The organism is uncultured Nonlabens sp. (genome assembly GCF_947495285.1).
In the GTDB taxonomy this organism is placed as follows: Bacteria; Bacteroidota; Bacteroidia; order Flavobacteriales; family Flavobacteriaceae; genus Nonlabens.
In genome coordinates, this window is the sequence record NZ_CANLXZ010000031.1 from 1 (window position 1) to 41633 (window position 41633).

Sequence of the window (41633 nt, forward strand, 5' to 3'; positions counted from 1 at the left end):
TTATCAAAAATTCTTTCGGTTTTGCCATCCATAAATATAACTATAAATAACGACTTTTCAAAATAAAAATGGTATAAATGCATCTTGTTATTGACTAGGGTTTTTTGAAAATGAAAAGTCCTTCCGTGAGTGGAAGGACTTTCATATTTACTAGTTATAAGATTTATTGTTTACCAGCAGCTGGAGTTTTAGCTAGGTTCTTATTAGTTACTTGCTGGTTTAAAGTGTTTGATCGTTCTGCACCTTGGGCTTTTACGGTTATTGTTTTATATTGTTTTTCTTCTACAGGACCTGGTCCTTCAGGAAGTCTTATTCCCACGTGTTTAGATACTACTGTACCATCTGGTGCTACACGATCTGCTCTACTGGCAACTATTTGCCATGAAAAAGATGCGTTACTTGTTCCACCTTGTAATTCTTTTACGGTAAAACCATCGCCAGATTTATCAGTAACATAAACTCCATTGCATTCTCCTTCTAATGTTACAAAAACTTTTAACGGATGATTTGCATCTACATGAATAGCACTTTTAAGAATAGGATCTAACTTTATAGTAACGGTTCCATTTTGTAATTGACCTACACCATAATCCTGAAATAAAATTTCTGGTGCTTCTGGAGAGAACATAATTCTAGGAGTTCCATCAGGACCATCTATGAGTGTAGAATTAGTACCAGTACCTATTACTTTATAATCCTGACCAGTACCACTTGTTCCATTCCCATTCCCATTAGTTCTATAACGCATACCTACATAAGCATAGCTAGGTGTGTTAGAGCTTTCACTACCACCACTAAAATATCCACCGTAATAACTGTTTCTGTTATTTTGGGAGCCGTCAGGTGTTACATTATCAAATCCTGCTAATTTTGCTCTAGCTCGTGTTCCATCATTACCGGTGTTAGTGCTAGTATCATCATCTGCATCTAGAACAAATTCACCAGCTGCATTACCTCTATTAGTATTATCAACGTCTCCTAGACCTGCGTAGGCAAAAAGCCCTATGCTATTTCCAGAAGCAGCCATTCCAGATCCATCAGGATTAACCACAGCATTTAATCTTCCTTGTCCCATACCTATAGTTCCGGTACCAGTAGCAGTTGATCCTAGACCAGTAGCGCCGTATTCTCCTGCAAACATACCACCTACACCTACCGCAGGAAATGAATAAATTGCAGCACCTGCTCCAGAAGCAAGAATACCGTTACCTACTGCATCAGAAGCAATACCATAGAAAGCTGCATTACCATTTGAAAACGCAGCTGAACCTATTCCACCACCAGTGTTGTCTCCTCGTATCCCATAACCTGTTCCAGTACTAAAACCTCCAATAGCATTTTCTACTCCAGATCCATATGATTGAAGCATGTAATTAGGTCTATAGCTGTAACTACCAAATGCGCTAAAACTGTTTACATAAACTTCACCATTTCCTTCATTGATTAACAGTTTAGGAACACCATCTGTACTTAGTACAAGCGGTAAAGCATCTGATGTTCCTACATAATTTGCAATAGGTGAAGTTCCTGAATTTCCTGTTAATGTCCAGTCTAATCCACCAGGTGAACCAGCATAGGCCGCCCATCTAGATCCATTCCAGTAATATAAACCTGGAGCAACATTGTTAGGAGGTGTTCCCGCAGTATTTGTATTATAAACGGTTGTTCCTGGTTCTAGTGCTCCTCCTTGTGGATTAATAACTGGTGCAGCCGTAACTATCGATGTTAATCGCACCCTAGGTAATACTAAACCGCTATTTTCAGAGTTGATTTCAAGTGCGCCTGCAGGGCTATCAGTTCCTATACCTACCGCATTATCTGCTCCATCAATAAATACCATATTAGCCTGATTATCTGTTTCTACTCTAAAGTTGGAATCTGTGCTGTTATCATTAAAAACTACTTCTGACGTTCCACCGCTTTCTCTAAACTCTACCATTTCTCTACCACCAGCAGATATGTTTAAACGATCACCTGCACTTCTCCATATACCTAGATTAGCATCACTATTCCATGAATAAAAAGGTAAGGCGTTGGTACCATTTTCCATTGCTCTTACAGCATTTGCATTAGGGATACGTAATCGTTCACGGCCATTAGTGACGAGACCTAATTCATCTGCACCTGGGCTGTAGAATCCTTTATTAGAGTCACCAGACCATGAAAATAAAGGACTAGACGCAGAACCACTTTGTGATGCAAGGATGCGACCATCGTTAGTGATTTCAAAACGCTCTGTGTTATTTGTTCTAAATCGTAGGCCTACGTTATCAGTAGTTCCTAAAAAATTAGTAGAAGCATTTGTTCCACCATTTCCAGACAGGTCCCATTTATCATTTCCATCAGAATCGGCAATACGTAACCATTGTGAACCGTCGTTGTAGTAGTAACCAGGAGTAACATCGCCTGCAGTAGCTGTATTATAAATAACCATACCAGCGACATGATTGCTTAATGGCGCGGTATTATTTGTTGCTGATAAAGCTGCACGTGGTAAGAGTAATCCACCCATAGTAGTAGATGTGTCTAGATCTAATAGAGAATCAGGATTAGGAGTAGCAGTACCTATTCCTACCTGAGCATTCATGGTAGTTCCTAGGAGTAATAAAAATGCGAAAAAACTTAATTTTGAAAGAGTAAAATTTATCATGAGCATACATTTTAACATAATAATCATTCAAATAAACGAATATTTACGCTTACTATTATAAAAACAATCCTTAAAAAGCATTTATTTTCGATTAAAAGCATTGTTTGAAAATTTGTATTTCTCCAAGTCATCAATTTAGTAATGGTATGCTGTAATTTTTTTTTTAGCACCATGTGGTTATTGTGCTATTCAAAAAGGGTTTTATTAATTAACTATCTTTGAACTGTGATTGTTATTCAAATTTCTTGGTTTAAAAATGTGAGCGGTTTAATGTTGTTGCTTTTTTATTTTAAAATCTACTGCCTTAAATTAAGATCAAGTTTTTATGAATCATGAAAGGATCCACGCAAGACAACAACTAGAAATGCTAGTGATTCCATTTTTGATTTGGTACGTTTTAGAATACCTAATCCTACGATTAAAGTATAATCATGATGATTCTTATAGAAATATAGTATTTGAAAGAGAGGCTTATCTAAATGAAAGTGATTTAGATTATTTAAAAAAGAGAAAGCGGTTTTCTTTTTTAAAATTCTATGGTAAAAAGTATGCATATGAATAGACTTTTTAATTCTCAAAATTCTCTTAATGAGAAGTTTAAATCTTATCGAGATCTAGATATAGAGATAGATATGAAGAGGGATGATTTGTTACATAAGGATGTGTCTGGTAATAAATTACGTAAATTAAAATACAACTTTCTTGAGGCGCAAGTATTAGGACAGGATACCATTCTTACTTATGGCGGTGCTTTTTCTAATCATATAGCGGCTACCGCAGCTGCAGGGAAATTGTTAGGGATTAAAACGATAGGTATTATACGTGGAGAAGAATTAGGAGCAGATCTTAAAAAAACACTCGGAGGAAATGATACTTTATTGCAAGCACATATAGATGGAATGAAATTTCATTTTGTAACGCGGGAGCAATATCGAGATAAAGAAACACATTCTTTTCTTCAAGAAATGAAAGACTTACACGGTAGTTTTTATAATATTCCAGAAGGAGGTACTAATGAGCTGGCTGTAAAGGGTACTCAAGAAATTCTTACAGAAAGCGATAAAAAGTATTATGATATCATTTGTGTAGCTGCAGGAACAGGTGGCACTGCTGCTGGAATCATAAATAGCGTTGCGCCACATCAAAAAGTGATGGTTTTCTCTGCGTTAAAGGGAGATTTTATGCGCTCTGAAATTAAAAAATATACGCATAGAAAAGAATTTAAAGTAATTGATGATATAGCTTTTGGTGGTTATGCAAAGTCAGATGATCGATTGATAGAGTATATGAATATTCGCTTTCGCGAAAGCGGAATACCACTAGAACCTATTTATACTGCAAAAATGATGTATGGCATAGAACAAATGGTGGAGAGTAGCGTTATCAATGGGAAAACTCGTATTTTAGCGATCCATACTGGTGGTTTACAATCTATCACTGGCTATAACAAAGTGTTAGAAAAAAAACGACGTCTCAAGATAAATTATGAAAACCAACTATAGACTGCTTTGCTCTTTAATGGTATTAGTTATACTTCTTACCTCATGTGGGTCAAAAAATAGCATAACAACTAAAAGACCTAAAACGACTACAACATCAAGAACCGCAGATGAAGATAAAGTAACTAGAAATACAAACTCACGTGGTAAGGATAAGGTTGCCAATTATATAAACGACTTTAAGGATATCGCAATTAAGGAAATGAAGCTTTATCAAATACCTGCTAGTATTACACTAGCTCAAGGGGTTTTAGAAAGTGGATCTGGAACAGGAAGACTGGCTGTAGAGGCTAATAATCATTTTGGTATTAAATGTCATGCCAGCTGGACTGGTGGCCGTATTTATCATGATGATGATAAGGATCAAGAATGTTTCCGTACATATAATGATGCGAGTTATTCCTATCGCGATCACTCCTTATTTTTAAAAGATCGTAAAAGATATGCGCAACTTTTTAAACTGGATCAAGACGATTATAAAGGCTGGGCTAGAGGTTTAAGAAAAGCAGGATATGCTACAGATAGTAGGTATCCTCAAAAATTAATAAGTCTTATTGAAAGATATCAATTATATCAATATGATAATATCGCTTTAGGTAAAGCTGTGGATGAAAATCCTAGACTTATAGAAGAGATAAAAGAAAATAATACATCTAGATTTACTAAGCAGCATGTCGTTGTAAAAGGAGATACCTTATATAGTGTCTCAAAGAAATACAATACAACGGTGGATAAACTTAAAAATCTTAATAAATTAAAAAATAACGTATTAAGTATAGGTCAGATACTTATCGTTAAATAATTATACATTTTTCATGTCATTTACATATCAAAGAAGTAGTGCGCTTTTTCAAGAAGCAAAAAAATATATTCCAGGTGGAGTTAACTCTCCAGTGCGTGCCTTTAACGCGGTAGGTGGTGATCCTGTATTTGTAGAGCGTGCAAAAGGTGCTTATTTACAAACGGAAGACGGGCACCAGATTATAGATTATATCGCATCATGGGGACCTATGATTTTAGGCCATGCCTTTGAACCAGTTGTTGAGGCAATTATCAATGCTACAAATAAAGGTACTTCTTATGGTATGCCTACTGCAATTGAGAGTGAAATAGCAAAGCTAGCCGTATCCATGGCGCCTAATGTAGACCAGATAAGAATGGTAAATTCTGGTACCGAGGCCTGTATGAGTGCTGTGCGCCTGGCACGTGGTTATACAGGGCGTGATAAAATCATAAAATTTGCAGGTTGCTATCATGGACACAGTGATTCTTTTTTGATACAAGCTGGTAGTGGTGCGGTTACCTTCGGTAGTCCTAACAGTCCTGGTGTTACTCAAGGAACTGCAAAAGATACGTTACTTGCAGACTTTAATAACTTAGAACAAGTTGCAGATATTTTTAAGCAAAATAAAGGTGAAATAGCCTGTGTAATTATTGAGCCTATTGCTGGTAACATGGGTTGTGTATTACCACAAGACGGTTTCTTAGAAGGTATAAGATCTTTGTGTGATGAGCATGGAGCATTATTTGTTTTTGATGAGGTAATGACTGGTTTTAGACTAGCTCGTGGTGGCGCACAAGAGGTTACTGGTGTAAAAGCTGATATTGTTACTTATGGTAAAGTGATAGGTGGTGGTTTACCAGTAGGTGCATTTGCAGCACGTCAAGAAATTATGAATCATCTAGCACCATTAGGTCCTGTCTACCAGGCAGGTACTTTAAGCGGGAATCCACTAGCTATGAGTGCTGGTCTTGCGATGCTGACTCATTTAAATAATAATCCTGGTGTTTATGATAATCTAGCCGCAAAAACAGAATATTTACATAAAGGAATAGACACCGTACTTTCTGAAAAAGGAATAGATTATAAAATTAACCGTATAGGTTCTATGATGTCTGTTCATTTTACAGATCAAGAAGTGGTTGATTTTGCAAGTGCTGCAACTGGTAATAATGAGTGGTTCAAGAAGTTTTTCCATGGATTATTAGATCGTGGTATTTATTTACCGCCTAGTGCTTTTGAGTCTTATTTTTTAAATGATGCATTGAGTTATGAAGATCTAGATAAGACTATAGAAGCGACTAGGGAAGTTGTTGCTAGTTGGTAAATTTAGATTTCAATTTTTAGTTTTAAAAAAACCACTCTATTTAAGAGTGGTTTTTATGCTTATATAAAATAGCAGCTATTCAGGACTTACTTTACTTTGTAGTAAAGTGAGATGCACCTATAAGTTCTTTTAATTCTGTTTGATAAGTATTTATGATATCGTTTTTCCTACCTGGAGCACAAGTAGCTTCTCTTCCCTTAAAAGCAAGTTGTCTTAGTCTACTTTCTTTAGTAGCAACCATTTTAGTTAATAGGTTACGTTTATTAGTTTTTAATTAAGTAAGATCCATTATTTTGGTCACTTTACTATCGATTTTAGAATTAGAATATTCGACTTTATGAGTAGTTTTTTTCTAATTCTGGTTCTTCTGGGTTTATTTTTAGTTGTGCAAACGTCATAGAGCTGGTAAGAACAGCTACAGTAAATAATATCTTTTTCATGATTGTAGTTTTCCTGTTCCTGAAAATAAGAATTTGTTTGGACAATAAATTAAAAGCTGGAATCGATTAAGAATCCAGCTTTAGTAAAAAAAAAGCAAGGTAATGTGTTGTTAGTAAATTACTTTAAGATTACCAGTTATGATTTTATTTTATTAACGATCTCGTCCTTTCCTGTGTCTACTACCTTTCTTTTTTCCTTTAGATCTTTTGGCCATCATTTGTAGCCATTGTGAATATTGATCTACATTAAGGATGCTTTTCATCTCTCGTTTCATTGCGATATTTTTTTCAAGAGCTGCTTCATGCCTAGCAAATTTCTGTTCTTCAGTGAGTTTTTCTCTGTCTTTTCTTTTTGTTTTATTCAACTTGCGATCTTTCGCTTGAATTAATAATAGTTTTTCAACTTGAGATTGTTGTGTTGAATTTAGATCTAAGGCCAGAGTCATTTTCTTAGATTTTATAGAGGCTATTTGCTCTGGAGTACGGTCTTTTTTCACATCATTGGCATGTGTGAAGCAAGTACTTAAAATAGTTAATAAAAACAATATCTTTTTCATGTGTTTATATTTTAACGTTACCATTCTATGACGTGATATTTTCAATAAGGTTTAATTAAATAACAAAAAAAAGTCATGCACCAGGCATGACTTTGTAATTTTAAAAATGTATAAACTTTTGATAATGTTTATTTTATCAGCAGATTAATCAGTTTTAGTAGATGATTCATCACTAGTCGGTTCTGAATCATTTTTACTGTTATAAGCTTTATTTAATTCTGTGATTACAGTTTCAGTAATGTTACTAGCGTCATTTCCATAAACTAATGCGGCAGAGTTATTTTTACCTAGTACAAAGGAGTAGTTGTTCTTTTTTGCATGTGTTGCAATAAACTCTTCTACGTGAGTATTTAACTCTTTTAAATCTTCATCTAGTTGCTCTTGCATACCTTGCTCTTGAGCCTTCATCTGAGATTCTATCATTTGCCATTTTTGACTAAATGCTATTATCTCAGGATTATTTTGTTGTTGTTGCTGACTTAGTTTACTAAATTTAGCTTGCATAGGTGCAGCTTCCATCTGGTAAGCCCTTCCTAGACTATCTGTTTTCTTTTTAAAATCTTCTTGTTTTTTTATTATTACTGCTTCAAGATCAATTTTTTCTTGGTACTCTGAATAAACTTTTTCACTGTCTACAAATGCTATTTTTTGTGATTCTTGACAAGATGCTGCGCTTATTAAAATAGCTGCTAGAGCGATAATTTTTTTCATTTGTGGTTTTTTAAATTTTGCCAAATGTATTCATATTAATTATTTAAAACAACGGCATAGATCATGATAAAATGTATTTTATTAAAAAACCTTAAAACAGATTGATAAATTTTCAGGTTAGGATTTGATTTAAAAGCTTTAAATAAAATTATCTAACAAAAAAAACCTGCTTATTTATTCAAATCAGCAGGTTTTAAATGGAGTAGTAAAGTTTTAAGTTACTTCTACAAAAAGTCCTTCATCAGTTTTAGAAACCTTTGCGACTTTTTTACCTGTAAGTCCTTTAATAGATTTGTCCCATTTCTTACCGCTTAAACCAGCCTGATCTTTAAGAGCAGATAGTACAATTTTACCAGATTTAGAAAGAAGTTCAAAAACGTGTTTTTCATCTTCGTTAAGTTCTACACTAGTTGTGTTTTCTGGTTTCATTTGAGGGAAGAAAAGCACTTCTTGAATAGAAGGGTTATTTGTAAGATACATGATTAATCTATCCATACCTATACCTAGTCCAGATGTAGGTGGCATTCCATATTCTAGAGCTCTCAAGAAATCTTGATCTATAAACATTGCCTCGTCATCACCACGGTCTGCTAGTTTTAATTGTGCTTCAAAACGTTCTCGTTGATCAATAGGGTCATTTAATTCAGAATATGCATTTGCTATTTCTTTACCACAAACCATTAATTCAAAACGCTCTGTTAATTCTGGATTATCGCGGTGTTGCTTACATAGCGGTGACATTTCTTTAGGGTAGTCTGTGATAAAAGTAGGCTGTATGTACTGTCCTTCACATTTTTCTCCAAAGATCTCATCGATAAGCTTTCCTTTACCCATGGTTGCATCTACTTCTATTCCTTCCCCTTTTGCAAAAGCGAACAACTCTTCTTCACTTTTTCCATGGATATCAAACCCAGTAAAATCAATGATAGACTGGCGCATGGTTACTCTAGGGTAAGGCGCTTTCCATTCTATAGTATGCTCACCAAATTGGCTGGTAGTTGCCCCATTTACTTTTACAGCACAGTTTTCTAATAACTTTTCTGTAAAGTCCATCATCCAGTTGTAGTCCTTATAAGCTACATAGATTTCCATGGCAGTAAACTCTGGATTGTGCGTGCGATCCATTCCTTCATTACGGAAGTTTTTACTGAATTCATAAACACCATCAAAACCACCTACTATAAGTCTCTTTAAATACAACTCATTTGCGATACGCATATAAAGAGGCATGTCTAGAGAGTTGTGGTGTGTTATAAATGGACGTGCAGACGCTCCACCTGGAATAGGTTGTAAAATAGGAGTCTCTACCTCAAAGTATTCACGATCATTAAAGAACGATCGCATTGCGTTAAAAAGTTTAGTTCTTTTTATAAAAACCTCTTTAACGTGTGGGTTTACAGCAAGGTCAGCATAGCGCTGTCTGTAACGCATTTCAGGATCATTAAACTCGTCATACGTCTTTCCTTCAGCATCTGTTTTAGGTAGTGGTAATGGTTTTAAAGATTTACTTAATAAAGTATATTCCTTAATATTAACCGTAATCTCACCTACTTGTGTTTTAAAAAGCTCACCTTTAATACCTATAAAATCTCCTAGGTCCAGTAATTTTTTAAACACGTCATTATACATAGATTTATCATCACCAGGACATATCTCGTCACGGTTGAAATAAACCTGAATACGACCGTCTGCATCTTGAATCTCGCCAAAAGAGGCTTTCCCTTGAATCTTCTTGCGCATTAATCGACCAGCGATTACTACCTGTTTACCTTCCTGAAAATCGGCTTTAATCTTTTTAGACGTATGATCTACCGGATAAAGTGCCGCTGGATAAGGATCTATTCCCATCTCGCGCAGCTTGCCGAGTTTCTCACGGCGTACGATTTCTTGTTCAGAAAGTTGCATAATGTTTATTTGAATTAAGCTTGCAAAGATAACTTGGTATAACCGTGTAACAAAATAGAATTCTGTAAGTCTTTTATATAGGCAGCTCTTATTAACACGACTTTTTTATAATTTGCTAGCCGTTAATATGTACATGGTTGCTTACCATTAATTAAAAGACTTTAAAGTATGAGTATTTGGCGCGTTATTTTGGCCATCATTTTTCCACCACTAGCTGTTATAGGTAAAGGTTGTGGTTCTATCATTATAGTATTCTTGTTAACACTACTAGGCTGGATACCTGGTGTAATTGCTGCATTAATTATTTTGAATAATCCAGATAGGTAAATACTATCTCTTACTATAAGGTAAACTGATTACTTACTTTTACCTTTGCAACATGAATAAGAAAGTAAATTTTCAAGATCTAGGGCGCAAGGATTATAAAGAAACTTGGGACTACCAGGAACATCTCTTTAAAGAAATTCTAGACACAAAAATAAAGAACAGGAGAGAAGATGCAGGTCTAGAGACTCAAAATCATTTACTATTTGTAGAGCATGACCATGTATATACATTAGGTAAAAGTGGCGATCTTGAGAATCTACTGGCAAATGACGGTTTACTTAAAAATATAGGAGCGACCTTTTATAAAATTAATCGAGGCGGTGATATTACCTATCATGGACCTGGCCAGATTACAGGTTATCCCATTTTAGATCTAGAAAATTTCTTTACAGACATCCATAAATACCTGCGCTTTCTAGAAGAGGTATTTATTAAAATACTTGCAGACTATGGTCTTAAGGGAGAACGTAGCGATGGCGAGACTGGAGTATGGCTGGACGTAGGTACTCCATTTGCTCGTAAAATTTGTGCTTTAGGAGTACGTGCTAGCCGCTGGGTGACCATGCATGGCTTTGCTTTTAATGTAAATACTAATTTGGGTTACTTTGATCACATTATCCCTTGTGGCATAGAAGATAAGGCTGTTACTTCTCTCGCGGTAGAATTAAAACGAGAGGTGGATATGGATGAGATTAAGGAAAAGATCAAGACCTATTTTGTAGAATTGTTTGAAGCTCATATAGTAGAGAATTGATTTTTTAATTCCGCTTTCGCGAAAGCGGAATAGTGAAAATAGTATGTAACTAATTTAATAACAGATAGTTGTTATTGTGTGAATTTCTTATTTAGAATAATTCCATATAGTAAACTTATACGAATCAGGCTTGCTATAAGAAATAACAATTGATAAAAAACATCCTTATGTTTATTTAATCTAAATAAGGGTTTTAAATTTGCACTCGAATTTGAAACTCTATTTATATTTAATCTAAATAAATGAAAAGGATATTTTTATTTCTTGCTAGCGCTCTTATTTTTAATGTATCGATTGCACAAAATAAAACGGTAAATGATACCGTTCAAAGTTTACAAGTCATTCATTTAAAGCCTAATTCTATATTAGGAAGTAAGTTTGAGGCGCAAAATAGAACAGGCTCCTCTTACTATATGTCGCAAAGAGATCTTACTAAGTTTAATTATACAGACGTAAATAGAGCCCTGCTTTCTATTCCAGGAGTAAACATTACAGAAGAAGATGGTTATGGGTTAAGACCTAATATTTCATTAAGAGGTACACAGGCAGAGCGTTCTTCAAAAATTACTCTTATGGAAGATGGAGTCCTTATCGCACCAGCACCATACTCAGCTCCAGCGGCTTATTATTTTCCTAATGTGGCACGTATGGAAGCCATAGAAGTATTAAAAGGTAGTAGCCAGGTGCAATACGGACCTTTTACCACTGGTGGTGCTATTAATTTTGTTTCTAGTTCTATACCTAGTAATTTAAAAGGTTATGCCAGAATGAATGTCGGGAATTACAATTCTAGACAGACAGAATTGCGCATAGGAGATAGTGGTGAGCAATGGGGCTACGTTGCAGAATTTTTAAATTTTAATAGTGATGGTTTTAAAGACCTCGATGGTGGTGGGAATACTGGTTTTGACCGTAATGATTACAGCGCAAAACTGAGTTACCGTTCTAAAGCTAGTGCAAAAATACAGCAGTCCTTAACCTTAAAATTGCAGTACAGTGAAGGACTTGATAATGAAACCTATTTAGGACTTACAGACGAAGATTTTGAAACAAATCCATATAGAAGATATCTAGCAAGTGCTGCAGATAATATAACTACAGAACATGACCAAATCCAGCTGACTCATATCATTAAACCAGCTCAAAATATAACTATTCAGACTACAGCTTACTCTAATAACTTTAAAAGAAACTGGTACAAACTAGATTATGTAGATACTGGAAATGGAAAGGTAAAAATCAACAGATTACTTGAAGATCCTACTACTTTTACTACGGAGTATGCTGCTGTAGCAAATGGCGCAGATACTGCAGAAGATGTTTTTGGAGTTAAAGCAAATAATAGAGTATATTATTCTAGAGGAATACAAACTAAGGCAAATTTTAAATTTGGTACAGATGTTTTAAGCGATCTAGAAATAGGAATGCGTTACCACACAGATCAAGAAGACCGTTATCAATGGGTAGATTTGTACGGTGTTGAAAATGGAAACCTGGCTCTAACATCACCAGCTACCAGAGGTACAGACGCAAATCGTATTTCTGATGCGCAGGCAATTGCTTTACACGCTCTTTATAAAGTCAACTTTGGTAAATTAACTTTAACTCCAGGATTGCGATATGAAGATATTACCTTAACTCGAGATAATTATGGAAGCAGTGATCCAGATCGTACAGGAGTAAATTTAAGTTCTCGTGAAAATTCTGTAAATGTATTTATTCCAGGAATAGGAGCAAACTACCGCATCAATAACTTATGGTCATTTTTTGGTGGACTTCATAAAGGATTCTCGCCTCCAGGAAGCGCACCAGACGTAGATGCAGAAGAAAGTATTAACTACGAACTAGGATCTCGTTTTCTTTTAGGCGGTTTAAGAGGAGAAACAACCGTATTCTTTAATGATTACAGTAATCTATTAGGAAGTGACCTCGCAGCTGGTGGCGGTGGCGGTACTACAGATATGTTTAATGCTGGTGAGGTGAACGTGGCTGGTATAGAAGTAAGCTTCTCTTATGATTTACTTGCTAACAACAGCAAGTGGTCAGTACCATTAACGTTTAATTATACACATACACAAACAGAATTCCAAAACGCTTTTGATAGCGATGTATATGGAGAAGTAGTGGTAGGAGACAAAATCCCTTACATTGCAGAAAATCAATGGAATTTCCTTGCAGGATTATCGCATGCAAAGTTTGATATTAATGCAAATGCAAGATTTGTAGGAGAAATGAGAACTGTTGCAGGAAAGGGAAGTATAGCAGCAAGTGAGCGTGTAGACCGCAACTTCTTAGTCGATGTATCTGGAAGATATCATTTCAATAAGAATCTAACTGGAACAGTAAACGTGATTAATGTTTTTGATAATGAGTATGCGGTTTCAAGACAACCAGCTGGTTTAAGACCTGGACATCCTTTTGGTATCAATGCTGGTTTGATTGCTAGGTTTTAATTTTTTGTTCTTAAAGAACTGTTTACCTTTATCTCAAAATTAATAAGACATGGGAAAATTTGAAATTTATAAAAATAAGTCAGGCGAGTACCGCTTTAGATTAAAAGCATCTAACGGTCAGACCATTCTTGCTAGCGAAGGTTACACTACCAAAGCTGCTCGTGATAATGGAATTGAATCGGTACGTAAAAATTCTCAAGACGAGAACCGCTTTGTAAATGGAGTCAGTAAATCAGACCAGCCGTATTTTAACCTAACTGCAACTAACGGTCAGGTAATAGGTAAAAGCGAGATGTATAAATCTATAGCTGCTAGAGATAACGGAATCGAGAGCGTTATGAAAAATGCACCAGATGCTGAGGTAGTAGAATCATAAGCTATGACTTTCTCCACATTAAAAACCCCTTTTTCATTACCTTGAAGAGGGGTTTTTAATTTCTCAAGTCATTGTATAAAGCTTTTAGGCAATAAGTTTTCATTCTCCAACCCTAAAGGAAGTGAAAACTTTACACAATTATTTACTAAGTTACTTTTTTAGTTTTCAAGTTCAAGATTGAATTTTAAAGAAATAGCACCCTTATGGGCTGGGGAAAAGGTTTCGTTTTTTCTAGCCATTTCATGCAGGCTTAACAATCTTTAATTTCTTGAGTGTTTTAAATCTGTAAGTTAATATTCAAATATTTCGATATCTAAATCTATTTTCTGTGGCGACACATTATAAGTTAGACCATCCTATTTTTCCTTTCAATTTCAATTTCATTTCCTCGCCTTCAATTCAAACAGCGTAGGATACAATCCATCCTTTATATAATAAAGACTATCTTCTCGTTTTTCCATATTAGGAAATACGTCGTAAGGACTGCCGTCATGCTCAGCAAAGAGCTCTATGGTTAATCCTGCTTCTATTAAGGATTGGATAACCTCGCTCAAAGAATGATTCCAGCCGTATTCTTTAGAAATCATCTCAGATTTTTGGTCAGCATAGGTGCCTGGGTACTCTTCATAAATAGCTTCATTTTGTGCATAATGATATTTTAAAGAAGGCTCTTCTTCTATATAGTCTATCATCCATGGTATGGGATGAAATTCCACTGAGTAAAAAATGCCTCCACTTTTTAAACGTTCTGCAATCATTTGTGCCCATGGTTTTAAATCGGGCAGCCAGCCTATAGTTCCATAACTAGCAAATACTATATCAAATTGCTCTTTCACAAAATCTGAGGTGTCTAGCACGTTGCAACACACAAATTTTGCAGGTAGTTCTAATTCGGCACTCAGTAGTCTAGCTCTATCGATAGCTTTGTCAGATAAGTCCACGGCGGTAACTATAGCACCTTTATTTACCCAGCTCAAGGAGTCTTGTCCAAAATGGCATTGTAAATGAAGCAAACTTTTACCGGTCACATCTCCTAGAGCATTTAATTCATAAGAGTTTAATGAGTTTCTCGCTTTCGCGAAAGCGTGCCTATCATAAAAATCACTCTCATAATGGACATCAGTTTTAATATTCCAAGTCTCTTTATTTAATGCAAACGCTTTATCTAAATCCATTGTTAAATTATTTAACCTCAGTTAAGTAAAAATAAAACAAAGGATCGACATAAGGTGTGTTTAACTATTGTTATTTACGTAATTTTAGGTACATATTTTTTTTAAAATGCAAATTATTTAAAATTTTAATAGATTAAATGCATATTCATTCATAATGTTCCTAATTTTAAAATAATTCATTAAACAGCTCTAAATCAATATGTTGGTATTGATGCCGATCCTAAATGTTAAGAAAACAATAAATTAATGTTCATAAATCTATCGTATTACCAGTTATATGTTTTATCTAGAGATTCTAAATAACCTTAAACTTTAAAAGATGAAAAACATTACTCAATGTATGTTCGTGTCGTTTGTCGCTTTATTTTGCTTTTCTACGGTTGCTCAGACTCAAAAAGAGAGAGATGTAATCACAAGTCGCATGGATTTACCGGCCTTAAAAACTTTAGAACAGCGTTTCAAGGCACATTTTCAACAGGAGAAACGAGAGGCGCTAGACTATGCTCGTGCAAATAATTTACTAGTTAGAAAAACATTAAAAGACGGTACTTTATTAGAAATACAGCGCATAGAACGCGGTACCCCTATATATTACAGTACAAGTAATGTAGCAGCAGCAAAATCTACTCGTGCAAATTTTCTTCATAACGGTGGTGGTCTAGGACTTAACCTAGAAGGACAAAATATGACCGGTTATATCTGGGATGGAGGTCTAGCTAGAGCTTCTCACCAAGAATATGATGGACCTGGTGGATCTAACCGTTTTAGTATAGGAGATAATTCTACAACGCTTAATTTTCATGCCGCTCACGTAACGGGAACGGTAATTGCTTATGGTGCGCAAGCAAACGCAAAAGGTATGGCTCCTAAAGCAAATGCTGTAGGCCATGACTGGAATAATGACAAGGCAGAGGTTACTGCACAAGTGGCAAATGGTATGCTTTTATCTAACCACTCTTATGGGTATGCAGCAAGGGATCGATTTGGTAGTCCTCAATTACCAGATTATTTCTTTGGTGGTTATATAGCCGAATCTAGAGATTGGGATGAAATTATGTTTAACGCTCCTTATTATATGATGGTAAAGGCTGCTGGAAATGATGGAAATGATAATACGGTAAATCCAGCTCCTTTGAATGGTAACTCTTCTTATGATAAACTATCAGGGACTTCTGTGGCCAAAAATAACTTAGTTATTGCAAACGCACAAGACGCCAGTATCAATGGAGATGGAACACTTAATTCTGTAGCTATTAATTCTAGTAGTAGTGAAGGTCCTACAGATGATTTACGTATCAAACCAGATCTAACAGGTAATGGTACTAATGTATATTCTACCTATGAGTCTAGTGATACAGCTTATAATAGTATTACAGGTACTTCTATGGCTTCTCCTAATGTTATGGGGTCTTTACTCTTGTTACAGCAACATTACAATAATTTAAATGGTTCTTATATGAGAGCAGCTACTCTCAAAGGGCTCGCTCTTCATACAGCAGATGATGCCGGACCTGTTGGTCCTGACGCTATTTGGGGATGGGGATTAATGAATACTAAAAAAGCTGCAGAATCTATTACTGCAAACGGTAACGGATCTACTATAACAGAATTAACTTTAACTTCTGGGCAGTCGTATACTATTAATGTAAACGCTAGTGGCTTAGAAGATCTTGTAGCTTCTATTTCTTGGACAGATCGCCCTGGTACAGCCACTACAACTGCAAATAGCAGCACAGCGAGACTGGTTAATGACTTAGACATTAGAGTAACTAAATCGGGAACGACATATACACCATGGAGATTAACAGGTGTAACGACTAATGGACTAGGCGATAATTCTCGTGATCCATTTGAAAGAATTGAAGTAGGTAATGCCTCTGGAACATATACCATCACCGTTACAAATAAAGGTACACTAGTAGGTGGAAGCCAGAATTATTCTTTAATTGTTACTGGAATAGCTGCACAAGCACCAGTTTGTAACGCAACAACTCCTTCTGGTCTTAATTCTACAGGTGCCAGTAGTACAGATGCATCTCTTGCATGGAACGCTGTAACGGGAACGTCTTATGAAGTACGCTTTCGTAAAAGCGGTACAACAGCATGGACTACAAGAACAGCAACAACAACTAGTGCAACTCTTATAGGTCTTACTGCTTCTACAGTATACCAGGCGCAGGTGCGTAGCGTGTGTCCAGATGCATCAACTAGTGGCTACAGCAGTACATTAAGTTTCTCAACCACGGGAGTTCAATATTGTGCGGCAAACGGTAATAGTACCAATGATGAATTCATATCCAGAGTAACTTTTAATACCATCGATCAGGCTAGTACAGCTGGTACCGGTGGTTATACAAATTTCACTTCTGTTAGTACAACTGTTTCTAAAGGAACAAGCTACAACATAGCAGTGACTCCTAGATGGACTGGGACTTTATATAATGAGGGTTATGCCGCATGGATCGATTTTAATCAGGACGGCGATTTTGATGACGCTGGTGAATTAGTGTGGAGTGCAGCCGCTTCTCAAACTACTCCGGCAACTGGATCTATATCAATTCCTGCAGGTGCCTCTTCTGGTACAACACGTATGAGAGTAGCAATGCGATATAACGCTATTCCTAGTTCTTGTGGTAGTTTTGATTATGGAGAAGTAGAAGATTATACGGTAAATATCACTGCAACAGCTGCAGATACTACCGCACCTACCGTACCTACTAGCTTAGTTATAAGTGCGGTAACTCAAAATACTGCGACAGCTAGTTGGGTAGCTTCTACAGATAATGTAGCTGTAGTAAGTTATGATGTTTATATGGATGGTTCCTTGCTAGGTACCATAGCTGGTACAACAGCAAATTTAACGGGACTTACTGCTTCTACAAGTTATGTTATTAGAGTAAGAGCAAAAGATGAAGCTGGAAACAATAGTGCTCAAAGTACCGCGGTAAGCTTTACCACGCAAGCTGTGCCATCTTCAGGATGTACTAATGCGGTAGCAATTCCTTATACTGAAGGTTTTGAATCAGGACTTGGAGCTTGGTCTCAAGGTACAGGAGATGACTTTGACTGGACGAGACGTTCTGGAGGTACACCTTCAAATAATACAGGTCCTTCTAGTGCCAGCGCAGGGAATTTTTACATGTATCTAGAAGCATCTGCTCCTAACAATACATCAAAAACAACCTATCTAGATTCACCATGTTTTGATTTGTCTGGTACAACTGAAGCTTCTTTCAGTTTTAAATATCACATGTACGGTTCTAGATTAATGGGTGGTTTAACACTACAAGCGAGCACTAATAATGGAATTTCCTGGACAAGTCTTTGGTCAGAATCAGGTAATCAAGGCAACTCATGGCAAGAGGCGGCTGTTGATATCTCAACATACGTTGGTGGATCAGTTAAATTTAGATTTGTGGGTACGACTACTAACCAGTGGCAAGGAGATATTGCAATAGACGCTATCAACTTGGTTAGTACAGAGGTAGCAAATAATGCTTACAGTAATGCCACAGTTGTAACTTCTTCTAACATTACGATATATCCTAACCCAGTTAAGGAAGGATTATTGTTTATTTCTTCTAATCAGAAGGAAATGGAATATGCGATATATAATCTACAAGGTCAAACCGTAATAAAAGGAAATACAGATAAAGAAGTGGATGTAGATGTCTTGAAATCTGGAATATATCTTATTGAGATAAAGACGGCTAATCAAACAGTAGTAAAAAGATTCATTGTTGAATAAATAAAGAAAATTATTTTTTTTTAAATCGTCTTGTTTAAAGCAAGGCGATTTTTTTTATGCCATAATTTCTAGTGCTTTTCTAATAGATTTCATTTTGTTTAACTATTTTATTAAAATTTTAAACGTAATTTTGAACTATATGAAACATATTACTTCTCAAGATTTAACGCAACTCGATAGATTCTATCGAGGTAATTTGATTAATAGCGTTACCGGCTTTAAAAGTGCAAATTTACTTGCTACACGATCTAAAAACGGAGTGGATAACGTTGCTATTTTCAGCAGTGTAACTCATATAGGTAGTGATCCTGCAATGTTCAGTTTTGTGCAACGACCGTTAGGTCATGGAGTCGGTCATACTTATATGAATCTTAAAGAAACTGGAAAGATAACGTTGAATCACATCAATCTGGAAATAGTAAATAAAGCACATCAATCCAGTTCAAAATACTCAGAATCTACTTCAGAGTTTGAAGAATTAGGTATTAAAAAATTACAACGACATGGTTTTACTGCGCCATTTGTAAAGAATGCTACCATTCAAGTGGCTGCAGATTATGTAAATGAATATTATCTAGAAGAAAATAAATGTATTCTAGTGATTTGTAAAATTACAGATGTATTTTTTCTTGAAGAAATTCAACATGAAGACGGCTGGTTAAATCTCGAGAAAGCTAGAACTGTAGCTATAAATGGTCTAGATGGCTACGCGTCTGCTAGAGTAGAAAAAAGATTAACCTATGCTAAAGTGGATCAACCTTTAAAAGAAATTAACTTTTAAAGGAGAATTGTTAATGAAACAAAAAGCAAGAAATCAACACAATTTACCTAGTAAAATATGTCCCATCTGTGAGCGAGAATTTACCTGGCGCAAAAAATGGGAGAAGAACTGGGAAACAGTAAATTATTGCAGTAAAAAATGTAGCTTTAATAAGTGATTTATTAATATGTCGATGATGTAAAAAAATACATTGAGATAGAATTTAACTAAGCCGCCCTGGGAAGGCTTGACAGGTAAGAAAGATTTGAAATCCAAATATTTCTTTTGAGTTTAAATTTAAGTTTAGATTTTAATTTATACCATATGAACAACCTAGTTTGGTTTAGAAACGACTTAAGAATACAAGATAATCAAAGTTTAAAAGCTGCTTGTGAGAATGATGGTGCGGTGATAGGCGTTTATTTCTTTGATCCTAATTTTTACGAGAACAGTGAATTTGATCTAGATATAGAGTTGCCATTTGGTAGGACAGGTAAGTATAGAGCGCAATTTATAAGAGAAGCCGTAGAAGATCTGAGAGCCAATTTAGAGAAATACAATATTCCTTTATTAGTTTTTCATGCATCGCCTGCTCAAGTTATTCCAGATTTAATCGTTAAGCTAGATATTAAAAACATCTATTTACAAAAAGAATGGACTCGAGATGAATTGCGACAGGAAGAAGATCTAGGCAAATCAATAGATGAAGCAGGACTTAAAAATCAAATAAAAAGCCATCGTGTATATGATCAGTTCTTATTTCATCCTGAAGATGTTCCTTTTGAGAACTGGAATCAAATTCCACGTGTTTTTACTGAATTCCGCAAAAAATGTGAGAAGCAGTCTAAGGTTAGGGAACTAGTGGACATCACTGGATATATTCAAGCGATACCACAAACTCAAGAAACTCAAATACCTACTTTAAAAGAATTAGGGCTAGAAGATTTTAAAAAAGATACTCGTAGTGCTTTTCCATGGGAAGGTGGCGAGACTGCTGTATGGAAACGACTGGATCATTATTTCTGGCAGACTAAAAAACTTCAATACTATAAAAAGACTAGAAATGGACTTCTAGGTATCGATTACAGCAGCAAATTTAGCGCATGGTTAGCGATAGGTTGTATATCTGCACGACAGATTTATCACGAAGTACAGCGATTTGAAAAAGAGATCAAGAAGAACCAAGATACCTATTGGTTAATCTTTGAATTGATATGGAGAGATTTTTTCAAGTTTGTATCACTCAAACATGAAAGCAAGATTTTCATGTTAGGTGGGATTTTACAAAAGGAGTATGAATGGAAATCTAGTTTACGTGAACTAGATAAATGGATTAATGGTTCTACTCATGAGGCATTTGTTAATGCAAATATGAAAGAGCTATCCACTACAGGATGGATGAGTAATCGCGGTAGGCAAAATGTCGCCAGCTACTGGTCCATGCACACAGAACAAGACTGGAGAATAGGAGCAGCATATTTTGAACACATACTTATAGATTATGACGTACATTCTAATTATGGTAACTGGATGTATAACAGCGGTGTAGGAAATGACCCTAGAAACAGAACATTTAATATCCAGTTGCAAGCGAGCCGTTATGATAGTGATGGGAAATTTCAACGACTGTGGTTGCAAGAAGGTTTATTTTAAAATTGAAATGATAACAGGACTTGAAGTTAGAATTGCATAAAATATACTAGGTCGAGCGATAGTCGAGATCGTTTTTTAATACGATAAAACTTGAACTCAACTCACAACTCACTCAAAATGATTGAATCATAGTTATCGAGTTTAATGATCTTTTAAATTTAGGTCTTGATTTAAGCTTAAGTTTAAAACCTTGATGTATAGTAGATCAGTGCAGTTTTGTAATGGCTGGACCAACAAAATTAATAGAGAATCAACCATGAAAACACTACGATTAATATTAGGAGATCAATTGAATCACCAGCACTCTTGGTTTCAAGAAGATCAAGAACATGTGATTTATTTCATGGCAGAGATGCGTCAGGAAACAGATTATGTAACGCACCATATTCAGAAAGTGGTTGCATTTTTTATGGCGATGCGTGGTTTTAATGAGTGGATCAATAAACGTGGCTGGCACAGTGTTTATTATCAATTAGATCATAAAGACAATACTCAGGATTTAATAGAAAATTTAAAACAGCTTATTAAAGAACATAAGATTGAAAAATTTGAATACCTCGCACCAGATGAGTGGCGACTGGACCAGCAATTACGTGATTTTTGCAAATCCATAGAAATAGAATGGCAAGGTTATGACACTGAGCATTTTTTAACCAAAAGAAAAGATGTAGAGAAATTCTTTGAAGGGAAAAAGCGCTGGACTATGGAATATTTCTATCGCGATATGCGCAAGAAGTACGACATCATGATAGAAGGCGATAAAGAACCAGAAGGTGGTAAATGGAATTACGACCAGAGCAATCGCAAAAAATGGGACGAGAAAACTACCATACCACATGAAAGAGGTTTTAGAAAAGAAGTAATTGAAATAACAGATTTACTAGAAAAAGAAGGAGTTAAAACCATAGGTCGCATAAATTCTAATGATTTTAACTGGCCTACAACTAGGCAAGATGGTCTGGACGTTTTAAACTATTTCTGTGAGCACTTATTAATTCATTTTGGAGATTTTCAAGATGCTATGCATACTGATCAAGAGTATCTATTTCATTCTAGGTTAAGCTTTGCGATGAATTGTAAACTACTTTCACCACTCGAGGTAATTAAGACTGTTTTATCTCGCTTTCGCGAAAGCGGAACACCACAAATAGATATCTCACAAGTAGAAGGTTTCATAAGGCAAATTCTAGGCTGGCGAGAATACATGCGTGGGATGTACTGGAGTCATATGCCTGGATATCAAACTAAGAATAAGTTAGAGAATAGAAATAAACTTCCAGATTTTTATTGGACTGGTGAGACTAAGATGAACTGTTTAAAAAACTCCATTAATAATTCATTAGATAATGCCTATGCGCATCACATACAGCGATTAATGGTAACTGGTAATTATGCCCTGCTCACCATGACTGATCCTAGTTATGTGGACCAGTGGTATCTAGGAATTTACATAGACGCCATAGAATGGGTAGAAATCACTAACACGAGAGGTATGTCACAATGGGCAGATGGTGGTCTGGTAGCAACAAAGCCTTACGTGTCTAGCGGTAGTTATATCAATAAAATGAGCAATTACTGTAAAGGTTGTGCTTATAAAGTTTCTAAAAAAAAGGCTGAAGAAGGTGCCTGTCCTTTTAATTCTCTGTATTGGAATTTTCTTGAAGAGAAAAAAGAACATTTTAAAGGGAATCAACGTATGAATATGATGATGGCTTTACTTAAAAAAATGGATCCAGAATTATTGAAGAAACACCAGACACGTGCACAAGATGTGATGGCTTATCCAGAGAAGTATTAAGGTGTAATTCTTATCTTTTTTTATAAAAATAATTTTAATATCTATAATAGAGCCATTTAATTATGAATACCTTACGATAATTTGTTAAATTATGGTGAATTGCTATTTAGTTAACAACAATAGCCTCAGACTATTCCTACATTTGTATCGAACCAATAAAAAAGAAATATTATGAGAAGTATACTTTGGCTAGTAGCAGTAATTTGTGTAATCATTTGGGTACTAGGTCTAGTAGGCATAGGCGGCGGAATGGGAGAGAGTGGATTAATTCACATTTTACTAGTAATTGCTGTAATCGTTGTACTAATAAATATTATTTCAGGTAGAAAGCCTCTATAATAACAACTTAAATTAACCTAACTAAACTAAATTATTATGATCAAGAAATTTGTGATTATCACAATAGCAGCAATGTTCACATTAGGAACGGTAAGCTGTAGAGAAGAAAAAACATTAGGGGATAAGGTAGAAGATGTCGCTGATGATGTAGAAGATGCAGTAGATTAATTTTTTACCGCTATAAATTTAAAAAACCGCTCTGTAAAGAGCGGTTTTTTTATGCAATAAATCTATTCATTATATTAAACTAGATAAATAAGGCTATTATCTATCTAGTAACTAGTTAAAATTACTCTACTTCAAAAGTAAAAGCAACCTCAACGTCTGACTCACCACCTGCACTAGATAGGGTACCATCATTAGGTTTTGTAGGCTCGTGACGTAATACTACATTAAGTACACCAGTACCTATAGCGCCAGTTTGGAACGTAGTCTGTACACCTAATGGGTTACCGTTAGAATCTACATCTATTTTTGCAATACTAACATCGCTAAGAGTAGAGATATAGAAAACCTCATGCTCATTTGCTTCTTCAATAACCTCTTCAGTAATATTTTCTGACGGTGCTATAGATTCATTAAGAAAACGCACCGTACCATCATAAGTAGCATTTGCATTTAAAGGACCAGTGATAGTAATTACAGGTGCATTAGGTCCATCTCCATCACTATCAACAGATTTGAATAAAACAACATCAGTACCATCTGTTTGATTAGTAAGTTCTAATTCTACAGTGGTAATAAGTTCTTCTTCATTGATGATTGTAACGCCATCATCGTCAGAACATGATGCGATAGAAAGTAATGCTACTGCGGCTAGAATTTGGATTGAATTTTTCATTGTTTTCATTGGTTTTAATTTAAAAGTTATAAAGGATTTGTAATTGAATATCTCTACCTACGTCGTCTGCATAAAAACGCTGTCGGTTTAGATAATTTCTGTATTCTGTATTGAATAGGTTGTTTATGGTTAGATTTATTTTGGTATTCGCTTTCGCGAAAGCGTAACTTAAACCAGCATTCCATAGATTATAAGAATCTGGTGTGCTAGAAATATCTACAATAGAGGTTATTAATTCTCCTTGATCATTAGGAATACTTACTTCGTAATTGTTATCAGGAAAACGATTTTGCTTAAACACCAACTGGTTAGAAATCTTAAAATCTAGATTTTGTACTATTGCGTTGTGCCATGTAAGCTGGTTTTGCCATTGTGCAGGTGGCATGTCTATAAGTGGCAGGTCATTATTAGAATCTGTACCATGGATATAAGAGAAGTTAGAATTAAGGCTTATTAATTTTACTGTATCATAAATAGGTTCATTAGAATTTACATTCATATCTACAGATTTCTTTTTAATCCAAAAATCATAGGTCGCACTAGCATCTATTCCATACAGTCTTGCATCTATCTGTTCATATTGATACACAGGGAATGCGCCGCGAGTAGTGATCTCTAGTCCAGTAGGTATAAGTTGAACATAATCATTAATTAAGTTCACGTATGGATTAATCTCAAAGTCTAGTTTACCTACATTACCGTGTAAAGTGGTATTGATTTTAAAGGATTGTTCTTTCTTTAAATCTAATCTTCCCAATTCTATGGTAGCAAGCGCATGATGCAATCCATCGCTGAATAATTCACTAGGGTTAGGCGCGCGATTTGCGGTACTTAAATTGATAGCAAGATCATAATGATCATCAAATAAATACTTTGCGCCTGCTGTAAAAGCAAATAGATGGTAGTTAAATTTAGGATTAGTTAAAATTTGATTTCCTTGTTCATTTATTTCAAATTCAGGAAATTGTTGATCATAGCCTAAGTTTTCCCAGCGGCTTTGTAGGTAAAATTTTTCGGCGTCTATTTTATAGAAGTCATAACGTAATCCAGCATCTAGGATCCAATTTTCTGAAGGAAGATGAGTAACACTAACAAATGCTCCTGCCTTGTTAGCGTTATAATCTGGTATTAATCTTCTTACTCCTGTGGAAGAATCTGGACTGTTTACCTGATTCATGTAATCTATACCTACTTCATACGTAGTTTTTTCAAATCGATCAATTAATCCATATAGACTCACATTTTGAGTTTGTAGATTTATATCTAAAGATGCTCGACCTGCGTTATCACCACGTCTTATGTCAAATTCTTTACGGTTATTAAATTGAAATGAGTAGTCTAAACTTAATTTACCTAAACCGGTAAATCTTTTAAAAGCATTAAGTTGTAAACCATGATGTGCAACTTCTTGTTTAGGTACATTTATATCATGTGTGAAATCATTAATGATAGATGGTTGTCCTGAGTTGATGCTGCGTACCAGATCACTTGCGTTACCTATATGAGAGGCTCTTAATATTCCTAATTCTGTGTTGTAAAAAGAGTATTTTAAACTAGCACCATATTCAAATTTTTTAAAACCCAAAGCTAAATTTGCAGCAGCTGTCTCACTACCAGTATTACTTAGTACATAATTAGGCGCGTCATAATCACCTAGTTTTTTATAAGTTAGGGTTGCTTGCTGGTACCATCCCGACTGTCGATAATTATTTACTGTAGTGGTTGCAGTACCACCGCGACCATTAGTCTGACCTTGTAGAATCACGTGACCATTTAGAGTGTCATTAGATATAATGCGGTTAGGTTCTATAAGAATAGTACCGCCTATAGCGTCACCACCATATCGCAAGGCACTAGCGCCTTTTATCACTTGTATGCTACTAGCGGTATTCACATCTATATTAGGTGCGTGCTCGATACCCCATTCTTGATCTTGCTGTCGCAAGCCATCGTTAACAATTGCGACGCGGCTGCCGTAAAGTCCATGAACTATAGGTTTTACAACGCTGTTTCCAGTTTTTAAAGAGCTGACACCAGCGACCGTAGAAAGTGCATCGCCTAGTGTGGCGCCACTATAGGATACGATGGTTTCTTTATTTATTCTGGTGCTAGATTGTGTGCTAGCATGATTATCATGCACGTCTGCAATTACTTTTACTTGTTCTAGATCATTGACATGATGTTCTAGAGCCATGTTTAAAGTTTTGTTTTCAGTTACATCAATAGATAGTTTTTTAACCTCACAATCAAAGTGAGATACGCTTAATTCATAACTACCTGGACATAAATCTGATATGAAATAAGATCCGTCACTTGTAGAGGTATAAGTTTTTTGTAGTTGGACTACATAGATTTGTGCTAGGCTCAAAGGTTGTGAATCGTGAAAATCTATGATTTTTCCTTTGAGCACAAGATCGCAATCTTGTGCATTTGTGTAACAAAAGCTTATAAATAAAGCTATTGCCACGAGTTGTTTCGTAAACATTAGGGGTATTTAAATTACTATTTTATGTAAGGACCTAGGTCCTTTTAAGATATTTAAATAGTGTAAGGCGGTGGCCTGGTAGTGTGGATGGTAGGCTGAGAGTCGGTTTTTGCAAACACGATATCTACTACTATGCTTTCTGTAAAAGGAGTAATTTCTAAAACCTGAAAATCTACCGGAGACGATAGATCAAAAGATTGTGACTGAAAGTCATGAGCGACTATACAAATCGCACACTCCTGCTCATGGTCATCATGAGAAAATTCATGAACCACAGAAAGTTGTGCTACAGTAAAAAGTAGCAACAGCAAAGAGGCTATTATGGATTTATAATTAGTCAAGGGACGAAGGTAAACTATGTTTTGTTAAAAAAAAATTAAGAGGACAAAAAAGACGGATTAGGTAATTTTTTTAATATTTCAAATTCATTGGCAATTATTCTTTCAAATAAAAAGCTACTACACAAACACTTGCTAGTGTGTTGTTTAAATAGGGAGCAATGTTACCGCAAGTTTTACGTTACTTAATTCTAGTCTAGATCGCTGGGATGGTAAGGGTACAGTGGCTTTTAAAAGTTCTTGTAATAGATGTTGTGGCACTGATGATGTGCAAACCACCACTAGTGTCATAGTGATAGTAGAAGCACTGTTGTCCTCTTACAAATCATTAACGGTAACATCTCCATATTTCATTAGGTGGATATTATTATGCTATGTCAGCCCTTGTTATTGATACTATCGTTGTATGAAAGATGTTGAAAGCAAGGAGATGGAGATAGTGTAAATAACATTATGATTTATAAGAATTTACATAATAATCTCAATTATGATCTTTAAAAAGGTCAAAGGCTATGATCTTTTTAACGATATTCAATTAACAGACTCTAAAAATAAATCTTTAAGGGTTTGTTTACAGGTACTAGGAAAATATTTCAAATGATAGAGTTTTACAGAAAGAAGTTCCAAACTAAACCAAAACGTATTGTAAAGTCTCGATATGGATTACGTGGTGCACTAAAATAATCGGTGTTACTTGCAAAAAGTTGATTAGCGTGTTCTAACTTAAAGAAGATCCTGGTCTGTTTTACTTTTGCGTTAACAAATAAGTCTACCATAGGAAAACCGCCTAATTTATCTGTGTTTTGACTGTAGAATTCACCTAGGACAGGATCATAACCATCCATGAAGTATTTAGTAAAGTATTTTGCTGTGATACCAGTTTGAAGTAATAGAGCATTTTTAAACAATCTGTTTTTATAATAAAAAGTGCTGCGAGCTGTAAAATCTGGGACATTAATTAAGTCGCCAGTCTGTGTGACGTTTTGATACATGATGGTATTATCTAGTCCGTATTTTCTTAAAAATTTAATGTCCTTATTAACTTTAATTTTTAAATATGTGATATCTCCACTAGTTTGTACTGGTGTTGCGTTGTAACCAGTAATAGTACCGTCTGTATCTGTTATTTCTGTTTGTGAGAAATATGCATGGTCTTGAATGGTAGTAAAGGTTACCTGAGCATTTATAAATTTATCAGAGTTGATTTTAAAGTTAAGTTCTTGTTTTTTTAAGTTGTTAAAATTGTTTTGCCAGTTGTAATTGATATAATCACTTTGATGAAGTGTGTAAATAAAATCTGGAGCTCTGGAACTTATAGCAATTCCAGCTTTTACATCAAAATCTTTGAATTTATATGAAGCCTGACCGTTTATAAACTGACCGTCTAGGTCACCAGCTATATTAACACCACCATTTGCTGTAATATCAAATTTACCGATACGTTTTCTAAACTCTGCTTTAAATTGATAAAGTTCGCCTATTAATCTGTTATTGATAACGCCACTGTTTTGATTTATCAATCGGTCATAACCATAGTTGTATTTGTGTCTAGCCACACCGGCTTTGTAGTAACCTAATAAATGATGTTCATAAGAGGCACCAGCCTCTATCATTCCTTCTTCGAGATCTGTTTTGTCTTCAAGATTTGTAGTTATGTAGGATTCTCCTAGAAACTCTTCGTCGGCAGTGTCTTGAGAATATCTATAGAATTTATCTTCATAGAAGGCTTTGTTGTAGATGCGGCCGCTGTAATAAGAGGTACTGTCTTTGTTTCCTATTAATTCATAATCATGGTCTATGTAAAAACGTTTACCATCTAGGGTGCTCTCTGCATTAGTTAAATTAGGTTCTAAACGACCTCGATTACTTAAATCTTCTATGTCGTCTATAAAACCTTGAAGAGATGCAGCTTCTAGACCTCCATTTTCTTGATTAAAATGATCTTGAAATACGGTATGTACTCTTAATCTGTATCTTTTGTTCTTTGATGTGTAAGTAGATGTAAATTTAAAATTACCAGAACTGGTAAGTGTGTTGATATAATCTCCTGCGCTACGAACACCTTTGTAACTTATAGAAAAATTAAATTGAGGTGATAAGTTTGAGGTAAAGAGTGCTTCTAGTTGCTGGCCTTGATTTACAACAGTTTTAAAGTACAAATCTGTTAGTGGAGTAGGGACGTAATAGTCTAGTATATCATCTATCTGATAATAATTTTGATGCCTGGCTTGTGATCCCATTCTAGGTGATAGTAGATCGAGGTCAAAACTTTTACCTAATTCATTATAAGGTTGCCCTACGTTATGAAATGGAATGTATTCAAAGTCATCCTTGCGCAAAAAATTGAATTTAAAATCCTTTGCCATGGTAAGCGTCGTATCTAGGTAAGTAGTGTCTCGCTGTTGAGTGATTATCAAATAATCTGTAATAGGTGGTTTTTCTCCTTTGACACTGACCTCTTTTTCCTGGGTAGGGTTATTAAGGTTATCATATGTTTCTGTTTCATTTTGCCCAAAGGTTTCTTTTTTTTGAGAAAAAAGGAATAAAGGCATCAAAAACAATAAAAATAAAAGATGTTTCATAAAAAAAGGTACGCTCTCAGGCTTCAAAAGTAACCATTTAAACGTTTTTAAACTGGTGGTATTATGTACTTTTGAAAATGCTTTTAAAACAAATACATAAAGGGATTATAGAATGTGGTACAGATGAGGCTGGTCGTGGGTGTCTTTCTGGTCCAGTAACAGCTGCTGCCGTAATATTACCTCTAGACTTTGAGTCTTCTCTTTTAAATGATAGTAAGAAGCTTTCGCGAAAGCGTAGGTATGAACTAAGGACATTAATAGAAGAACAGGCTCTAGATTATCATGTCTCTCATGTAATGATGGGTGAAATAGACCAGATTAATATTTTACAAGCAAGTCTTCTTGCGATGCACCAGGCTATAGATGGTCTTAAATTAAGGCCAGAACATATCGCCGTGGATGGTAATAAATTTAATCCCTATCCTGAAGTAGGGTCTACAACAGTTATAAAAGGTGATGGAAAGTATCTACATATAGCTGCAGCATCTATTCTAGCTAAAACATATAGAGATGACTACATGGCTGCCATAGCACTGGAACATCCTGAGTATGGTTGGGAACAAAATCAAGGTTATCCCACTAAAAAACATAGAGCAGCAATAAAAAAATACGGTGCCACACCATACCATCGCATGAGTTTTAAGTTGTTGCCAGATTAATTTTAATAGATGTATAAGTTGTTCTTAAATATGTGGTTTAGAAGTAATTTCATTTTTATTTTTGCCCACCCCAAATTAATTTTATGCGTCATTTTTTAGTCTTTATAATCAGTATCTTAATAATTAGTGGCTGTAAAGAAAATCAGGTTATTAATCATGATCTGATAAATCGCATTCCGACAGATTCTAAGATTGTCTTGCATACAGATAATCTCAAAGATTTAGATCATTTTTTTAGTAATAACGCATTGTGTCAGGAGGTTTCTAATCTCTCGCGTGTTAAAGAATTAAAAGCCGCAGCATCATTTTTAAAATATTATGATCTAGAAGATGACTCTCTCATAGCGTTGAGTATACAGGGTAAAAATGAAGTAGTCATTACGCTTATAACTTCATCTATTGAGCAAGTTGTGGATTCTACTAGTGTGACATCATTAATTAATTATAATAATGAAGAAATTGTCAAAACGCATAAACCTGATGGAGACTATTTTGCAATTAACCATAAAGGAATGCATCTGGCCAGTTCTTCTCAATTAGTGATAGAAAGTTTAATTAGAAGAAATGTAGATGATTACGTTTTTGACGATGGATTTAAGAAAATTTACCAAAGAACAAAAAGTGGTACTACCTTTTTTGTAAAAGCCACAGAAAAGAAATGGTTAGAACAATTTTTATTAGGTAAGAATATAAATGACAACGGTAATTATGCACAATGGTACCAGCTAGAGGTACAACCTAATGATGTTGCACTACAATTAAATGGTGTGATCACTTATCGAGATAGTGTGAAAATGCATCATGATTTATATAATCATATTCAATCTACAGAAAATCGTATACAAGAAATTGTGCCAGTAAATTTGGGTAGTGTAAAATCGGTTACCTATAAGAACCCATCTCAGCTAATAGAAAACTTAAAAAGATTTCATAATAACGATGTAAAAGTAGGTAGTCAGCTCAAAGATATACTGAATAATACTCAAGAAATGAGTGAAGTTTATCTAAAAGACTCTAATGCTCTGGTGTTTACCTTAAAACCATATGAGGCTTTATTTATGAATCTGGACAGTCTTTCTAGCGCAAAGTCTACTTACAGAAATCAGGTAATTTATGAGCTTACTAATCCTGTAAAAACAGCAGCAATACAACCGCTTATAGTCGCTAGAGAGTATAAGTACGTTACGGTTATAGAACAGCACATTATTTTTTCTAACAGTTCTACAGTACTTGAAGAGTTTATATCTAATTTCCAGAATAAAACAGTACTAGCAGAGCAATCATGGTGGAAAAAATCGAGCCAGGCTTTAAGTTCTACCAGTAGTTTACTCGAGATAACTGGTCTCAAGCAATTTAAAGATCTGGCATTAAAAAGTAGTAAAGGAGATTTTAAAATCATTAAAAAAATAGATAAAGACGTTTATCCACTTGTGATAAGTCAGTATGTTCATGAAGATGAATATGCTCATTATCATATGCTTATTCCTTTTGTAAATAGGAACGACATAGAACAGCAAGTAAGTCAGATAGGAACTTATAAATCATCTAAGAAGATTGTAGCAGGTCCATTCTTATTTCCTAATCATTTAAATAAGAAGTATGACGTAGTTTTTCAGGATAAGGATTTTACCTTGCACTTGTTATCAGATACAGGTTTAAAAAGGTGGAGTAAAAAGCTAGATGGTCTTATTTTAGGGAACATAGAGGTAACAGATGCTTACAAGAATGGTCGCAAACAGATGGCATTTGCAACCAGTAGCTCGGTTTATTTTCTAGATAGAAATGGTAAGGATGTGAATACATATCCTAAAAGATTTAAAGATCTTATTACACAACCTTTAAGCGTCTTTGATTATGATGGTAAAAGAGATTATCGTTTTTTAGTGACCCAAGGAGACGAGCTGTTGATGATGGATCGAGATGGTAAAACGGTAACTGGTTTTAAATACAAAAGAGGTGCTACTATAAAATCTCAACCTAGACATATACGTGTCAGAAAGAAAGATTTTATAGTCTTTGCAAAAAAAGATAATTCTATAGCTTTATTAAATAGAAGAGGTGGAGTGCGTACAGTAATTAATAAAAAGGTAAAGTTAACCTCTCAAATATTCTTACATAAAAATAAAGCAATTGCTCTTACAGAGAGTGGTAAGTTGCTAGAGTTGGATCCTATAAAAGGAACTCTTAAGTACACGAGCGATTATTCTAAAGACGCAAGGCTAGATGCTACGAGTTCAATTAAATTGATACAAGATAATAATAAACTCATTATTAATAATAAAAAAATATCATTGCCATACGGTTCTTATCTTGCGGCACATGTAGAACATTTATCTAGCGGTGATTTTATTCATGTAATAGAAACGGGAGAACACAGAGTGTATATTCTAAATAAAAATGGTGAAGTTTTATCTTCATTTCCAGTTTATGGAGAATCGCAAAGTGATGTCGCACAATCTAAAAAAAGATATTTATCTACCCTAGATGGAGATGAAGTAATTATTTATGAATGGTAAAATATTTGAGGCTATTCATTTGATAGGGAAAACGTTATCTCGAACTCGTCGATAATTTCCTGTACACACTTTTCTGACGCGCTAAATAAGGTATCGTCGTTAAATGATTTTATTTTATCCCTATAATCAGTAAATGGAGCAGTGCCATAAATATTTGAAATTTGAGGGTGTACGTAATATTTTTTGCACACAGCTCTTGTGTTGCCTAATGCCGCCGCTGCTGCGTCATAACCTTGTAAAATATTTTTGTCGCGTTCTTTTTCTGATGTAGGCTGGGGAAATTCTATCATTTTCTCAAAGAATTCTCTAGTAGCTCCCCATGTTCTAAAATCCTTTGCGCTGAATATTTCTCCAGCTATTTCATGGATGTAATCGTTAATCATGCCGCTGTCTATCGCGTGATGTTTACCGTCTTTATCATAAAATTTAAAAAGTTCCCAGCCAGGAATTTCTTCACACTGGTGTATAGATTCTATTAACTCTGGGTTTTCTATCGTTGTGTTTTGTACAACACCCTTTTTACCAGTAAAAGAAAATAGAACTCGACCATCTTCCTCATCTACATGTTTATTCCTCAAAGTAGAAAGTCCGTAGGTTTTATTTTTATCTGCATAATATTGGTTACCTACTCTGATATAGGTTAAATCCATAATAGATACGACTAGAGCTAGACATTTCTCTCTAGGCATTCCTTTCAGATCCAGGTTTTTTTGTAATCTTTTTCTAATTTTGGGTAACGCTTTCGCGAAAGCGGACATTTTAAAAAACTTAGTCTGATTACGTAATAAGGTCCATACGTTATGATATAAATAGACTTTTCTTCCTTTATCATCTCTTCCTACCGCTTGTAAATGGCCGTTGGGGATTTTACTTATACGCACCTCTTTCCATGCCGGTGGTATAACTAGTGTTTTTATTCTTTTTAATTGTTTTACGTCACTTAATCTTTTTTTGTTGTCCATTAAATAAGTGAAGCCATTACCATACTTTTTACGATGTATAGAAAGATGTTGATCCTGAATGTAAACTAAATCGGCTAGATGTGCGGCCGCTTCTGGTTGGGTAAGGCATTCTTTTATTTGTTTTGGGGTCAGTGTCATACTCAAATTTAATAGATAGCTGGTTTTATGCGATCTAATGATTAGGTAATTGGCTATAATTTAAGTTCTTTGTTTATCCATTACAGGTGATTTAAAAGTTAAAGTCCAACACATCTAGTTTTTAATATAAAATAACCTATAATAGGATCAATTAAAAAGTTATCTTTGCGTGCAATAAAATTTTATTGCATGATCTCCCATGATTCCAAGTTCTTAGGTGAAGGTTTAACCTATGATGACGTACTTCTAGTACCAGCATATAGCGAGGTGCTTCCTAGAGAAGTTAGTATTAAAACTAAATTTACAAGAAACATAACGCTCAATGCTCCGGTTATATCGGCAGCTATGGATACCGTTACAGAAAGTCGTATGGCTATTGCTATGGCTCAAGAAGGTGGTATAGGTATTTTGCATAAAAACATGACCATCGATGCGCAAGCACAAAAAGTACGTCGTGTAAAACGTGCAGAGAGCGGTATGATTATCGATCCAGTAACTCTTACAGAGCAAGCTACGATAGGTCATGCCAAAGCTAGCATGAGAGAGCACGGGATAGGTGGAATACCTATCATCGATGGAGAAGGATATATAAAAGGGATTATTACTAATCGTGATTTGCGTTTTGAAAAAGACAATGATAAATCGGTAAAGGAAGTGATGACTTCAGAAAACTTAGTTACTGCAAAGACAGGAACCTCTTTACAAGAGGCTGAGGTTATTTTACAGGAACATAAAATTGAAAAATTATTAGTTGTAGATGACTCTGGTAAATTAGAAGGTTTAATCACTTTTAGGGACATTACTAAACTTACTTTACAGCCTAATGCTAGTAAAGACCAGTACGGTCGTTTGCGTGTGGCAGCTGCCATAGGTGTAACAGGTGATGCGCTAGAAAGAGCAGCTGCGCTAGTTGCTGCTGGAGTAGATGCTGTAGTTATTGATACGGCTCACGGACATACTAAAGGTGTGGTAGATGTTCTGAAAAGAGTTAAATCAAAATTCCCTCAACTAGATGTAGTAGTAGGTAATGTTGCTACCTCTGAGGCAGCAAAATACCTGGCAGATGCTGGTGCAGATGCTGTAAAAGTCGGTATAGGTCCTGGGTCTATTTGTACTACTCGCGTGGTTGCTGGAGTAGGTTTTCCACAGTTAAGTGCTATCATGGAGGCTGCGCACGCTTTAAAAGGAACTGGTGTACCTGTTATTGCAGACGGTGGTATACGCTACACTGGTGATATTCCTAAGGCGATAGCCGCAGGAGCAGACTGTGTTATGCTAGGTTCTATGCTAGCTGGTACGACAGAGTCTCCTGGAGAAACTATCATCTATGACGGTCGTAAATTTAAATCTTACCGTGGTATGGGGTCTGTAGAGGCGATGCAGCACGGTTCTAAAGATCGTTATTTTCAAGACGTAGAAGATGATATAAAAAAATTAGTGCCAGAAGGTATCGTGGGACGTGTGCCATATAAAGGGGATCTAGTAGAGAGTATGACGCAGTTCATAGGTGGTTTAAGAGCTGGTATGGGTTATTGTGGCGCAAAGGATATTGAGTCTTTAAAAGCATCAGGTCGTTTTGTTAAAATCACCTCGGCAGGAATGATGGAAAGTCACCCACATGATGTTACTATTACTAAAGAGGCGCCTAATTACAGTCGATAATATATGAAAATAATTTGCATAGGTCGTAATTATACAGATCATATAGAGGAGCTAGCAAACCAGCGCCCAGAAGAACCTGTGGTGTTTTTAAAGCCAGATACTTCTATTTTATTACATAAACAACCGTTTTTTATACCTCCATGGACAGAGGACGTGCACCATGAGATAGAGATTATCGTTAAGATCAATCGCATAGGGAAACATATAGATCAAAAATTTGCGCATAAATATTACGAAGAAATAGGTCTAGGAATAGATTTTACAGCTAGAGATGTGCAACAAAATCTTAAAGAAAAGGGACTACCTTGGGAAAAAGCAAAAGCTTTTGACGGAGCAGCGGTAGTCTCTAGAGAGTTTATAAATAAAAATGAGCTTCCAGAAATGGATAATCTCGATTTCCAATTGTTTAAAAATGGACAATTGCAGCAAGATGGTAATTCCTCTCATATGTTGTGGAAAATCGATGAGATTATTAGCCATGTTTCTCAATATTTTACACTTAAGATAGGTGATTTGATCTTTACTGGGACACCTGCTGGTGTTTCAAAAGTTAGGGAAAACGACGTTTTAAAAGGTGTTCTTCATGGTAAGGAAATGTTTGATATTAAAGTGAAATGAAACAAGTATCCTACGATCTAACTAATGTAATCGCTATGTCAGATAATGACAGCGACTTTGTAAAACTTATGGTGCATACCTTTATAAAAGATATACCACGCGATCTAGAACGCCTTGCAGTAGCTGTGAGTGAGCAAGATCGTGCTGGGGTGCATCGTTATGCGCACAGAATAAAGCCGACTCTAGAGTTGTTCGGTATAGAATCATTTAAACATGCTGCTGCCTTAGAATTATGGGGTAAGGGAGAGTTAGAAAAAGATATTAAAAAAGATTTTTTAATTCTTAATCTAGATTTAAGTGAAATATTAACACAGCTCAAAAGAGATTTTTAAATGAAAGCTACTATTATAACTATAGGTGATGAGATTCTCATAGGTCAAATTGTGGATACAAATTCAGAATGGATGGCTCAAGAACTTAATAAAATAGGAGTAGAAGTGTATGAGATCATTTCTATAAGTGATAATAGAGAGCATATATTGTCCGCTTTTGCAAAAGCAGAATCACAGTCAGATGTAGTGCTTATGACCGGTGGTTTAGGCCCGACTAAAGACGATATAACTAAGAAAACAATCTGTGAGTATACAAGTGATGCTCTTGTTCTTAATCAAGATGTTCTAGATCATGTAACGCAATTATTTGCAAAGTATGTAAAAGATACCATGGTAGAAATGAATAAAGACCAGGCTCTTGTACCTTCTCAGGCTGAGATTATTAAGAACGATTTTGGTACAGCTCCAGGAATGTGGTTTGAGAAAAGTGGTGTTGTATTTATCTCTATGCCTGGTGTTCCTTTTGAGATGAAGGAGATCATGTTGTCAGGAGTTTTACCTAGATTAAAAGGAATGCCTGGATTACCATTTATACATCACAGGACTATTTTAACGGCAGGACAAGGAGAAAGTACCATAGCTACTCGATTAGAAGACTGGGAGAATAATTTACCAGCATCTATTAAGTTAGCTTATTTACCTAGTTTAGGTACGGTACGTTTAAGGTTAAGCAGCAAGGGATCAGATAAAGATGGTGTTCTTAAGAGCGTAGATGAACAAATAAAACAATTGTACTTACTTATTCCAGATATTATCGTCGGAGAAAGTAATGAAGAAGAACTAGTAGATCAAGTAAGTCGTTTATTTAAAGAACAGGATAAAAGTCTAGCTACTGCAGAGAGTTGTACTGGCGGTAAAATTGCAAATTTAATTACCGAAATTCCTGGAGCTTCACAATTTTTTAAAGGAAGCACGATAACCTATGCTACAGCCTCTAAAGTAGATATATTAGGTATAGACCAGGCTTTGATAGATGAACACTCGGTAGTAAGTCAGGAAGTGGCAGAGGCGATGGCTGTGGCTGTAAGGAAAAAATTTAAATCTAATTACGCTATTGCGACCACAGGTAACGCTGGTCCTTTAAAAGGTGATAGTGATGCTCCAGTAGGGACTGTTTACATAGGTTTAGCCACAGAAGATGAGAGTTTTGCATTAAAATTCATGATGGGAAATCATCGTGAAAGAGTGATTCAAAAGACGGTAAATAAGGCATTTGAACTGCTTCAAAAAGAATTATTTAAAAAGGGTGGTCAATAGACTTGCGAGATCGAATAATATATCGTTATTTTGCATTCCGATTTTAAACAACAATAACATGTCTCGAGTTTGTGAACTTACTGGTAAAAGAGCGATGACTGGGAACAACGTTTCTCACGCTATGAATAAAACTAAGCGTAGATTTAACGTTAACCTTTTCAAGAAGAAATTCTATCTACCTGAAGAAGATAAGTGGATCACTTTAAAAGTATCTACTAGAGCAATAAAAAACATCAACAAGAAAGGAATTACTCAAGTAATTAAAGAAGCCCGTGCTAAGGGTCTTTATACTAAGTAGTTTTATAAAAGTTATATAAGATGGCAAAAAGTAAAGGAAATAGAATTCAAGTGATTCTACAATGTACAGAGCACAAAGAATCTGGAATGCCAGGTATGTCTCGTTACATAACGACAAAGAATAAGAAGAACACGCCAGATCGTCTTGAAATAAAAAAATTCAATCCGGTTTTGAAGCGCATGACTGTTCATAAAGAAATTAAATAATTTAAGACATGGCAAAGAAATCCATCGCATCCCTACAAACGGGAAATGTAAGATTAACAAAGGCAATCAAAATGGTAAAATCTCCTAAGACTGGAGCTTATACATTTGTAAGTGCTATTATGGCGCCAGATTTAGTAAACGATTTCTTGAATAAGAAATAAGTTGGTTATTAAAACGTAAAAACGTCTTGCTGAAAAGTAAGACGTTTTTTTATTTTTTACTATTAGTTTTAAAGTAGATTTTATCTTTAAAACTTGAAGTGAAATTATAGCACTATTGACAACAAACACTTCTTTGTATAATGTGCTATATGATACCATAATTAATGGTGTTTATTTTTCTCTACTCTCACATAAAAATGTGAAGTTCACTTTATAGTTAAAGTGTAGATGTTTTCACGTATAAAGTGGTGCCCTTAGGTCTAGATGTAAATTAATAATATAGCAATTACACAGAGACCTTTATTTTTATGTGTACTAATTAGATTTAATGGTCGTGTATTCCAGGGCTTATTTAAAATAATTGAATTAATATATTGTCATAAATACTTAATAGTATACCATTTAACAACTATGATTACAGTTGCTTGTGCGTGGAAATAAATCAATTTACATTATATTTTGAGTTCAGTTGTCATAATTTAATATGTAGTTTCTATTGTAAATCAAGAATTCATTTACTTATAAACATCCTTTAGACCTATCGATAGTCGTTTTTGCGATTAACTTCCCTATTTTTGCATTACTTTTAAACAAACCATGAGTTTTTTCAAAAAAATATTTTCTAAAGAAAAAAAAGAAACCCTAGACAAAGGGCTGGAAAAGTCTAAAGCCAGCTTTTTTGATAAATTAGGTAAAGTCGTAGCTGGAAAGTCTACTGTAGATACAGATGTTCTTGATGATCTTGAGGATGTGTTGATCTCTAGTGATGTAGGTGTGGCTACTACAGTAAAAATTATAGACCGCATAGAAGCGCGTGTTGCAAGAGATAAATACTTAGGTACACCAGAGCTAGACGGGATCTTACGTGAGGAGATTGCAGGATTAATGAGTGAGGTAAATCATGGCGACGCCACAGAATTTACCATTCCAGAAACTGACGGTCCGTACGTAATAATGATAGTAGGTGTTAATGGGGTCGGTAAAACCACTACTATAGGTAAACTGGCGTATCAACTTAAAAAGGCTGGTAAAAAAGTGGTACTAGGTGCAGGAGACACATTTAGAGCCGCTGCAGTAGATCAACTTGATATCTGGGCGCAGCGTGTAGGTGTTGAGATCGTTAAACAAGATATGGGTAGTGACCCTGCTAGTGTTGCTTTTGATACTTTACAAAGTGCAGTAGCTCAAAATGCAGACGTTGTACTTCTTGATACTGCAGGTCGTTTACATAACAAAATCAACCTGATGAATGAGCTTTCTAAAGTAAAGCGCGTCATGCAAAAAATAATACCTAACGCACCACATGACGTTATGTTAGTGCTAGATGGATCTACTGGGCAAAATGCCTTTGAACAAGCAAAACAGTTTACAGCAACCACTGAGGTAAGTAGTCTTGCGGTTACAAAACTAGACGGTACCGCAAAGGGCGGTGTAGTGATAGGTATTTCTGACCAGTTTCAAATTCCTGTACGTTATATAGGCGTGGGAGAAGGTGTAGAAGATTTGCAGGTTTTTAATAAAATAGAATTTGTAGATAGCTTCTTCAATTAGGATATTAAAAAAATAAGATCTTAAACTCTCGTCGATAATTAACCTATATCTACGGGAGTTTTATTTTATACAATATTATTAAATGATAAAATTTTTATACTTTTTTCCGATCCTTTTTTTGGCATGTAAATCTTCTGATACTGGTGTTACATCTTTGAGTAAAGATTTTAATGAATTTAAAGTTTTAGATTCTAAGTATCTGGACAAAGATCAGATTTTTGGTGATTTGTTAGATGAGGTGATTAGCTTTCGCGAAAGCGGAAACTTAAAAGATTTAATTCTTGAGAAGAGCATTCCAGAAATTCAAGAAGCCATCGCTAGTGGGCAATTTTCTTATCGTGACCTTACTCTATTTTATTTAAAAAGAATTTATAAGTACGATAGAGAAAATAAAAAATCACTTAATTCAGTGATCAGTATCAATCCTAGTGTCTTAAAACAAGCAGATGCAGCCGACGAAGACCTTGCTTTCTTTAAAGAAAATGGTGTAGAGATAGTTTACCATACTTTGAGAGGTATGCCTATACTACTCAAGGATAATATCAATACTATAGACATGCCTACTACGGCTGGAGCAGCTGTTTTAATAGGTAATCAAACAACTCAAGATGCTACAATAGTAAATAATCTGAAACAAGAAGGTGCTGTTATTTTGGGTAAAGCAAATTTAAGTGAGTGGGCTTACTTTTTCTGTGGCGACTGTCCTAGTGGATATAGCGCGGTAGGTGGACAGACTTTAAATCCATATGGAAGAAGGTCGCTAGATGCAGGTGGTTCTAGTAGTGGTAGTGGTGTAGCCGTTGCTGTAAATTTTGCGGTGGCTGCTATCGGTACAGAGACTTCTGGGTCTATATTATCACCATCTTCTCAAAATAGTGTGGTAGGTTATAAACCATCTATAGAAGCTTTGAGTGGTTCTGGAATTATCCCTATTTCTAGCTACTTAGATACTCCAGGACCTATGACTAAAAATGTTATAGATAATGCGATTTTATCTCAGGCTCTAGGCGTGCCTTTTGAATTAATAGATAGATCGGGAGATCATAACTTAGAAAATGCAACAGTAAAAGGTGTGCGTTTTGGTGTATGGACATCTTTTAAAGAAAACCCTTTATATGCACAGGCATTAACAGATTTAGAAAAAGAAGGTGCGGTTCTTATAGAGTTAGATGATACTAGACCACAATTAGACGGTTTTTTAAAATTGCTTAATCTGGATATGAAGAGAGATTTGCCAGCTTATTTTACTAGTCAGTCTCCTGCGCAATACCGCGGTTGGGATGTGAAAACTGTTATGGATTTAAATAAGAAAGACTCGATAAGATCTATGCCTTATGGACAAAGTTTATTCCAGGGCATTATTGACGAGCCTAGTATGACTGATGCAGAGTTTAGGGAGTTTAAAACCGCTATCACGGCGAGAGCTCAAGAATATTTTGATAAATTCATAAAGACCCATGATTTGAATGGTTTTATATCAATTAATAATTACACGGCAGGTGTTGCTGCGGTTGCTTTTTTTCCTGCGATGACAGTTCCTATGGGTTATGACGACAAAGGAGAACCTTATGGACTTACTTTTATAGCGCCTAATCAAAAAGATAGATTGCTTTTTCAATGGGCTGCAGTTTATGAGAAAATGACTCAGCACAGAGTCATACCTCAGGATTATAAAAACTAGGACATGTATTTTAATAATAGAGGTAATCATCTAAATACTTATCTTTAAAGTCAATAAAAAGGTTTAAATATGGATGTTTTCAAGGGTCAAAAC

The 41633-nt window shown here is 35.3% G+C and carries 36 protein-coding genes; 25 read left to right on the plus strand and 11 right to left on the minus strand.

The features are described 5' to 3' along the window. Window positions 1-163: 163 nt before the first annotated feature. Window positions 164-2650: a hypothetical protein gene (locus Q0838_RS11820; RefSeq protein WP_298955290.1), complete on the minus strand. Its 2487-nt coding sequence runs from the start codon at window positions 2648-2650 to the stop codon at window positions 164-166. 554 nt (window positions 2651-3204) lie between these two features. Between Q0838_RS11820 and Q0838_RS11825 the strand changes: the two genes are divergently transcribed. Genes Q0838_RS11825 through hemL form a run of 3 tightly spaced genes read left to right on the plus strand, consistent with a single transcriptional unit; the run spans window position 3205 to window position 6257 of the window. Then, a complete protein-coding gene (locus tag Q0838_RS11825; protein ID WP_298955293.1) occupies window positions 3205-4152 on the plus strand; it encodes a 1-aminocyclopropane-1-carboxylate deaminase/D-cysteine desulfhydrase in 948 nt (315 codons plus the stop codon). Then, the gene (locus tag Q0838_RS11830; RefSeq protein ID WP_298955296.1) at window positions 4136-4951 is read left to right on the plus strand and encodes a glucosaminidase domain-containing protein; all 816 of its coding nucleotides are present in this window, start codon (window positions 4136-4138) and stop codon (window positions 4949-4951) included. Before Q0838_RS11825 ends, Q0838_RS11830 begins: the two co-directional genes overlap by 17 nt. A gap of 13 nt (window positions 4952-4964) precedes the next feature. Continuing rightward, a complete protein-coding gene (hemL, locus tag Q0838_RS11835) occupies window positions 4965-6257 on the plus strand; it encodes a glutamate-1-semialdehyde 2,1-aminomutase (protein ID WP_298955299.1) in 1293 nt (430 codons plus the stop codon). 91 nt (window positions 6258-6348) lie between these two features. Here hemL and Q0838_RS11840 read toward each other — a convergent pair whose 3' ends face one another. The 4 genes from Q0838_RS11840 to lysS all read right to left on the minus strand — a co-directional run bounded on the left by Q0838_RS11840 (window position 6349) and on the right by lysS (window position 9870). After that, complete coding sequence (locus Q0838_RS11840; protein WP_298955302.1) at window positions 6349-6498, minus strand: hypothetical protein; 150 nt, start codon at window positions 6496-6498, stop codon at window positions 6349-6351. A 351-nt stretch (window positions 6499-6849) separates the two neighbouring features. Beyond that, on the minus strand, window positions 6850-7254 hold the full coding sequence (locus Q0838_RS11845; protein ID WP_298955305.1) for a hypothetical protein: 405 nt from the start codon (window positions 7252-7254) through the stop codon (window positions 6850-6852). A gap of 144 nt (window positions 7255-7398) precedes the next feature. Next, window positions 7399-7965: an OmpH family outer membrane protein gene (locus Q0838_RS11850; RefSeq protein WP_298955308.1), complete on the minus strand. Its 567-nt coding sequence runs from the start codon at window positions 7963-7965 to the stop codon at window positions 7399-7401. Between the two features lie 213 nt (window positions 7966-8178). Next, a complete protein-coding gene (lysS, locus tag Q0838_RS11855) occupies window positions 8179-9870 on the minus strand; it encodes a lysine--tRNA ligase (protein ID WP_298955313.1) in 1692 nt (563 codons plus the stop codon). Window positions 9871-10038: 168 nt separating this feature from the next. Here lysS and Q0838_RS11860 point away from each other — a divergent pair, with 168 nt between their 5' ends. The 4 genes from Q0838_RS11860 to Q0838_RS11875 all read left to right on the plus strand — a co-directional run bounded on the left by Q0838_RS11860 (window position 10039) and on the right by Q0838_RS11875 (window position 13780). After that, window positions 10039-10197, plus strand: coding sequence for a YqaE/Pmp3 family membrane protein (locus tag Q0838_RS11860; protein WP_015362843.1), 159 nt, complete (start codon window positions 10039-10041; stop codon window positions 10195-10197). A gap of 52 nt (window positions 10198-10249) precedes the next feature. Next, window positions 10250-10951 carry a lipoyl(octanoyl) transferase LipB gene (lipB, locus tag Q0838_RS11865; protein ID WP_298955332.1) on the plus strand — a complete coding sequence of 234 codons (702 nt, stop codon included), beginning with the start codon at window positions 10250-10252 and terminating at the stop codon, window positions 10949-10951. Between the two features lie 242 nt (window positions 10952-11193). Next, window positions 11194-13404: a TonB-dependent receptor gene (locus Q0838_RS11870; RefSeq protein ID WP_298955335.1), complete on the plus strand. Its 2211-nt coding sequence runs from the start codon at window positions 11194-11196 to the stop codon at window positions 13402-13404. A gap of 49 nt (window positions 13405-13453) precedes the next feature. Beyond that, the gene (locus Q0838_RS11875; protein WP_298955338.1) at window positions 13454-13780 is read left to right on the plus strand and encodes a YegP family protein; all 327 of its coding nucleotides are present in this window, start codon (window positions 13454-13456) and stop codon (window positions 13778-13780) included. 380 nt (window positions 13781-14160) lie between these two features. Here the strand turns inward: Q0838_RS11875 and Q0838_RS11880 are convergent, their stop codons facing one another. Beyond that, the gene (locus Q0838_RS11880) at window positions 14161-14955 is read right to left on the minus strand and encodes a bifunctional 2-polyprenyl-6-hydroxyphenol methylase/3-demethylubiquinol 3-O-methyltransferase UbiG (RefSeq protein WP_298955340.1); all 795 of its coding nucleotides are present in this window, start codon (window positions 14953-14955) and stop codon (window positions 14161-14163) included. Window positions 14956-15274: 319 nt separating this feature from the next. Here Q0838_RS11880 and Q0838_RS11885 point away from each other — a divergent pair, with 319 nt between their 5' ends. The 7 genes from Q0838_RS11885 to Q0838_RS11915 all read left to right on the plus strand — a co-directional run bounded on the left by Q0838_RS11885 (window position 15275) and on the right by Q0838_RS11915 (window position 23421). Continuing rightward, on the plus strand, window positions 15275-18703 hold the full coding sequence (locus tag Q0838_RS11885) for a GEVED domain-containing protein (protein WP_298955343.1): 3429 nt from the start codon (window positions 15275-15277) through the stop codon (window positions 18701-18703). Between the two features lie 139 nt (window positions 18704-18842). Beyond that, the gene (locus Q0838_RS11890) at window positions 18843-19484 is read left to right on the plus strand and encodes a flavin reductase (RefSeq protein ID WP_298955346.1); all 642 of its coding nucleotides are present in this window, start codon (window positions 18843-18845) and stop codon (window positions 19482-19484) included. Window positions 19485-19497: 13 nt separating this feature from the next. After that, entirely contained in the window at window positions 19498-19641 is a 144-nt protein-coding gene (locus Q0838_RS11895) for a DUF2256 domain-containing protein (RefSeq protein WP_298955348.1), read from the plus strand. Window positions 19642-19787: 146 nt separating this feature from the next. After that, window positions 19788-21116, plus strand: coding sequence for a DASH family cryptochrome (locus Q0838_RS11900; protein ID WP_298955351.1), 1329 nt, complete (start codon window positions 19788-19790; stop codon window positions 21114-21116). Between the two features lie 256 nt (window positions 21117-21372). Next, a complete protein-coding gene (locus tag Q0838_RS11905; RefSeq protein WP_298955354.1) occupies window positions 21373-22914 on the plus strand; it encodes a cryptochrome/photolyase family protein in 1542 nt (513 codons plus the stop codon). A gap of 171 nt (window positions 22915-23085) precedes the next feature. Continuing rightward, on the plus strand, window positions 23086-23253 hold the full coding sequence (locus tag Q0838_RS11910; protein ID WP_104515563.1) for a lmo0937 family membrane protein: 168 nt from the start codon (window positions 23086-23088) through the stop codon (window positions 23251-23253). Window positions 23254-23289: 36 nt separating this feature from the next. Then, window positions 23290-23421: a hypothetical protein gene (locus Q0838_RS11915; protein ID WP_298955361.1), complete on the plus strand. Its 132-nt coding sequence runs from the start codon at window positions 23290-23292 to the stop codon at window positions 23419-23421. A gap of 121 nt (window positions 23422-23542) precedes the next feature. Here the strand turns inward: Q0838_RS11915 and Q0838_RS11920 are convergent, their stop codons facing one another. From Q0838_RS11920 to Q0838_RS11935, 4 genes are all read right to left on the minus strand, one after another. Next, window positions 23543-24094, minus strand: coding sequence for a type 1 periplasmic binding fold superfamily protein (locus tag Q0838_RS11920; RefSeq protein ID WP_298955364.1), 552 nt, complete (start codon window positions 24092-24094; stop codon window positions 23543-23545). 19 nt (window positions 24095-24113) lie between these two features. Next, on the minus strand, window positions 24114-26579 hold the full coding sequence (locus Q0838_RS11925) for a TonB-dependent receptor (RefSeq protein ID WP_298955367.1): 2466 nt from the start codon (window positions 26577-26579) through the stop codon (window positions 24114-24116). A 53-nt stretch (window positions 26580-26632) separates the two neighbouring features. After that, a complete protein-coding gene (locus tag Q0838_RS11930) occupies window positions 26633-26920 on the minus strand; it encodes a hypothetical protein (RefSeq protein WP_298955369.1) in 288 nt (95 codons plus the stop codon). A 605-nt stretch (window positions 26921-27525) separates the two neighbouring features. After that, a complete protein-coding gene (locus tag Q0838_RS11935) occupies window positions 27526-29499 on the minus strand; it encodes a putative porin (protein WP_298955371.1) in 1974 nt (657 codons plus the stop codon). A 77-nt stretch (window positions 29500-29576) separates the two neighbouring features. On the opposite strand from Q0838_RS11935, the gene Q0838_RS11940 reads away from it, so the two are divergent. Then, entirely contained in the window at window positions 29577-30158 is a 582-nt protein-coding gene (locus tag Q0838_RS11940) for a ribonuclease HII (RefSeq protein ID WP_298955373.1), read from the plus strand. Between the two features lie 83 nt (window positions 30159-30241). Beyond that, window positions 30242-32674, plus strand: a complete 2433-nt coding sequence (locus Q0838_RS11945) for a hypothetical protein (protein ID WP_298955375.1) — start codon at window positions 30242-30244, stop codon at window positions 32672-32674. A gap of 11 nt (window positions 32675-32685) precedes the next feature. On the opposite strand, the gene Q0838_RS11950 is transcribed toward Q0838_RS11945, so the two are convergent. Next, window positions 32686-33774, minus strand: coding sequence for a DNA topoisomerase IB (locus Q0838_RS11950; RefSeq protein WP_298955377.1), 1089 nt, complete (start codon window positions 33772-33774; stop codon window positions 32686-32688). A 189-nt stretch (window positions 33775-33963) separates the two neighbouring features. On the opposite strand from Q0838_RS11950, the gene guaB reads away from it, so the two are divergent. From guaB to Q0838_RS11995, 9 genes are all read left to right on the plus strand, one after another. After that, window positions 33964-35436, plus strand: a complete 1473-nt coding sequence (gene guaB / locus Q0838_RS11955) for an IMP dehydrogenase (protein WP_298955379.1) — start codon at window positions 33964-33966, stop codon at window positions 35434-35436. Between the two features lie 3 nt (window positions 35437-35439). Then, entirely contained in the window at window positions 35440-36054 is a 615-nt protein-coding gene (locus Q0838_RS11960) for a fumarylacetoacetate hydrolase family protein (RefSeq protein WP_298955381.1), read from the plus strand. Then, entirely contained in the window at window positions 36051-36386 is a 336-nt protein-coding gene (locus Q0838_RS11965; protein WP_298955384.1) for an Hpt domain-containing protein, read from the plus strand. The genes Q0838_RS11960 and Q0838_RS11965 overlap by 4 nt, the downstream gene beginning before the upstream one ends. Further along, complete coding sequence (locus Q0838_RS11970) at window positions 36387-37643, plus strand: CinA family nicotinamide mononucleotide deamidase-related protein (protein WP_298955387.1); 1257 nt, start codon at window positions 36387-36389, stop codon at window positions 37641-37643. A 58-nt stretch (window positions 37644-37701) separates the two neighbouring features. Continuing rightward, window positions 37702-37941, plus strand: a complete 240-nt coding sequence (rpmB, locus tag Q0838_RS11975) for a 50S ribosomal protein L28 (protein WP_104515551.1) — start codon at window positions 37702-37704, stop codon at window positions 37939-37941. A gap of 20 nt (window positions 37942-37961) precedes the next feature. After that, a complete protein-coding gene (rpmG, locus tag Q0838_RS11980; protein ID WP_104515550.1) occupies window positions 37962-38147 on the plus strand; it encodes a 50S ribosomal protein L33 in 186 nt (61 codons plus the stop codon). A gap of 8 nt (window positions 38148-38155) precedes the next feature. Continuing rightward, the gene (locus Q0838_RS11985; protein WP_101012092.1) at window positions 38156-38308 is read left to right on the plus strand and encodes a DUF4295 domain-containing protein; all 153 of its coding nucleotides are present in this window, start codon (window positions 38156-38158) and stop codon (window positions 38306-38308) included. 597 nt (window positions 38309-38905) lie between these two features. After that, window positions 38906-39859, plus strand: coding sequence for a signal recognition particle-docking protein FtsY (gene ftsY / locus Q0838_RS11990; protein ID WP_298955402.1), 954 nt, complete (start codon window positions 38906-38908; stop codon window positions 39857-39859). 154 nt (window positions 39860-40013) lie between these two features. Next, entirely contained in the window at window positions 40014-41540 is a 1527-nt protein-coding gene (locus Q0838_RS11995; RefSeq protein WP_366942048.1) for an amidase family protein, read from the plus strand. Window positions 41541-41633: the final 93 nt, after the last annotated feature.

What these genes read in the sequence shown, in the direction of transcription:
- Q0838_RS11820 (WP_298955290.1), bottom strand. Translation starts at nt 2,650, where the DNA reads ATGATAAATTTTACTCTTTCAAAATTAAGTTTTTTCGCATTTTTATTA.
- Q0838_RS11825 (WP_298955293.1), top strand. Translation starts at nt 3,205, where the DNA reads ATGAATAGACTTTTTAATTCTCAAAATTCTCTTAATGAGAAGTTTAAA.
- Q0838_RS11830 (WP_298955296.1), top strand. Translation starts at nt 4,136, where the DNA reads ATGAAAACCAACTATAGACTGCTTTGCTCTTTAATGGTATTAGTTATA.
- hemL (WP_298955299.1), top strand. Translation starts at nt 4,965, where the DNA reads ATGTCATTTACATATCAAAGAAGTAGTGCGCTTTTTCAAGAAGCAAAA.
- Q0838_RS11840 (WP_298955302.1), bottom strand. Translation starts at nt 6,498, where the DNA reads ATGGTTGCTACTAAAGAAAGTAGACTAAGACAACTTGCTTTTAAGGGA.
- Q0838_RS11845 (WP_298955305.1), bottom strand. Translation starts at nt 7,254, where the DNA reads ATGAAAAAGATATTGTTTTTATTAACTATTTTAAGTACTTGCTTCACA.
- Q0838_RS11850 (WP_298955308.1), bottom strand. Translation starts at nt 7,965, where the DNA reads ATGAAAAAAATTATCGCTCTAGCAGCTATTTTAATAAGCGCAGCATCT.
- lysS (WP_298955313.1), bottom strand. Translation starts at nt 9,870, where the DNA reads ATGCAACTTTCTGAACAAGAAATCGTACGCCGTGAGAAACTCGGCAAG.
- Q0838_RS11860 (WP_015362843.1), top strand. Translation starts at nt 10,039, where the DNA reads ATGAGTATTTGGCGCGTTATTTTGGCCATCATTTTTCCACCACTAGCT.
- lipB (WP_298955332.1), top strand. Translation starts at nt 10,250, where the DNA reads ATGAATAAGAAAGTAAATTTTCAAGATCTAGGGCGCAAGGATTATAAA.
- Q0838_RS11870 (WP_298955335.1), top strand. Translation starts at nt 11,194, where the DNA reads ATGAAAAGGATATTTTTATTTCTTGCTAGCGCTCTTATTTTTAATGTA.
- Q0838_RS11875 (WP_298955338.1), top strand. Translation starts at nt 13,454, where the DNA reads ATGGGAAAATTTGAAATTTATAAAAATAAGTCAGGCGAGTACCGCTTT.
- Q0838_RS11880 (WP_298955340.1), bottom strand. Translation starts at nt 14,955, where the DNA reads ATGGATTTAGATAAAGCGTTTGCATTAAATAAAGAGACTTGGAATATT.
- Q0838_RS11885 (WP_298955343.1), top strand. Translation starts at nt 15,275, where the DNA reads ATGAAAAACATTACTCAATGTATGTTCGTGTCGTTTGTCGCTTTATTT.
- Q0838_RS11890 (WP_298955346.1), top strand. Translation starts at nt 18,843, where the DNA reads ATGAAACATATTACTTCTCAAGATTTAACGCAACTCGATAGATTCTAT.
- Q0838_RS11895 (WP_298955348.1), top strand. Translation starts at nt 19,498, where the DNA reads ATGAAACAAAAAGCAAGAAATCAACACAATTTACCTAGTAAAATATGT.
- Q0838_RS11900 (WP_298955351.1), top strand. Translation starts at nt 19,788, where the DNA reads ATGAACAACCTAGTTTGGTTTAGAAACGACTTAAGAATACAAGATAAT.
- Q0838_RS11905 (WP_298955354.1), top strand. Translation starts at nt 21,373, where the DNA reads ATGAAAACACTACGATTAATATTAGGAGATCAATTGAATCACCAGCAC.
- Q0838_RS11910 (WP_104515563.1), top strand. Translation starts at nt 23,086, where the DNA reads ATGAGAAGTATACTTTGGCTAGTAGCAGTAATTTGTGTAATCATTTGG.
- Q0838_RS11915 (WP_298955361.1), top strand. Translation starts at nt 23,290, where the DNA reads ATGATCAAGAAATTTGTGATTATCACAATAGCAGCAATGTTCACATTA.
- Q0838_RS11920 (WP_298955364.1), bottom strand. Translation starts at nt 24,094, where the DNA reads ATGAAAAATTCAATCCAAATTCTAGCCGCAGTAGCATTACTTTCTATC.
- Q0838_RS11925 (WP_298955367.1), bottom strand. Translation starts at nt 26,579, where the DNA reads ATGTTTACGAAACAACTCGTGGCAATAGCTTTATTTATAAGCTTTTGT.
- Q0838_RS11935 (WP_298955371.1), bottom strand. Translation starts at nt 29,499, where the DNA reads ATGAAACATCTTTTATTTTTATTGTTTTTGATGCCTTTATTCCTTTTT.
- Q0838_RS11940 (WP_298955373.1), top strand. Translation starts at nt 29,577, where the DNA reads ATGCTTTTAAAACAAATACATAAAGGGATTATAGAATGTGGTACAGAT.
- Q0838_RS11945 (WP_298955375.1), top strand. Translation starts at nt 30,242, where the DNA reads ATGCGTCATTTTTTAGTCTTTATAATCAGTATCTTAATAATTAGTGGC.
- Q0838_RS11950 (WP_298955377.1), bottom strand. Translation starts at nt 33,774, where the DNA reads ATGACACTGACCCCAAAACAAATAAAAGAATGCCTTACCCAACCAGAA.
- guaB (WP_298955379.1), top strand. Translation starts at nt 33,964, where the DNA reads ATGATCTCCCATGATTCCAAGTTCTTAGGTGAAGGTTTAACCTATGAT.
- Q0838_RS11960 (WP_298955381.1), top strand. Translation starts at nt 35,440, where the DNA reads ATGAAAATAATTTGCATAGGTCGTAATTATACAGATCATATAGAGGAG.
- Q0838_RS11965 (WP_298955384.1), top strand. Translation starts at nt 36,051, where the DNA reads ATGAAACAAGTATCCTACGATCTAACTAATGTAATCGCTATGTCAGAT.
- Q0838_RS11970 (WP_298955387.1), top strand. Translation starts at nt 36,387, where the DNA reads ATGAAAGCTACTATTATAACTATAGGTGATGAGATTCTCATAGGTCAA.
- rpmB (WP_104515551.1), top strand. Translation starts at nt 37,702, where the DNA reads ATGTCTCGAGTTTGTGAACTTACTGGTAAAAGAGCGATGACTGGGAAC.
- rpmG (WP_104515550.1), top strand. Translation starts at nt 37,962, where the DNA reads ATGGCAAAAAGTAAAGGAAATAGAATTCAAGTGATTCTACAATGTACA.
- Q0838_RS11985 (WP_101012092.1), top strand. Translation starts at nt 38,156, where the DNA reads ATGGCAAAGAAATCCATCGCATCCCTACAAACGGGAAATGTAAGATTA.
- ftsY (WP_298955402.1), top strand. Translation starts at nt 38,906, where the DNA reads ATGAGTTTTTTCAAAAAAATATTTTCTAAAGAAAAAAAAGAAACCCTA.